Below are 54,628 nucleotides of genomic sequence, written 5' to 3' on the forward strand. Positions count from 1 at the left end.
TTTCGGGGGCAAGTTCACACCCAGGGTGGGTTCTTTATTGCCAAAAACACCCACGAGAGGAGGTGAACCACGGTGTCCCAATACGAGAGCGACTGGTACGAGCAGGTGCGACAGCTCTTGGCGAAAGACGAGGCAGTCAAGCCGTTGAAAGAGAGGAAGAAGGCTTGGGACGAGGCGTTAGTTGCCCCGTCCGAGACGGAGCTCGAAGTACGCGAAGAGAAGACCGCAGACCGCGACTGGCTGTATATCGAGCAGCGGCGTGAAGTTTACTCCACAGTGAAGTTGGCCTGGGACATTGTGGAACGCTCCGGGGTCGTCGGCCTTGTGGAGCAATGGCGCGTCGAGGACGGCCTCATTACGAACAAGGGTGGGCGGCCCAGGAAAGTGAGTATTCACGCAGCGCTTACGCTCTGGATTCTGCTCGCGATTCAGCGTCAAGCGCAACATTTCCAGGACATGGGCCGCACTATCGCCTTCGGTCTTACGCCTGCAATCTGGTCCTTGCTCGGCTTGGAAGAAGAGGAGTTCGACGTAAAGGACAAGCGCCAGCGTCGCAAGATTCGCGAGCGGTAGGCAGACCGCGTTTGGTACACACTCTGGGTGACCCGGGAGACTATGGAGCCCTACCCGGAGATTCGACTGCGAGAGCGGTACACCGTCGGTGAGTGGCTTGACCTCGTCTCCGGTGGGCAACTTGACGTCAACGACGACGAGGAGACTGCGGCTTTCCGCGAGAAGCGACGCAATCGCGGAACGGAGTTCACGAATCGCCTTATCTGGGCCAGTGTTGAACTTATGTCCCCGGGGGCCTTCGCCCAGTGGGACGGCACGGTCGCCGTTGACGGCACGTCGCTCCAGGTGTCCCGGCGAGGCACCCCGGCACGCAAGCGGATGCGCCAGGGGTCTGTGCCAGAAGACGCTTTAGTGGCTTCGACCCCTGTGGCCGGCTGGCACCACAAGGAGACATTGAACCACGACGGCGAGAACCCAAAAATCAAAGGTGGCACGTTTGTCTGGGGTTTCGAGGCGACTCTCGCTGCGATGACCGGGCCGGGGTTTGCCAAGAAAGGCGGGCAACCCGGTCTTATTCTGGGCATGGGCTTTCACCGCCCGGGTGTGAACCCCACCGAGCGTCTCTGGGAGGCACTCCAAAACGTCACCGAGCGCCCCGAACTTCCTCGCGGCTACATGCTGTTCGACCGCCTGTACCCAGCGCAGAAGCCTGCGGGCATGCACATTCCGCTGCGCGAAGAGGGATATGACCTCGTCTTCGACTACAAGGACAAGCAGCGTGGACTCCAAACCGTTTTGCCGTCCGGCGCGGTGGTCATTGACGGCGGACTTTACTCGCCGGGAATCAACGCATTTCCTGGGCTGATTGACCCGCACTCGGAGTACGAAGCGGGCGATATTGACCACGAGACGTACATGAGCCGACTGGAGGGGCGGAAGCGGTTCGCGCTTGCCACGAGAGGCACCAAAAGCAGTGCCGGTGACCGCCGCTTCCGGTGCCCAGTCAAGGCTCCGGGTTCGGCACTAGCTTGTGCTTTAGTGCCACGAGGGGACGAGAGGCCTACGGCTAAACAGCGCTTGGAGTTGACCGTAAAGGACGTGTCCGGCTTCTCTGCTGCACCACCCGCGATTTGCCGTCAGGCCTCGGTGACTATCAAGAACAGCGTTGAAGACGGCGCTCGCTGGTTGCAGCAGGGACCCGCTTACGGAACGGCTGAGTGGCAGGAGGTCTATGGCCAGCGCAACATGATTGAAAGCCGCAACGACAAGCTCAAGAACGCCCGCGGCGTCGGCATTGGCGACTCGACCATGCGCCTCATGCGGGGGTGGGCCGGCCAACTCATTGCGACCGCGATTTCGTGTGTCGCCGTAAACGTGATCTTGCTGGCCTCCGACTCGTCTTGGTTTGACGAGAACAGCACCGACAATGACCCGACACCGCGCGGCGGTCGCGATGACCTCGAACGCAAGAGGAGTGAGAGGTCAATCGCCGGTACGTTCCCGAACGCTCCGCCAGTCGCGGCGTAAGCCTCATAGGCCGCAGGCCACCAGAAAAGTGTTCTGGTGGGCAGCGGCCTAGAAGTCGTGTTTAGAGGCGCGAAAACGCCCCGTTCTGAGCTAAATCCATCCCAGAACGGGGCGTTTTGTGCTGTCGGATCGCGAGCTCGTCGAAAATTCAATCGAAGCAAGAGTCAGCCGACGTAGTCTCGGGGACTCGGACGGAGTTTTCCGAACACTTTCAAAATGTTCTCCGAAACCCCCGACTTCACACGGTGCCCCAGGTGAGACTCGAACTCACACTGGACGGGTTTTGAATCCGTTGCCTCTGCCAATTGGGCTACTGGGGCGTGCTGTGAGAAAGGATAGCGCACGAGATCCCGTGCGCTGAAATCAGCACGCCCCGGGGGTTGTTGTGGGACTAGATGCGCGGGTAGCGATCAAGGATGGGTTCGTTGAGGCGGGTTTCGTCAATAAGCTCCCCTGTCTCCCACGTGCCAGCCTCAACCATGGCGGTCTTGCGAGCAACCCAGAAGTCGGCGTTTTTGATGCCCAGTGCTTCGGGGTCAAACTGTGGGTCACGGCCGGCTTTCTTCTGGCGGCGGTAATCCCACAGACACTTGAGAGCGGGGACCTGGAGCACCAAGATGGCCAGGATATTCAACCACGCGGTGGCGCCGACACCGATATCACCAAGTGCCCACGCATTACCAGGCGTGGTGGTGGCGCCGATCCATACGGAAACAAGGATGAGAACACGCAAGAACCAGATGACCACGGAGCGGGTCTTCTCATTCTTTATCCAGCGATTCAAGTAGGTGAAATTGACCTCAGCCATGTAGTAGTAGGCAACAATCGTGGTGAAAGCGAAGAAGAGAATAGACAGTGCGACGAAGCTGCCGCCAAGGCCCGGGGTGAAGGAGTCAAGTGCGGACTGCACGAAACCGGGGCCGACCTCAACCGAATCCGGGATCGCACCGGTAAAACGAACTGAGCCGTCTTCCGAGCCATTCTCGTACACGCGGTACATGTCAGTCGAGATGATGATGAAGGCGGTTGCTGAGCAAACAAACAGGGTGTCAACGTACACGGCGAAGGACTGGACGAAGCCCTGCTTAGCCGGATGGGACACCTCAGCAGCGGCAGCGGACTGCGGGCCGGTTCCCTGCCCGGCCTCATTGGAGTAGATACCGCGCTTGACGCCCCACATGATGGCGAAGCCGATGAGGCCGGAGAACGCAGCTTCCTTGTCAAACGCGGAGCGGAAGATGAGGCCGAACACCTCAGGGATTTCAGATGCGTTGGCAAACAGGATGACAATGGACACGACGACGTAGATGAGAGCCATGAACGGCACAACCATCGAAGCAAACCACGCGATGCGCTTCACCCCACCCACCACGATGACGCCCAGTAGAACCACCATCACGAGAGCGGTCGCCCACGTTGGAACAGTCCATGCGTGCTCAACCGCTGTTGCAACACCATTAGCTTGCACGCCCGGCAGGAAGTAGGACGTAGCCAGTATCATCATGACCGCGAAAATGATCGCGTACACGAGGGCAAATTTGCCCGCTTTGGTGTGCTTGTAGGCCTTCTCAATGTAGTAGGCCGGGCCACCCCGATATTCGCCCGTGTCCTGGTCCTTCTCTTTGTAAATCTGGGCGAGGCAGCACTCAATGTACGACGTAGCGGAGCCCAAAAAGGCCACGATCCACATCCAGAACACGGCACCAGGGCCACCGAAGGCAATCGCGGTGGCCACACCAGCAATGTTGCCGACGCCGACGCGGCCGGCAAGCGAGATCATCAGGGACTGGAAGGGCGAAATGCCGTCAGCGGAGTCTTCCCGCGACGACACCTGCTTGAACATGTCGGGCAGGCACCGAACCTGCAGGAACAAAGTGGCTAGGGTGAAGTACACCCCGGCGCCCAAACAAAGATAGACGAGCCAGTTTGACCAAATCAGGCCATTGAGCGTTGTGATGACGGTTTCCACGGGTGGACCTTTCCTATGCCAGCCACAGCGGGGCGAATTTCAATTGTTGAATCGAATTTAGTGCAAGGTGTAGCCCAATGTTAAGAGTTTTCAACGAATTTCTTGTTAAAAAATACACACCTGTGCATATGTCAAGGCAGCAGCCGTTTCGGCATTCTTATGGCCAGGCGCTACCTTATTTCTTATGTACGCAATGTCCTCGGATCGCTTTTTGCGGCGATACGACGCGATGTGTAGCGATGCCGCCGCTGCAGTGATGAAGCAGTACTCCACAAGCTTCACCTTGGCAACGAAGCTGCTCCCCGGGCAAACCAAAGAAGACATACGAAACCTTTATGCAGTTGTCCGTATTGCGGATGAAATTGTGGATGGCACTGCGAAACAAGCTGCCGTGGCTGATATTTCTGCGCTCCTTGATGAGTATGAAACAGCCGTGCTTGCCGCGCCCACGAAGCGTTTCCATACAGACCCCATTCTTCATGCGTACGCCCAAACAGCACGGCGCTGCCAGTTTGATTCCGCACACATCACCGCATTCTTTTCCTCCATGCACCGGGACGTGAATCAGACCACGTACACGCAGACTGACTTTGATAAGTATGTGTACGGTTCAGCGGAAGTCATCGGGCTGCTTTGCTTATCGACGTTCACCGCAGGCATGACCTTGTCTCTTGCCGAGAAGGCAAGACTTGATGAGGGCGCCCGGTCCCTGGGTGCCGCTTTCCAGAAAGTGAATTTCCTCCGGGATATCGCTGTAGACTCGCGACTGCTTGGCCGTTCCTATTTCCCCGAGATTAACGTGTCGACGGATCAACCTCTCGATGATGCTGCTAAAGATGCCATCGTCGCTGATATCCGTGCTGATCTTGCTGTGTCACGTGCATCTATGTATCTTCTTCCCCGCCGTGTTCACGCCGGCGTTCTTGCTGCCGCCGATTTGTTCGAGGAACTTACCGACATGATTGATGCAACACCGGCATCAGTATTAACCACCACGCGCATCAGCGTTCCCCGTCGACGCAAGCTTTGGTTAACAGCACGCGCTGCTTCCCGCGTTGCTGCCCAGTCCAACCGCATACCCCCTTTCACCGAGGAACCACGGAAATGACCTCACATAAACTGCCGACTGACGGGCGCGCCGCCATTGTGATCGGTGCTGGCATCGCAGGTCTGGCCGCGGCTGCATTGTTGGGCCGGGAAGGCTACGCCGTGAAAGTGATTGAGCGGCTCGACACTATCGGGGGGCGCGCCGGGGATCTCAGTGTTGACGGCTTCCGCTTTGATACCGGGCCCTCCTGGTACCTCATGCCCGAAGCGTTTGATCACTTCTTTGAACTCTGTGGCACACGCACTGACGAAGTGCTTGATCTTGTGGATCTGAATCCCGGCTACCGAATGTTCCCGGAAGGTTCGGCCCCCATCGATGTGCCCTCCAACCGCGATGAGTCCCTCACCCTCTTCGAATCGATCGAACCGGGCGCAGGCAAAACACTGGCAAGATACCTAGATAGCGCCGGGGAAACCTACCGATTGGCCGTAGATTACTTCCTGTACACAACGTTCACGTCACCTGCGGCATTCTTCGCGCCGTCAGTGCGGCGGAACTACTCCAAACTCGCGGAGTATCTCACCCGCTCGTTGGAGAACTTCGTGTCTAAACGATTCGCCGATACACGGCTGCGCCAGATGCTCTCCTACCCCGCAGTGTTCCTCTCATCTGATCCGGCGCACACTCCGTCGATGTACCACTTGATGAGCCACACTGACCTTGTGCAAGGTGTAAAGTACCCCCGCGGTGGATTCACCGCCGTTGTTCAGGCCATCGCTGATCAAACAGTCGCTCACGGCGCTGAAATTCTCCTCAACACCGCCGTCACCGCCATTAATACTGATGGGAATAGAGCATCTGGGGTGACCGTGAGGCGGGGTAACGGGGACGTCGAAAAGCTTTCTGCTGACGTTGTAGTTTCTGCTGCAGATCTGAAATTCACGGAAACTCGACTCCTCCCGCACGATAAACGCACGTATAACGAGGAGTATTTTGCTACCCGCAACCCCGGTTTGGGTGCGGTGCTCGTCATGCTTGGTGTGAAGGGCATACTCCCCCAGCTTGAGCACCATAATCTCCTGTTTAGCGCCGATTGGTCAGACGACTTCGGTGCTGTCTTCCATGGCCCGGTGAGCAGCCGGCCGAACCACGCATCCCAGTCGATTTACATCTCTAAGCCGTCCAAAACTGATCCAACGACAGCGCCAGAAGGTCATGAGAACCTCTTCATTCTCATCCCCACCCCCGCTGCCACGGAGCTTGGGCACGGCGATGCTTACAACCTACAAAGCTCTCCCGCCGTCGATACAATCGCTAATGCCGCAATTGAACAGGTGGCTGCATGGTGCGGAATTCCTAATCTGTCTGAACGCATCGTTGTCCGTCGCACCTTGGGGCCGGCTGATTTCAAAGAGCGCTACCACGCGTGGGCCGGTGGCGCGATCGGGCCGGCGCACACGCTGAAACAATCAGCATTCCTCCGTGGACGGAACGCCTCGCGGAAGGTGAAAAACCTTTTCTACGCTGGAGCAACAACCGTGCCTGGAGTCGGTGTGCCAATGTGTTTGATCTCCGCGGAGAATGTGATCAAACGCCTACGCGGGGACCGTTCACCGGGCCCATTGTCCGTGCGAGACTGGTAGCCCTACCCCAGTTTTGGTTTTCTGTGAGCCAATTCAGTTTTGTATTAGGTCTAGTAAAGCTACACTTCACTGTCATGCGTAAAAAGATGATTGCTGTTGCGACTGCCGCTGCCTTGACCCTTTCCGCTGCACCCGCAGTTCATGCACAAACCACAACGAACTCTAAGGGCGCCGATACTGCCGTTGGGCGCGGTATTGAGAATGCCTTCGATCCGGATAAGGCCTCCTCTATGAAGGAAAAGTCTGTCAAAGGGTTCTTCGACATGGCAGTAAATCCTTACCGCCTTATGTCCTCCGATAACAAGGAGCTGAGCTCGCAAGGCGTCACCCAGGCCATTATCAACTACGTGATCATTGCAGCAGCTGTCACCGTGATTGGTCAGATTATTCAACTGATCATGTCTAATCTGTCACGCTAGAAAAAGGAGAAAGCGCTGCTAAGTCAGCGTTTAAAAATTCTTCTGCATTATCCAGAGGCATACAATAATCTTCATTCGAAGGCATTGTATGCTTCTTTTATGTTTAAACCTCTCAAGGTGGTTGCTGCCATCCTCACCACCGCCACTGTCGGTGCATTGAGTGGCTGTGTCACCAACGTAGAAGGCGGAAACCCCGAAGGCTGGGAACAAATCACCCCAGCTGAAATCCCCGAGATCGCCGCAATGGTGCCGGACAATGTCCGCCAAGACGGTTTCTTCACCATTGGCGCTAATCCACCGTTCGCACCTTTTGAATTCAAAGATTCACAGGGCACGATCGTGGGCCTGGAAATGGATTTGGGCCACGCCCTAGCTAGCGTCATGGGATTGAAGTTCCGCGCCATTGACCAGGACTTCGCCATGATCCTCCCCGCTGTGCAGGCAGGCACGCTTGATGCCGGTATGTCGGGTTTTACGGATAGTGAGGAACGCCGCCAGAACTTCGACTTTATCAACTTCCTCTACGCCGGCATCCAGTGGGCGCAATCCCCTGGCAACGACGTTGATCCGGCTAACCCCTGTGGTCTCACAGTGGCAGTGCAGCGCACCACTGTCTCCGAAACGGATGATGTGCGACCGAAGGCTGCAAAGTGCGAGGAACAGGGCGACCCCATCACCATCCTCTCCTATGACACATCGGATAACGCCGCTCTTGCCGTGCTCGTTGGCCGCGCCGATGCACTGAGTGCGGACTCCCCAGTTTCCGCGTGGGCCGTGGACCGCTCGGACGGAAAACTCGAACTCGTTGGGGAGATGTTTGATGCGGCGCCGTATGGCATCGCAGTACCAAAGGACTCTCCTTTGGGCCCCGCTCTGGCCGCAGCCATGCAGCATCTCATCGACACTGGTGAGTACGAACGCATCATGGAGCAGTGGAATGTGAAAACAGGTCTGCTCGACCAAGCTCTAATTAACGAACAACCCGTGGGAGGACAATAACCATGACGCTCAAACCCACACGCCCAGAACGCATTAAAGCAAAACCGTTGCGCCACCCCGGACGGTGGATCACCGCAGCCATCCTCGTTGCGCTGTCCATCCTGTTCATCGTCGATGCCGCCGGCCGTGATGCCTATGGCTGGCCCACGTATCGGGCATACATCTTTGACACCCGCGTCCTTACTGCTGCTGGCCACACGCTCGCACTAACTGTTCTTTCGATGATCATCGGTGTCGTTCTCGGCGTGGTGCTTGCTGTGATGCGCATGTCGCCGAACCCGGTATTCAAATCAATTGCGTGGTTGTACCTGTGGGTCTTCCGTGGCACCCCGATCTACGTTCAGTTGGTCTTCTGGGGGCTCATTGGTGCGATTTACCAGTCCATCAACTTAGGCTTTACAGAGATCTCGCTAGACGCGCTGACATCCTCGGCTTTCGCTCTCGCCGTCATTGGACTGGGTCTCAACGAGGCGGGCTACATGGCGGAGATTGTCCGTTCCGGTGTGAACTCGGTGCCTGCTGGCCAGATCGAAGCGTCGAAAGCCCTAGGCATGGGTTGGGGTATGACCATGCGCCGCACCGTGCTGCCGCAGGCCATGCGCATCATCATCCCGCCGACGGGCAATGAGTTTATTTCTTTGCTGAAGACCTCGTCCCTTGTTGTCGCTGTCCCCTACTCGCTCGAGCTTTACGGTCGCAGCCAGGACATCGCTGCCGCACTCTTCGAGCCGGTGCCCATGCTGCTTGTCGCCGCTACATGGTACTTGATCATCACGTCCATCCTCATGGTTGGCCAGCACTACCTGGAGCGTTACTTTGACCGCGGGGTAACCCGCGAATTGACCGCCCGCCAGCTGGCAGCACTTACTGACGCTGAGGGCAAGGCCCCAAACAACGTCACCGTCGTGGAAAGGAACTCTTAAATGAGCACCCCTATGATTCAAGCCGTTGATGTATGGAAGTCTTTTGGTGCCCTTGACGTGCTTAAAGGTATCAACCTTGAGGTGAACAAGGGCGAGGTCACCTGTCTCATCGGCCCATCCGGTTCCGGCAAGTCCACGTTTCTGCGTTGCGTTAACCACCTTGAAAAGGTCACCGCGGGTCGCCTTTACGTTGATGGTGAGCTCATCGGCTACCGGGAAAAGAACGGCGCGTTGCATGAGATCTCCGAGAAGGAAGCCGCTCGTCAGCGCCGCGAGGTAGGCATGGTGTTCCAGAATTTCAACCTGTTCGGTCACCGCACCGCGTTGGAAAACGTCATTGAGGCGCCGATCCATGTCAAAGGCATGACACCGGAGGCTGCGAAGAAGCGCGCGATGGAACTGCTTGAACAGGTCGGCCTGGCCAACAAGGCGGAGGCGTACCCAGTGCAGCTTTCAGGTGGTCAGCAGCAGCGCGTTGCCATCGCCCGTGCAGTTGCGATGGGCCCAAAGCTCATGCTTTTCGACGAACCCACCTCCGCCCTTGACCCCGAACTCGTCGGTGAAGTTCTTCGCGTCATGCGTGAACTAGCAGATTCCGGCATGACCATGCTCGTGGTCACCCACGAGATGGCCTTTGCCCACGAGGTTGCTGACAACGTGGCCTTCATGTCCGACGGCACCATCGTTGAATACGGCACGCCTGAACAGGTGCTAGACAACCCCCAGCACGAGCGGACGAAGGAATTTCTCTCCTCTATTTTCTGAACTTGGCGTTCATGGCCTCCACGACGTGATCGGGCACCAGCCCGCTCACGTCTCCGCCGTATTTGGCCACTTCCTTACACAGGGACGAGGAAATGTAGCCGTACTTCTCATCCGTCATGAGGAAAAACGTGTCCACCCCGGACAGGCGGCGGTTCATCTGCGCCATCGGCAGCTCATAGTCATAGTCGAGAGAAGATCGCAGGCCCTTCACCAATGCACCTACGTGGTTTGCCGTGGTGTAGTCCACCAGCAGGCCACCCCAGGTATCCACCTTGATATTGGGGATGTGGCTGGTGGCCTGACGGATCATGTCCATGCGTTCCTCAATGTTGAACAAACCGCTTTGTTTATTCGGGTTCGCGGTGACAAGGACGATGATTTCATCGAAGCTCTTAGCTGCACGCGTGAAAATATCCACGTGGCCATTAGTCACGGGATCAAACGATCCGGGGCACACTGCCTTCGTCATTATTCCTCGTCCTTCCTGCGGTGGAACGTGGCCATATCCATACGAGCGATACCATACAGCCGCTTCTTCAACTTCTGCCCAGTGGGAGTGAAACCCTCCGGCCACGCTGTCTCCGGGCTGTCCCGGTGGCGTTCAATCACCACTGCTGCCCCATCGGCTAATGTTGGAATGAGGGCGTGAAGCATTTCCACCACTGATTCGTCGGAAAGCTCATACGGCGGGTCCGCCAACACCATGGTGAAGTGCTCACGTGGAGCACGGGCAACGTAGGTGGACGCCTTGACCGGCTCGATGATGACATTCGGGTGACCAACGACACCTGCGTTGTGGTGGATGACCTCCACCGCTTTCGGGTCGTTTTCCACCAACACCACTTCATCGGCACCGCGGGAAGCAGCCTCCAAGCCGAGAGCCCCGGAACCGGCGAAAAGATCGAGCACGTTCTGCCCTATGAAGCCGAAACGGACTTGCAACGAGGAGAACAATCCTTCGCGTGCACGGTCAGATGTGGGCCTGGTGCCCTCCGGCGGGACCTTGATCTTCCGGCCGCGGGCTTCACCCGAGATGATGCGGTTCATGCGCAACACTCTAGCTGTAGTTAGCTCTTGTTCAGATAGTCGAATGGGTCGAGGAAGAGGTCCTCAACAATCTCCCGCGCGCGCTCCGGGGCAGACTCAACGAATTCAGCCGCGTCATCGTAAGCGCGCTGAATGATCTCAAAGTCTTGCACGAGATTCAGCAACCGCAAGTGCCTATCTGTGCCGGACTGGGAGGTGCCCAGGACGTCGCCCTCAGAGCGAGTTTCCAGGTCAAGCTCGGCGAGCTGAAAACCATCAGAGATTTCCGCGATCCGCGTGACGCGCTCCAGTTGCGGTGAACCTTGCTCCGCAAACGTGTGGAAAAGACAAAGCGAAGCATGCCCGCCACGGCCCACACGTCCGCGGAGCTGATGCAGCTGTGAAACACCGAAGTGCTCCGATTCGCGCACCATCATCACGGTGGCGTTGGGCACGTCCACGCCCACCTCGATAACCGTGGTGGAGACCAGCACGTCGATGGTGCCGGCAGCGAAGGCGGACATGACGCGATCCTTTTCCTCACCTTTCATCCGGCCATGCAGCACACCGATGGTCAGGCCTTGGAGTTGGTGGGCTTCTAGTGTGTCAGCGACTTCAAGAACACCCCCTGGCCCCTCAATACGTGGGCACACAATATAGGCTTGGTGGCCACTGTAAATCTCTTCTTTGATTTTCTCCCAGGCGCGATCCACCCACGTCCGCTTAAATTCAGGGACAACTGCGGACTGGATGGGTTTACGTCCACCAGGCAGTTCACTCAATGTTGATACGGCGAGGTCCCCAAACACCGTCATGGCAATAGTGCGGGGAATCGGCGTTGCTGTCATAACCAGCAGGTGCGGTGTGTTCTCCCCTGCCTTATCGCGCAAACGATTGCGCTGCTCCACACCAAACCGATGTTGCTCATCAACCACGACGAAACCGAGGTTAAAGAATTCCACCAAGTCCTGAATGATCGCGTGCGTGCCCACGACGATGTCCGCCTCGCCCGTCATGATTGCCAACAGGGCTTCCTGCTTCTGCACCGTGGACATGGACCCCGTCAACGCAACAACGCGGGCGTGCACGCCCGTTTGCATGAGGGTTTTGCGCAGGGACTTCTCGTGCTGCAGGGTGAGGACTTCAGTGGGCGCGAGCAAGGCGCACTGCATGCCGTTATCAACTGCTTGCAGCATCGCGGCGAGAGCAACGATCGTCTTGCCGGAGCCCACTTCGCCCTGTAGGAGCCGGCTCATTGGGATGGTTCGCTCAAGGTCGGCAGAGATCTCCTCCAAGACCTGCGTCTGCCCCGCGGTGAGCTTGAACGGCAGGTGCTCCACCATGTGCACCACATCCCCATCAGGTTTACGCGGCAGCGGGGTGGCTTGGCGGTAGGAATCATCACGCCTACGCATAGCCATGACGAGGGCGACACTCATTGCCTCGTTGTACTTGAGGCGCTCCAAGGCAGCGTGTGGCCCTTGCTCTGAGGGATTGTGGATTTGGTTGATCGCCTCATGCAAAGACAGCAGTCCCGATGGTGTGTACCCCAGTGGCTCAGGGATCTCCTCAATGGTGTCCAGCACCATGCTGATAGCACCCATGATCGTCCACGTAGATAGATTCTTCGTAGCGGGATAGACCGGCAGATAGTCGCGTCCGGCCAGCAGGTCATCCGGATCGCCGAAGACGGAGAGTTTCTTAATCGACCCGGTGGATGCCCCCTTGTTGTTGCCCGCTTGAGGTGTTCCGGGCGCAGACAGGATCATGAAGTCCGGATGCTGCATTTGTGGCTGATCCCGGAAGAATTTCACCTTGCCAGTGAACATCGCGCGTACGCCGGGCTTGAGTACCCTCGGGGCATATTTCGCGCCGAAAAATGAAGCCTCAATGGTCTGGTAGCCATCAGTGATGACGGCTTTGAAGATCGGGCGCTTGGAGGTCGTGATGGTGCGCACGCTTTCCACATTGCCGATGAAGCTGATCGTGTCATCAGGCAGCACACCGTCGAGCGCATCACCGGTGCCGTACTGCAGGTACTTGCGGGGGTAGTACTCGAGAAGACCCGCGACGGTCTCAATTCCGAGGTGCTTGGCAATCGCGCGCGCAGGTGCAGTGGGAATGACCAAGTTGAGAGGGGTGAAATTAGTCAAACCCAGCATGTTTTACTCCACTCCGAGCTGTCCGGTTGAGCCCAGCCCGTCGGCGGGATACACCACGATTTCTGCGTCAAGGTCAGCTTCCAAAGCTTCCACATCAACGTTGGCCACGTCTTGGGGGGATACCAGAATGGTGACCAGTTCCCCACCGCCGTCCAACATGACGGCGGCTGCTTCGCGCAGGGCTGCGGTCAAGGTCTCCGCCCTCACAACGAGGGTATCGCGCGCTACCACCTCAACGCCCTCACCAGTGGTCACTATGTCAGCCACCGCCATCTCCTCAGCGGCTTCCCTCATTACCGCTGCGGCTTCATCAACAGGCAGGCGTGGGTCATGGACAGACACAGCTGCGATTCCATTGACCAAACGCACAGTGGGTAGCAGCGTTACCGCCAAGGACTCGTGCTCCGCAGCTATCTCAATCTCCTCCAGGGTGGCCGGATCAAGCTGTCCATTAGGCAGAATGATTACTTCATGTGCGCCGGAAGCACTGATTTCGCGGCGAACGTCCGCTACCACGTTGGGCCCGGGCGCTACGGCCACAGCACCCGCACGGTTATACAAGTCCATGAGCGAACCCATCGGCGTGATCGCCACAATGAGCCGGCCCACACGCCGAGCTTCGTGCAGCGGGGAGGCATCCGGCAGGATCTCTAACCGCAGATCGCTCACGGCACCGAGCTCGAAAGCGCGCTCAATCACTGGTCCTGCCTCAGTGGTGTGAATATGTACCTTGCCGTGGGAGTCTGTCGACCGAGCGATCACAAGACTACGGCCCATCGTCGCCAACACAGCCTCAAGATTGTCCAGCGGGCCTTCAAACATGAACAGGACTTCCAGCCAGCCTGCTACACCGTGGGAATGATCCGCCTGATCATGTGCGCTCTCATACTGCGCTTCATTTCCCTCAGCGTCATCAATGCTGCCGCCAGTCACCTCAGCATCAAGAACTTTAAGCAGAAGCACTAGGCCAGTACCCCCCGCATCCACAACACCGGCTTCGCGCAACTCGGCCAGCTGCGAAGGAGTGTTTGCAAGAGCATCTTCCGCGGAGGTCAATGCAGCCGACGTGACGTCGCCTAAATCAGAATTGCTTATCGACGCCCCCTCAGCCGCCCGCGCGGCCTCCCGCAACACCGTAATGATGGTGCCTTCAACGGGCTCTGCAATAGCGCGTTCCACAAACGCCACCGCGTTGCTCAGCGCCGCAGCAACGGCACTGCCGTCTAGTTCCCCTTCCGCCGCTGCTTGGGCAACACCACGCAGCACCTGTGAGAGAACCACACCGGAATTACCGCGAGCACCCTTGATGCTGCCGACGGCAAGAGCTTCCGCAATAACTTCGGCAGAGGCGTCAGGTTCACATTTCTCAGCCTCACGTACGGCTGCAGCCATAGTGAACGCCATGTTTGACCCCGTGTCCGAATCCGGCACCGGAAACACATTCAAGCTGTTAATTTCTTCACGGTGACGGCCCAAATCCTCTGCTGAACGGCGCGCCCATGACAGAAGTCGGACACCATCAATAGTCTCAGCAGAAGTCATGGGCATTAACTCTACAATGCCCAGTCGACACCGCCCCCGCCCTGTGCGACTAGTGCCTCATTAGCACGGGAAAACGGCCTCGAACCAAAGAAACCACGTCGAGCTGAAAGAGGTGATGGGTGTGGCGACATAATGCACGGTGTATCCCCCAAGAAGGCCTTGGCCGACTGCGCATCCTTGCCCCATAAAATGGCAACCAATGGCGTTCCACGCTGAGCGAGCGCACGAATCGCCACCTCCGTCACCTTTTCCCAGCCCTTACCACGGTGTGAGCCTGGTTCACCCGGAGCAACGGTGAGAACTCGGTTGAGCAGCATGATCCCTTGGCTTGCCCAGGAGCTCAGGTCGCCGTCGGGGCGGGGCGGGATACCTAAGTCGTCGTAAAGCTCTGCATAGATATTTACTAACGAGCGCGGTGGCTTGACCCCCGGCTGCGTGGAAAAGCTCAACCCCATCGGGTGCCCCGGCGTCGGGTACGGGTCCTGACCAAGAATGAGCACACGAACATCTTCGAAAGGGTCCTGAAAAGCCCGCAGAATATCCTTGCCGGCCGGTAAATACGCGGGCTGTGCGCGCAGGAAATCCCCCATCGCATGAATGCGCTCCTCAACGCTGGCCAGTGGCTCCTGCCATGAAGGATGAACGGGAAGACTCATGAAAAGCTCTCCCATCCGCGTGTGTACTGTGGCGCATTCCCGTCGATGGTCACCGGGATGCCGAAGGCTGCTGTCGTGACCGAACCGGTCTCACTGCTCGGCTTGTGCACCGTGCCAATGGGGCGGAAACCCACCGGCGCCTCGCCCTGCAACGTGCCGATCAATGTGTGATCCTCCCCTCCTTCACACACCCACTTCCAAGGATCCACGCCCAGCAACTCACCGGCCTGCACCAACAATTTGTCCGGCGCGATTGCGTTTGCCCTTAGATCAATCCGAACACCAGAGCGTTGGGCTAACACCCCGACGTCATGCAGCAGCCCATCCGAATTATCCGTCATCGACGTAGCACCGGCTGAGCGCGCCACCATGCCGCACCCCGGAGTGAGCTCCGGCGATTGATAAGCATGTGCGAGTGGCTCCAACTCTTCCGGAATGGTGATGCCAGCCTCCAACAGCTCCAGGCCCGCCGCGGAGTAACCGATGCGTCCATGGGCTACCACCGTTTGTCCTGCACGCGCTCCAGCCAGTGTCAGGGGTGGTCGATTGCCGCCAAGAGACCCAATCGCGGTGATCGACATAACCAGATTCTGTCCTGCCGTCACGTCCCCACCCACAAGCTCAGTGCCATACTTATCCAACTCCGCGCCAATACCGCGTGCGATCTCCGTCACCGTCGCTGCTGGCGTAGTGCTGGGTGCAGAGAAAGACAGCAACGCGGCCAGTGGGCGTGCCCCCATCGCCTCAATATCCGCGTAATTCTGCACCACTGCCTTACGCCCCAACAGGAACGGGGTGGTCAGATCCGACCTGAAATGGCGGCCCTCCACGATCATGTCGGTCGTGGCAACCATGCGGGAATTAGGAGAGGGCGGATGGAGCACAGCCGCATCATCACCATTCACAGCCGAGGGGCTGGCCTCAATAATGGAGCGGATAACAGCGTCCTCCCCGATCGCACCCAAGGTGGGACCATCAAGGGGAAAGCCAATGTTGATCACAAAACATCCAGCCTTTCACATGGGAAACAGACATTGGAAACGAAGACAATCAGGTCACAGGGTAAACGACCGCAGGCCACAACATCGCGGCCGGGGTAGCTTCATGGGTTCTGCACCTGCAGCCAGATAGACTGTGCGGGTATGAGCACGGCGAGTACACACACAGAATCCTCCACCAGCGCACCTATTAACCGCACATTGGTGTACATCACCCTCGGTCTTTCGCTGCTATTGGTGGTCGGCGTCCTCGCTGGATCCAAACTTGTTTTGGACCGCACCGCCCACCAGCCAGTTGTTCTCTCACCACTCCCAGCACCCCTCGCAGAGTCCCCTGAATGTGCCGCTGTGGTTGAACAGCTGCCTGAGAAGCTTGCCGGCCACAAGCGCACACCGCTAGCTGATCCGGCACCGGCCGGTGCAGCTGTGTGGCAGTCCTCCTCTACTGAGCGCATTACGCTCCGCTGTGGTGTGGATATGCCTCTGCAATACACAGAACTCAGCCCCACATTCACCGCAGCAGGCGCAAAATGGGTAAAGGTGGGCGACCCAACTGGCACCGGACTGGCCACCTGGTTCACCGTCGACCGCACCCCCGTTTTGGCGGTGACAGCTGACAACGCAGCTCTTGGTCGTCACGATAACCCGGTAGAAGGGTTGAACCTCGCAGCAGCTGAAGGCGCCGCCCCTGAACCAGCACGGGCACCATTAGCCACATTGGAGGACGCCCAGGATTATTCCGCGCGCGCCTGCAATGAATTCATTGCCGCCTTGCCAAAAGGGTTGGCGGAAGGTTACACCCCCATCGATTTCAGTGGCGTTGAAGGCCTCGCCAAAGACCGCACCCAGGTGTGGGCTGGCGATGGCCTTGAACCCATCGTTGTTCGCTGCGGGGTAAAACAGCCGGCTAGCTACGCGCCGGGCGCAGTGCTTACTCAGGTCGATGAGATCCCGTGGTTTGAAGATGAGGCCGCCGCCGAAGGGCCGGAAACCTCCGGTGGCCTGGCCACGACCCTCTACGCACTTGGCCGTGAAGCAAATATCGCTTTGTCACTGCCCGCCGGTCTTGGGGATGAAGCCTTGAACACAGTCTCGGGTGTTATTTCCTCGACCGTTCCAGAGCGGAACTAATCAAGGTATTCAACAGCTCACTGTAGCTCATTCCCGCAGCTTGAAAAACCTGCGGGAACATCGAGATTGAGGTGAAACCAGGCATGGTGTTCACCTCGTTGAGCATCGGGCCATCCTCGGTGACAAAGAAATCCACGCGTGCAAGCCCGCGGCAATCCAAAGCCTTAAATGTTTGAATAGCCAGTTCCGCGAGTTGCTGGTTCAGGTCCTCGTCATAGCCCGCCGGGATGGTTGCGGTGACCACGTTGTCAAGGTACTTGGTTTCAAAGCCGTAAAAACCCTCATCCGAGTCTGCGGTGCCGTTCAACTTCGCCGGAGGTGAGGCCACCAACTCGCCACTGGCAAGCTCAATCACGCCGACTTCAACTTCGTCACCGACAAGCTCAGCTTCAACAATCACCTTCGTGTCATAGAGCTGTGCCATACGCACCGCATCCGCGAGATCATCCCAGTCGGAGACCTTGGTAATGCCTATCGACGATCCCCCTCGCGCCGGCTTCACAAACACCGGCAAACCGAGGTAGTCCCGTTCCTTCTGACCAATCGAATCAACCCCCATGCCGTCATGGAGGATGACTTCTCGGGTGACAGGAATCCCAGCAGCCCGAGTAATCGCCTTGGTGAACTCCTTGTCCATCGAGCACGCCGAGGACAAAACACCGGTGCCCACATAGGGCACACCAGCCATCTCAAGCAGCCCCTGGATCGTCCCATCTTCACCGTAGGTGCCGTGGAGCACGGGGAAAGCTACATCAACGGTGGCTAGAACCTCACCGGTTTTCACGTCATAAAACTCCCCGCGACGCTTCGGGTTAACAGATAGTGCGATCTCACGGCCTTCCGTGACAGAGGGCAGCTTGGAGTCCCCTACTGGATCTGTGGTCCCCTGCACCCACACTCCGTCTTGGGTGATACCTACCGGGAAAATATCAAAAGTGTCCTGTGGCAGTTCAGCCATGATGGCACCTGCGGAGATGCAGGAGATGGAATGTTCAGACGACATTCCTCCGTAAACAACGGCTAGTGTGATCATGGTTCACCACACTACTTGGGTACTACTCCGACTTTTTGGATCGACCCATGAGTGCCACAACCATTTCATCAACTTTCATGGCTCCGTGGCATACCGCATGAACCGCGGCTGTAAGTGGCATCTCTACCCCATTTGCCTCAGCCAGCTGATGCACGCTGGCAGAACTAGTCACGCCCTCAGCCACCTGACCATTAGTGGCCTTCCGGGCCTCTGCCATCGACATTCCCTGCCCCAAACGCTGCCCGAACGTTCTGTTGCGCGACAACGTCGAACTACACGTAGCCACCAAGTCACCGATACCCGCCAGGCCAGCAAAGGTCTTCTGATCAGCGCCCAATTGCACGCCTAGGCGTGTGATCTCCGCTAGGCCACGGGTAATCAACGTTGCCTGAGTGTTCTCCCCTAAGCCCTTCCCGGCAGCCATACCGCAGGCTAGAGCAATCACGTTCTTGCACGCGCCACCAATCTCACAGCCCACGACATCGGTGTTGGTGTAGGGGCGTAAATAGTTTGTGGCACATGCAGCTTGAATCAGTTTGGCGCGATTCAAATCAGTGCACGCAATCACAGTGGCTGCTGGTTGTTCTTCTGCCACCTCACGGGCCAAGTTAGGTCCCGATAGGACAGCGATGCGGTCTTCCGCCACACCCGTCACGTCCGCAATAACCTCAGTCATGCGTTTAAACGTGCCTGTTTCAATACCTTTTGAGATAGACACCAGGGTGGAATCTGACGGCAAGTGCGGTGCCCACTCCGCTAAGTTGGCACGCATCGTCTGACTGGGCACTGCAGGCACAACAATTTGTGCTGACTCTAAAGCCGCAATTGCATCAGCTGTTGCCTCAATGCCAGCAGGCAAGTTAATCCCAGGAAGGTAATCAGCATTCACTCGAGTTTCAGCAATAGTCTGAGCAAGCTCCGGCCGACGTGCCCACAGGGCCACCTGATTGCCTGCATCCGCAAAAGCCTTTGCCAAAGCCGTTCCCCAAGATCCAGCGCCTAAAACGGCCACCTTGACCATGTGCGTGCCCTTCCCTTCGTCGATAAGCATGCGCTTTATTAAAAGCATTCCCCAACAAACCATTCAGCCGAGTACGTCACAGTGTATAAGGACGCGCGAGCGAGCGGGTTCCGTGCACGGAAGCGCGCGATGCGGAACAATGGGTTTCCATGGGCAAGCACTCACAACCAAACTCAAAGTTGCACGAACATGACAAAGATGTGCAGGGCGAAATGTTCCTCACAGGACGCCACCAAGAAATCCCCCGTCATCCACATGAAGAGTTTGCAAAGACCACCCTCGCCGCAGGAGCCGTGCTGTGGCGCGGTGATATTCAAGACATTGACAGCATTGAAGTCGCCTGCATCCACCGCCCGCGGTATGACGATTGGTCGCTAGCCAAAGGCAAGGTCGATCCGGGCGAGTCTCTCATTGCAACAGCCGTGCGCGAAATTCGTGAGGAAACCGGCTACCACATCAACCTTGGAAAGCTACTGGGTAAAACCGTCTACCCCATCAAAGACGCAACCAAGGTTGTGTACTACTGGACGGGCAAAGTCATCGGCGGTGAATTCGAACCGAACGATGAAGTCGATGAGATTCGCTGGTTACCTATCGATGAAGCGAAAGAGCTCATGTCCTACGACCTCGACCGACAGGTCCTAGCCAAGGCAGAGAAGCGGTTTCGCCTGCCCTCGACGAGCCGGATTCTCTATGTCCGCCACGCTCGCGCGCATGACCGCAAGAAATGGGCCGGCGATGACAACCTTCGGCCCTTGGACAAGAAAGGGCGCCGCCAGTCAGAGATGCTTGTGCCCCTGCTAGCACCATTCGCACCAGATCGGATCTACTCGGCGCTGCCGGATCGCTGCCAAGCAACAGCAGCACCGCTTGCGGACGAATTGAAGGTGCCCATCGACGTCGACGTCCGTTTCGGCGATGAAGCCTGGATCAACAACATGGTGGACTCCCAAAAAGCCTTCATGGATGTGGTGAACGAAGGTGGCACGAGCGTCATCGTGGGCCAGGGTCTCATCATCCCGAACATGCTCGCATGGTTGGCAGCTAATGGCCGCTTGCCAATCGACGGGGAAATCAAGTCCAAAAAGGGCTCCGTCTGGGTGCTCACCTTCAACGAAGGCCAGCTCATCGGGGCAGACTACATGCCCACCGCGCTGCCTGTGCGTTAAGCAGCGCGGTGGGCAGCGGTGACTCTTAGGTGATCGACGGCTTGTATGCTGGGCGGTGCTCCTCAAAGTCCTCAATGGCACCCTCATCGCGCATGGTTAGACCAATATCGTCCAGGCCTTCCATGAGGCGCCAGCGGATGTAATCATCGATTTCAAACGTGAAGGTATTCTCCCCCACGGTGACCGTGCGGTCTTCCAAAGAAACGGTCACCTCGGTGCCAGGGTTTTGCTCGAGGATCTTCCAGATCAGCTCAATATCGGACTCCGTCATTTGGCCGGCCAAGAGCCCTGCCTTCGACGTGTTGCCGCGGAAGATGTCCGCGAAGCGTGGGCTAAACACAGCCTTGAATCCATAATCCATAAGTGCCCACACGGCGTGCTCACGCGACGAGCCCGTACCAAAATCCGGGCCAGCGAACAGGACCGAACCGTTTTTGAACGCCTCCTGGTTCAGCACAAAATCCGGCTCGCCTTGACGCCAGTTTGAAAACAAGCCGTCCTCAAAACCCGTGCGTGACACACGCTTCAAATACACGGCCGGAATGATCTGGTCCGTGTCTACGTTCGAGCGGGTCAGCGGGACGCCAATGCCAGTGTGAGTGGTGAACTTCTCCATGGTGGTGTACTCCTTACAGATCAGCGGGGCTGGACAGATGGCCAGTAATAGCGGTGGCTGCAGCAACCAGCGGGGAAACCAGGTGAGTGCGGCCGCCGGGGCCTTGACGCCCTTCGAAGTTACGGTTAGACGTAGAAGCGGAACGCTCGCCAGGCTTGAGCTGATCCGGGTTCATGCCCAAACACATGGAGCAGCCGGCGGTGCGCCAATCAGCACCGAATTCCGTGAAGATCTTGTCCAGGCCCTCTTCTTCCGCCTGCTGCTTCACCATTGCAGAGGACGGCACAACCATCATGCGGGTCTCTGGGTGAATCTTCTTCCCTTTGAGAATCTCGGCTGCGGCACGCAGGTCCTCAATACGAGCGTTCGTGCAGGATCCCAAGAAGACAGTGTCGATCTTGATGTCGCGCAACGGTGTGCCCGGCTCAAGGTCCATGTACTTGAGGGCTTTCTCAGCGGCTGCCTTCAACGTGTCATCGCCGAAGGACTCTGGGTCCGGGACAAACTCAGCCAGCGGCAAACCCTGGCCCGGGTTCGTGCCCCAGGTGACAAACGGAGTCAGTGCCGAACCGTCGATTTCCACGACGGTATCGAACTCCGCACCCTCGTCTGTTGGCAAGGTCTTCCAGTAGGCCACGGCCTCATCCCAGTCCTTGCCCTTCGGCGCAAACTCTCGCCCCTTGACGTATTCAAAGGTCTTCTCATCCGGTGCGACCATGCCTGCACGCGCGCCACCCTCGATGGACATGTTGCAGATGGTCATGCGGGCTTCCATCGACAGCTTCTCAATCGCTTCGCCGCGGTACTCGATGATGTGGCCGGCACCGCCGTTCGTGCCTATCTTGGCGATGATGGCCAGGATCAGATCCTTCGCCGTCACACCCGGCTGCAACTCGCCGGAAACCTCAATAGCCATTGTCTTGAACGGCTTGAGGGGAAGCGTCTGCGTTGCCATGACGTGCTCGACCTCAGAGGTACCAATGCCCATCCCGATGGAACCAAAGGCGCCGTGAGTAGACGTGTGTGAGTCACCGCACACGATGGTCATGCCGGGCTGGGTAATGCCCAGCTGCGGGCCGACGGTGTGCACAATGCCCTGTTTGATGTCGCCCATGGAGTGCAACCGCACACCGAACTCCTCGCAGTTCTTGCGCAGGGTGGACACCTGGGTGCGAGAGGTCAGCTCCTCGATCTCCAGCAGGTTACCGGACTTGATGCCAACGGTAGGCACGTTGTGATCCTCAGTAGCCAGGTGCTGCTCGGGGTGACGGATCTTACGGCCGTTCATCCGCAATCCGTCGAAAGCCTGCGGGGAGGTCACTTCGTGGAGAAGCTGGAAATCAATGTAGATCAAGTCCGGGTCCCCATTCTCACCCTTCTTGACCACGTGGTCGCGCCAGACTTTCTCAGCCAGTGTCAACGGTTTATCAACCATTGTCCCTCCTTGCACCTTCCCATCCCATGGGACTCAGATTTCCATTCGGTGAGACAGTATAGATCATCTCTTTGCTCAGCTTATCCACGCCTCCCCCACCCCTCACATTTCCCCTTCTCCCTTCCCCACAAGAATGCCTCTCACATAGTGGACTGCTACGATCCACTATGTGAGAAAGACCGATAAGAAGACAGAGGTTCCCGAGGGCCCGTCCGGCATCAAAGTCCTCGACCGCTCTGTGAGCATCATCGAGGCGATCGCTAGTGGCGATAAAACACTGTCTCAGCTAAGCGATGTCACCGGCCTGCCCCGCGCTACAACGCACCGATTGGCCACCGCACTGGAAGTGCACCACATTCTCATCCGCACGGAGGCCGGCGCCTGGTCCATCGGGCCAGCCCTCTCCCGCTACGCCGCATCCGCTCCATCCGCGGTCATTGAAGCAGCCAAGCCCATCATGGGCGCATTGGTACGCACCACTGGTGAGTCCGTCCAGCTCTACGAGCTCACCGGCAATACCCGCACCTGCGTCGCCGCTGTGGAACCGCCCAGCGGTTTGACCAATACCGTGCCGGTTGGTTCCCAACTTCCCTTGGATCGCGGTTCTGCTGCCCGCGTTTTTGCCGCATACGAGCACATCACCGCACCTTTTAGTGAGGATGAACTCGGTCGTGTACGTAAGACTCGTCTTGCGGAATCCGTGAACGAGCGCGAAGTTGGTCTGTCTAGTGTGTCCACACCCATCCATGACGCCGCAGGCCGCCTCCTTGCTGTCCTATCCATCTCCGGCCCAGCAGAGCGTCTCAAACCCTCCCCTGCCAACACATGGGGCAAGCAGCTGCTCAAAGCTGCCGATCAGCTGATGTCAGAAATCTAACTCACCTTGTGGAGATTAAAAACATGACTGAAAAAGACAACCGCTACGACGCCGGCATTGAAATCCGCCGCGCCGTGATGGGTGACGAGTTCGTCGATGCTGCCCTTGCGCGCAACGCCGGCAAAGACGGCGAACCACTGCAAAACCACATCACCGCTACCGTGTGGGGCTCCGTGTGGACCCGGCCAGGCCTGAGCCACCGCGACCGCAGTCTCCTCAACATTGGCATGCTCGTTGCACTCCGCGCGACCGAGGAACTGCGCGGTCACATCCGCGGTGGCCTGGCCAACGGCCTCACCCGCGAGGAGATCACCGAAGCCATCATTCATTCCTCCGGCTACTGCGGCGCACCCGCAGCGCTTTCCGCCATGAAGGTGGCCCAGGAAGTGCTCGAAGCCGAGCTTGGCCCCAAAGCGGACTAGCCGGCTCTAACTATCGGGGCCTAGGCTGCAGCGAAACCAGCAGTGAAACGAAAGAGTCCCTCCGAACCTGCAACAAGGTCCGGAGGGACTTTCTTGTACCCCGTACGGGATTTGAACCCGTGTTACCGCCGTGAGAGGGCGACGTCCTAGGCCGCTAGACGAACGGGGCGCGCTCGCTATTTCCGCGACCCGCTAACAGTAAAGCAACAGGCGGAAAACTCCAAACCGGCTGGTGATCATAACTGTTGTAATTACTCACACAACCACGATCGTGCAGCCGCTGCCTCTGAGAGCCCGGGAATGGTATCTACTTTGACGTGTCCGTAGCATCCTCCCGCTGAAATAGACTCGCTCCGCCGGGAAAAACAAATGTCCCTCCGAACCTGAAAGCAGATCCGGAGGGACTTCTTTGTACCCCGTACGGGATTTGAACCCGTGTTACCGCCGTGAGAGGGCGACGTCCTAGGCCGCTAGACGAACGGGGCTTAAGGACTATTTTGTCCTGCAGAACACTACTACGAGTTTTCTGCAGCTGGCCTACCAGGACTCGAACCTAGAATGACGGTACCAGAAACCGTAGTGTTGCCAATTACACCATAGGCCATCGTTGCTGTTGAACTACTTATGTAACTGAGCTGTTCAAGACAACGTTGGTTACTATAACCACGCTCCAACGTGACTACCAAATCGCCAGTTCAAACAGCAAAAATAGTGGGATGGAAAGAGTGACAAACTACCCCGCTGTGATTTCTACTTTCCCGCATCTTCGGCAACATACGGCGTCACAGCACGTGCCGCACGCAGGCGCGTGAGGGTGGACTCGCGGCCGAGGAGCTCCATCGACTCGAACAATGGCGGGGAAACAGCTGCACCGGTGGCGCCCACACGCAGGGCGCCGAAGGCAACACGGGGTTTGAGCCCGAGTTCGTCGATAAGCGCCTTGTTGAGAGCTGCCTCGATGCTGGGAGTGGTCCACTCCCCGACTGCTTCAAGCGCAGCGATTCCGGCGTCAAGAGGTTCTACGGCTGCTTCCTTGAGGTTCTTCTTTGCGGCGCGCTCATCGAGGGTGAGTTCTGAATCCGGGATAACAAGGAACTTGAGCAGGTCGTAGGCGTCCGAAAGTACCTTGATGCGTGTCTGCACGAGATCGGCGGCGATAGCGAACTTCTCTTCTGGGTAATCGGCCGGGAAATCGGTGTACTCGGTCAAGTACTCGCGCAGGCGGTTCTTAAAGTCCTCCGGCTCAAGCATGCGGATGTGGTCCGCATTGATGGCTTCCAACTTCTTCTGGTCGAAGCGAGCAGGGTTAGCCAACACGTCAGAAACGTCAAAGGCTTTGACGAACTCATCCACAGTGAAAATGTCTTGGTCGGCGGACAGCGACCAACCAAGAAGAGCAAGATAGTTGATCATGCCCTCGGGGATGATGCCGTTATCGCGGTGGTTGAACAGGTTCGATTCCGGGTCGCGCTTAGACAGCTTCTTGTTGCCCTGCCCCATAACGAAGGGAAGGTGCCCAAACTCGGGAGTGAAGTCGGTGATGCCAATGCGCTGCAGCGCTTCGTAGAGTGCGATCTGGCGCGGGGTGGACGAAAGAAGGTCCTCGCCGCGCAGGACGTGGGTGATGCCCATCAACGCGTCGTCGACAGGGTTGACCAGGGTGTACAGCGGCGCACCGTTGGAACGCGCAACAACATAATCCGGCTGGGTGGTGGACTTGAACTCCACCTCACCACGGACCAGATCATTCCACTTCCAATCCTTATCCGGCATGCGTAGACGCCACACTGGCTCGCGGCCTTCGGCCTTGAACGCGGCAACCTGTTCCTCTGTGAGGTTGCGGTCAAAGTTGTCATAGCCCAGCTGTGGGTCGCGACCAGCAGCGATATGGCGCTCCTTGACCTCCTCTGCGGTGGAGTATGCCGGGTAGACCTCACCTGCCTCGATCAACTTGTCCAGGACGTCCTTGTAAATGTCCATGCGTTGGGACTGACGGTAGGGCTCGTGCGGGCCACCTTTGACCACGCCTTCGTCCCATTCCATACCAAGCCATGTCAGAGAATCAATGATGGCCTGGTAAGACTCTTCTGAGTCACGCTTGGCATCAGTGTCCTCAATACGGAACACCAGAGTGCCTCCGGTGTGGCGGGCTTGCGCCCAGTTAAACAGCGCCGTGCGGACCATACCCACGTGCGGAGTACCAGTGGGTGATGGGCAGAAACGAACACGTACGGATGTGGCAGAGTCAGTCATGCACACAACTGTAGCGCGCTCTCCCCCACGGCTCGCCAGCAGCGCCTTCCTCGCGTAGGACAGATGCAGTCCCGCAAGTGAGCGATCCGGAGGTTTTAATAGCATGTGCTTATCGACGCTTCCCCACCCGCTAAGATGGTCCCCCATGTCTACCCGCCCTGCTGCCGCACCTGATACCGCACCGGACTTTGCGCTGTCGCGGCCCACAGGTTCCGTGCGCACTCAAGGCGCGGTAACCACGTTCAGCGATACCGGCTCAGCGGTCACTTCCCTTGAGCGCGGTGATGTCAAAATTGTTGTCGGCGCACTCCCCTTCGACCGTGAGGCCCCAGCAGCGCTTACGGTCCCGGAGCACATCATCCGCGAGGACGGCTGCCTACAGCCACATGCCTATTACCGTTCTGGCCCCGGCTCAGTGGTCCATGCGCGTGTGAGCGGATTTGATCCGGAGCCACGCGAACATCTTCGTCGCATCGAAGCAGCGATTGACACAATCCGGGAATCCCGCCTGGACAAGGTCGTGCTCGCCCGCGCTGTTGATTTTGCGTTCGATCCACCGGTGGACCCACGCCTTGTTGCGGCGAGGCTCATTGACCTATCTCAATCACGCGATGGGTTCATGGCTGACCTTTCGCCCGCTGGCTTGCAGGGCCACACGATCGTGGGCTCCTCACCAGAACTGCTCATCCGCCGCGATGGGTTGAACATTTACTCCTACCCACTTGCCGGCTCAGCACCTCGCATCCCAAATGATCCGGTGGCCGATGCTGCTGCCGGTAAGGCGCTAGCGATGTCGAAAAAGAACCTCGCAGAACACTCCTACGTTGTTGAACACATCCGCGAAATCCTCGAGCCTCTATGCACGGAAATGAACATTTCCACCCGTCCACAGCTCGAATCCACCAATGAGATGTGGCACTTAGCCACCCCCATCAAAGGCGTGCTTAAACAGCCGGCTCCAACCGCCTTGGAGCTCGCAGCCAAGCTCTACCCCACTCCGGCTGTTTGTGGAACCCCACAGCATGCGGCAGAAACACTGATCACTACAGCTGAATCGGATCGTTCTTTCTACGCCGGTGCCGTTGGCTGGACCACGTCCGACGGTAATGGCGAATACGTCGTGTCTATCCGCTGCGCGCAAGTCAACGCTGATGGCACAGCTGCCCGCGCGTGGGCCGGTGGCGGCCTCGTTGCCTCCTCAGATGCAGAAGAAGAGCTTGCGGAAACCACCGCCAAGCTCCTCACCATCCAGCGTGCGCTGGGACTTTAGAACAACGCTTTATGCCCGCTCAACCGGATTACGCAGGGAACCAATCCCGTCAATCTCCACCTCGATGGTGTCACCTGGGACCATCTCGGCTGTGCCCGCTGGAGAGCCAGTGCAGATCACATCGCCCGGAAGCAATGTGTAGGACGATGTGATGAACTCGATGATCTTGCCGATCTTCCAGATCATCTGGTTCGAGTTCGAGTCCTGCTTCGTCTCCGTAACACCATCGTGAGTCAGGTGAGCCTTGATCGGCAGATCATCAAAGTCGAACTTGTCCAAGTCCGTCTCAATCCAGGGACCCAGCGGGCAGAAGGTGTCAATGCCCTTGGCACGTGCCCACTGGCCATCCGCGAATTGCAGATCACGCGAAGAAACATCGTTGACGATGGTCACACCACGAACAACAGACTTCCAGTCTTCAGCCTTGACGCTCTTGCATGGGACGCCAATGACCAGCGCCAGCTCGCCTTCAAACTCGACGCGTGTAGCAAAGTCTGGAATCTTGATCGCCGCATCCGGGCCGATGACAGCTGTCGGCGGCTTGAGAAAGAGAGTCGGTGGAAGGTGTTCAGCAGACTGTTTGAACACCTCTGCAACGTGGTCGGCATAATTGCGGCCAATAGCTACGACCTTGCTGGGAAGCATGGGCGCGAGCAGGCGAACGCTCTCAAGCGGCCACTCCTTACCCGTGTACTCCGGTTCCGTAAACGGGGTCCCCTTAATCTGCTTGGCAGTGGTGCTCTCATCATCGATGACCGCGAAGGTCATTCCCTCAGGTGTGGCAATTCGTCCAAAACGCATGGGGATGAGCATACGCGAGCCAGATCACAGCAGTGGCTTTAACCCGCACATTCCTCTCTACATGCTCGATGGTTCCCTAGCTTTCCCCACAGTCAAAGCAAGGTACAGCTCAGCGCATGCGAGCGCGTCCGTCAGCGCATTGTGGTTTCCGTAATCAGGCAGGCCATGACGAGCACGTACACGCGCTAGCCGCAAATCCTCTCCCCGTGGGTACGTTCCCATGCGTTCCATTCGGCGACGTTCCAAAGTCATTGTGTCCACGACTTCCTCATCGCGCACCCGCCATGTTTTACCAAAGACCTTTTTGTGCAGCGCGCCCAAAAATCCGGTTTCCATCTGCGCAAAATGCGCGAGGAGTTTTCGGCTTTCCAGCGCCTTTAGGAACTTCTGAAGGGCTTCCGCAGAGGGAATGCCATGGCGAGCAACATCATCATCAGTCACGCCATGCACGGTCGCGGAATCACCAACATGAGCACCACTGAGCACGCAATAGCCAGCGCCGGAAAGATCAATCACACGATCGTTGATGGGCACCCACCCAATTGAGACAAGTTCATGCACGCCGGGTTTCAACCCCGTTGTCTCCACATCCACCGCGAGTAGCGCGCCTGCTTCCAGGTCACGCTTGGGTGGTCGAAAGAGCCCAGAGAACATCTAAATCGACCTCACGGGAAACTTCGATGCCATTGCCGCTTGTAGGGATTTGATAATGCGGAAGGAGTCCCGCAACGCGTCGCGGTCGATCGAGGACATCTTGGATGGGTCAATGTGATAGTTCGGGGTCTCCCCTGTCCGCACCTGCTCCGCTTGGTGGCGCAGTGCCAGGTTAGAAATGTGGTCGTAGGCGCGCTGCAAGTCTTGGGCGCCGCGGGCGCTGATGCTATCTCCCGCCGCCTGCTCAATGCGCTCCTGTGTGCCCACCACTGTCGAGCCCGCCAGAATGCCGTACAGTCGCGCCATCTGCACCACTGCTGCGGTGCCACCCTTCTTCACATCAAGCGTGTCCGCATACTCTCCAGAACGTTGGACGACGAACCCGCGGAAGAAACCGATGGGTGGTTCACGGCGCGTGGCTAGCGCCGCCAGATGCGCATGGAGGCGACGGGATCCACGCGCGGAAACAACCGCGTTGTCATGGACTCGCTGCGCCATCTCTTCATCACCGAAGAGACACCGGAAATCAAAGAACACCTGAGCGTGAAGCAGCGCCTCCGATTCGGGGGCGGTAATCCAGTTGTGGAAGGTCTTGTTCCATTCACTTTCGGTCATACGCCATTCCGACGTGGACGCCATCATGTCACCTGGACATAATGTCTGCCCGGCATCCGCCAAACCCGTGCAGATGTACTCAGTGAACTTCTGAAAGTACTCGCCGTGTTCGGCCTCGTCATAGGAATCAGACAACACCAGCGCATTGTCCTGATCCGAGGCAGGCCCCATTTCACGGCGCGCTTGTGAGCCCACCGCCACGAAGGCAAAAGGTACCGGCGGTGGTCCGAATTCCTCATAAGCCAGCTCGGAAAGACGCCGCGCGATCGCATCCGCAATGCCGGTGAGCAAGTGTTGCACGTCGCTTGCCGACGACCCCCGGTCCACAAACCTCGCCGCCACTGCTGCCGCGCGCTTATAAGCATCCCGCAGCTCATTCCTACTACTGCCAGCCACATCAGCAGCCAGGTAGATGGGATCTGATTGGAGCTGGTGCATGATGTCACTACTGGTCAGAACACCGATGATTTCTTGCGAGGTCCCATCGACCACGGGCAGGTGGTGGAAGCCGTGTTCGCTCATCACCAACATGGCCTCAAACAGCAATGTCTCGGCGTTGATGGTGCGCACCGGTGATGTCATCACTTCGGCCACCGCGGCAGCAGTGGAATAACTTTCGGCTACAACGCGTCGGCGCAGGTCCCGGTCGGTGAGAATGCCAATGTCTCCGCCTTCCTCCACTGGTGTGACCACGATGCAGGACACATCACTCTCGCTCATTCGAACAGCGGCATCTCGGATCGACGCAGATGCCTCCACCGTGACCAAGTTGCCCGTTTTGATCATCTCACTCACGTTGGTGCGCAGAGTGTCTGCATTGCCCGGATCGTTCAACTCCTGTGCATAGGCAGCAACACGGCGAGAGAGGGATTGGAAGAAACGGAGGATATCCGGGTGATCGCTAATAAGCGAAACAAAAGCTTCACGTGGAAGGACCAGCAAAATGCTGTCTTCCACCGCGATCATGGTGTAATCCGATTCGGGCGTGCTGACGAGCGAGGAATACCCGAAATTGCGGCCGGATTCGCGCCGATCGATGAGCGTATCTCCCTCGGCGAGAACATCGACGGCGCCTGAACGGATGATGTACAGGTTGTCATTGATCTGGCCACGGGTGACGATGACCTCGCCCCGACGAACATAAATGATCTGCATTTGGCGTGGCAGCGCCGAAAGGGCTTCATCCGGCAGATGGGAAAATGGTTCGTGCTGCGCGAGAAAACCACGCACCTCATCGAGTTCAACTGTCATGGGCTTAGAGTGCCAGAAACTCTGGCCGCACATGACAGCTTTGACCGTTTTGGGGCTTTTGGAATGTGAAATAAATTAACTACTGGTAGCTGACAAACCACGGGCGCGGGTTCACCTGCGTGTATGTCTGCTCGGGTGTGAACATTGGCTTGTCCTCGTCGATGAAATTCTTCCAGGCAACGAAGAACCTCGGGTCAAGGTTCTCCAGCAAAATGTTCCAGGTATCAAACTTCTCACCAGGTGTGCCGTGTCCATCCGCATGGAGGATGAAAGACAACTCTGGGTGATCCGTGTTGATGTTGTGCCGATCCGGCAGCATAGCCACCTGGAATTGGTGCACGATGAGGGCTTTCTGCGGCAGCTTGTGCTTGCGGGTCAGGTCAGCCAACCACTGCGTGACCTCATTGATTTCCGCAGCGTCCGCAGAGCCAACCTGTGCAGCTGGGGTTTGTCCCGGCTGAAGTTTCCACTCCGCATCTAGTGCTAAACCGACATTCGGGCGCTTCAACAGCTCCTCATAGAGCACCGCCTGGTCCTTAAAGGTGTCCAGCCCCGGCTGCAGGTCTATAACGGCATACCCACCAGCTTCCGTAATCGCATCGATATACGGAACGAGATCGTCTGGATCCGTTTCGTTGGTGAAGTTGCCGTCATCCCCGGGTCCGGCTGATGCCACAGTGGCAATAACCTCAAAAGCCGGGACGATGGTCTCATCTGTGTGTTCGCGGTATTCTTCCACCCACTTCTGCACCACCTGCACCGCTTCGGCTGGAGGCTGCTCCCCCATCTGTCCCAGCGCTGGCCCAGATGGATGGCCATAGAGCGCGATCATGCGGCGCCCAGGGAAAACCAGACCGCCACCGCCGGGCAATTCGCCATTGGCGGCCATGTCCACGGCCCCATTTAAATACTCTGAAGAACCGAAGTCCTGGCCTAGAGCTAGTACTTTCTTGCCTTTCACCTGATCCATAGATTCCCGGGTCAGACGCGGATCTGGATACGACAGGACGGTGACGGGGATGTGCTTGGCTGTGGCAGTGGCTGCTGCTGCCAAGGAGGTCGACTCCGTGGCAAACACCGGGGTCTTGCTTTCCTTGGTGGCGCGTGCGCCACGATCGACGATCTGGGTGATTCCGTGGCCATCTCCGGAATCGACAGCCACGGTTTCGTCGATAAGCGCTAAGTCCTCCGCATCTGTTTCAGCCTCCATGGAGGTGTCTACGGGATCCTCTGATGAAACCTGAATTCGGCGTTGTGCTCCTAGGCGCGAAATCTCCTTCTCCACGGCATCTTCAGCACCTGGTTGATGGATAAGCATGGGCGCGCCGAGATCAACAGCAATTCCTGCTGCTTTCAGTTGAGCGTCGCGGGATGGAGCAGAAACAACAACGCTATCAGAGGTTTCAAAGAAGGCCCCGGACGCATCGATGCCTGTGCCATCGACATCGGCAAGCACCGTGGAGCCATTCTCAACGAGAGGCCGAAGCAGGGTGTCAATCTCAGACAGGTGTTCAACAGCTTTATCAGGCTTCTTCGTACACGCAACACCGCCCAGTCCCACGGTAAGACTGACTGCGATAGCAGAGACAGTACGGACCAAACGGGCTGGGGGGTGAGAAGCACGCATGGTGCGAAGCCTACTTGAGACCTTCAGCGATCCTTGTGCCGACCCTCTCAGTCACAATTTCTTCATCGGCACGCTCGGACACATCCTGGGCCACAGCGTCCTCAATACGCACCGCATTTTCCTCATCACCCAACCAGCGCAGCATCATCGCCACAGAAAGGATCATCGCGGTAGGATCCGCGATCCCCTGTCCAGCAATATCAGGTGCGGAACCGTGAACCGGCTCGAACATGGACGGGTTCGTCCGGGATGCATCGATGTTGCCGGAGCACGCCTGGCCAACGCCACCGGTAACTGCACCAGCTAAGTCTGTGAGGATGTCACCAAAGAGATTGTCGGTCACGATGACGTCATACCGCTCCGGGTCAGTAACCATGTAGATGGTCGCGGCATCGATGTGGTTGTAATCCACCTCGACCTCTGGGTACTCCGCAGCGACATCGTTGACGGTGTTCTGCCACAGCGCGCCAGCATTGGTCAGCACATTAGTCTTGTGCACGAGCGTTAGCTTCTTACGACGAGCTATCGCTGTTTCAAAACCATGGCGAACGAGGCGCTCGACACCGTAACGAGTGTTCTGCGAGACCTCGCAGGCCACCTCAGCTGGGGTGCCCTGACGCAGAGTGCCACCATTGCCGCAGTACAAACCCTCGGTACCTTCGCGCACCACAACAAAATCAATGTTGCCGGGATTAGCCAGCGGGCTCACCGCCGTCGGGTACAACTTCGAAGGGCGCAGGTTAACAAAGTGATCCAGCTTGAAGCGAAGTGGCAACAGCAGGCCACGTTCCAGCACACCAGCCGGCACCCGCTCCGGATCTCCAATCGCGCCGAGCAGGATGGCATCGTGCTCGCGCAGGCTTGCCAGATCCTCATCCGTCAACAACTCCCCATTACGCAGGTAGCGGCGGGCGCCGAGGTCATACTCCGTGAACTCAACGTCTTGGCGCACGGCGTTGAGCGCCTTAAGGCCCTCAGCCATCACCTCGGGGCCGATTCCGTCGCCAGCAATAACTGCGATCTTCATGTGGTGTGTCACCTTTCTTCCCATTGAGGGCGGCTTAAGGGCTGGTGTGCGAATGAGGGTTTAGTCCAGTACCAGCTGGAAACTGGATGCCTGAATAGACTCGGCGATAGCCTTCTCCAGATCCGCTGGGATCTCAGACTCAACTCGGAGGATAAGGAACGCACCGTCGCCCTTGGCAGCCTGGGTCAAAGCAGCAGCCTCGATATTGATGCCCTTCTCACCCAGCTGGCTGCCAACCTTACCCAGTGCACCAGGCTGGTCCGTGTAGGACAGGAACAGGTTGCGGCCTTCTGCGCGCATGTCCACGCCACGGCCGTTGATGCGCACAATCTTCTCCACGTGCTCAAGGCTGGTCAGTGCCCCCTCCACGGTCGCGGTATCACCATTCGCTGAAACAACCTGAACCTCCAACGTGGAGCGATGACCGCGGGATTCAGTGGCCACACCAGACTCCATTTCAAGACCACGCGCCTTGGCAATAGCAGGTGCGTTAACAAAGGTAACCGGCTCCTCCACGATGCCAGAAAACAGACCGCGCACAGCGGACAGGGCCAGTGTGGACGGATCCTCGGTGGACAACTCGCCTCGGGCGGTGACGCGGAGGGACACCGGGGCCTCATCGAGCAGGCTACCTGCAAGGAGACCGAGCTTGCGTGCGAGTTCAAGCCATGCGGCAACCTCTTCGCCCACGGCACCACCGATGACGTTGACGGCATCCGGGACGAACTCGCCGGCCAGCGCCTTGAGTACGGAATCAGCAACGTCCGTGCCTGCACGGTCCTGTGCCTCAGCGGTGGATGCGCCCAAGTGCGGAGTCACAACTACCTCATCCAGGGCGAACAGTGGGGAGTCCGTGCACGGCTCAGTGGCGTACACGTCAAACCCAGCGCCGCGGATCTTTCCGTTGGAAATGGCATCAGCCAGCGCCTGCTCATCTACCAGGCCACCGCGCGCGGCGTTGATGATGATCTGTCCTTCCTTGGCCTTCGCCAGCAGCTCAGCGTTGAACATTCCCTGCGTTTCCTTGGTCTTGGGTAGGTGAATGGTGACAAAGTCAGCACGGGAAACAAGCTCTTCCAGCTCCACCAGCTCGACACCGAGCTGCGCGGCGCGTGCGGGGTTAGCGTACGGGTCATATGCAATGACGGTGGTTTCAAAAGCGGAAAGGCGCTGTGCAAAGAGCTGACCAATGTGGCCAAATCCGACGATGCCCGCGGTCTTGCCAAAGATTTCAACACCCTTGAAGGAGGATCGCTTCCACTCCCCGTCACGCAGGGTCTTGTCCGCAGCCGGAATCTGGCGTGCAGTGGACAGAAGCAGGGCGATAGCGTGCTCACATGCGGAGTGAATGTTGGAGGTCGGCGCGTTGACCACCATGACGCCACGCTGGGTTGCGGTGTCCACGTCAACGTTGTCTAGGCCCACACCGGCGCGACCAACGATACGCAAGTTCGGCGCGGCTTCAAGGACCTCAGCATCAACAGTGGTTGCGGAGCGAACGAGCAATGCCTCTGCCTCGGGCACAGCAGCGAGGAGCTCAGCGCGGTTCGGGCCGTCTACCCAGCGCACCTCCACTGCATCTCCGAGCGCATCCACGGTGGATTGGGCGAGTTTATCTGCAATGAGGACAACGGGTTTAGACACGGTATTTACATCTCCTGCTATGTGGGTTGGTGCACTCGGACGTGCATTCGCTTCTGGCAGCGTCGATTATTTTATTCACACCACTGTGTATTCCCCTATTTCAGGGTTCTATTTCATGCAGTATTGCTTATCCGCGCCACCTCCGCCCCCTCACAAGACCTGTGGCAACTTCTCTATCCCAGCAAAACTCCGAGACTCTGCGGTCGCCTCCGCCTCCTTGATCCGGCTGCGCAGCTCCTCATCGGTGCCAAATTCCGGCCCTAAAGCAATGAGCGGCTTATCTGCAAGTCCTGTCATGACCAACAGTGCGCGATCATCCACGCGCGGGTCTGGGTCATCCACCACATAAACGTCCGCGCCAAATCCTCGTGCAGTGGCAACAGCGGCAAGGGGGCTCGAAGCCACTGCAATCACGTGGGGCGCCATCTCAGCGTTCTGCCTTGATTGAAGTGGGACAACGCCTTCTTTTGCCCGATCTTCCACGTGCTGCTCTCCCCCATAGCCACTTTTCAGCCACACCGGATCATTGGGATCCAGACCCGCAACCGCCGCTACCGCTTTCTCAGGTGCATCCACTACTTTTTCGCCGAACTGCAGCGCCGTTGCTTTCTCTAAGGCATCCAATCCACCGGGATCCCGGATCACGGTGAGCTTCTCCGAGTAATTGAGTACGGGAACGTTGCCCACGGCAAAGACCGTGTGGGTATCCAGCCGTTCAATCTCCCGCACCACGGCCGCATGATGGTCGCTGGAATACACAACCATCGGTGCATGGGCGACAACTGCCAGCGATGCAGCGCGCAGCTGTGATTGCGGATCGCCGTCGCTGATGATGAGTACCTCAGAGTTGTCAAAGAAGATCTTTGAGGTTTCGAAGCCCCACGGGTCATCTACCACGACCGGGGTTGGCGTAAAACGTTCAGACACATGGTTTGAACGGTTCACTGTGCGCGCCTGCTGCAGAAGTGGAGGCACCGTTGTTGTTGGCGTGGTCACTGTGGGGTCTTGCCCAGTGGCTCCATCTTCAGCAGACGTGCATGCAACAAGCCCCAGCGCAAGACAGATGACAGCACCAATTAGCGGTGCTGCCTTACGCTTTGTGTCGCTTACTTTCGTCACGCGTCCTCGATATCACTGTCTTCGCTGCTTGCATTCCTCGCGCTGACGTTACCGTCACGCACCACGGGTTTGTCCATGGCATATTCAATCATCCCGATGAAACGTTCCGCCCGGTCAGCAAAGAATGCCTCCCAATGAGAAGTCAGCAGGTATTCCGGCACCAATTCGTGTGTTGCCAAAACTTCATCGAATTCTGAATCTTCCATGATGGCCTTGGATTGCAGACGCGAGAGGTACCGTTTCGGATCCCCGCTTTCCATCACGCTTTCAGTGCGTTTGCCAAGGGGTGTGCGGTTGAGTACCGAGTGCGCCAATTGTTCATCCACGCCATGTGTGTGGCAGTAGCCAGAGGGAAAGACCTGATAGAAATCGGGTTGCAGTTCAACGATGCTGGTGGCGTCAAAAGTCTTGCCCGTACGCCAATCGCGTGCACCCCGCGCCATGAGCAGCGAATAGATACCGCGATACACCGCCGAATCGGGACCAGCGGTGAGCAAACGCGACTCCGCAAACTGTGCATCTCTTACTGTTTTAGGTACCTCGTCGGTGGTGCCCATGGCCCACGGGGTGACTTGGTCCACATCAATGCCCGCACGAATAGACGGCGCGTGCGCACCATAGAGCTCACCAAACACACCACACCAGAACCATTGGTTAACACGGTCCGTGGTGGTCTGTTCATCGCAGCTGAGACCGGCTGTATCCCTGTTCAAACGCGCAAGAATGACAGCCAAGGGAACAAGCTGATGCGAATAAGGAACCTGATCAACGGTGAAAATGCACCGTTCTTCCAAAAACCTCGCGGTGCGATCAAAAGCCGCAACTAGTTCACGTGAAGCCCAGAGATAATCCTCCAAGGCCAAGTTAAGAACGTCCCCACGGTGGCCACGGGACGGGCCCGTCGTGCTGGACACCAACAGTGAAACACCGCGTAAAAAGCGCACTCGGTCGATCTCATCCAACGCCGGATGCTTGCGCAATTCCTGCTCACACTGCTCCCAATGTTTGGCGAGGACGAAAGTGGGATCCTCAAGGGCAAAGCTGGCAGTCAGCAGCTCAAAGACATCCATCGACACACCTTGCGAATTAGCCTGGGCAAAGATCTGCCCAACACCGATCTGAGAGGTGTCACGGTCGAGCCGTGTCATCGGGATGTCGTAGGCCGCCAACGGTCGCAAAACTCGGCGATGGAATTCCTTCACTTTGTCGCGCAGTTCGGGGTCATCGGTTTTCGCTGCCATATCAAAGAGCAGGTCATTGCCTTCCTCCCACAGCAGGGAGGACACCGGTACGACGTAGTTTTCTACCATCGACTCCCGGGAAGTTATTCCTCCGGGGATGTCGGGCCCAAAGTGCGAGCGGATTTCCCCGTCATCGTCGATAGCAAAAATTGCTTCTTCCGGTATGGGTTCTGTTTGAACTGCGAGGCGCACGTCCACAAAGAATCGTCGATAAATGCTCCGCCCGCGAAAATCCAGGACCTCAATGCGGCCATCACCTTGGAACGTCAAATACAGAGAAGACAGGCGCTGCTGGCCATCGAGAAGCAGCAAGCCCGGATCACTGTCTGTGGCTGGTGCGCCGGGAAGTGGCTGTGGACTGAAGCGCATAGGCACATTTCGTGTATCCAGCGCCAGTAAGGTTCCCACTGGGTAGCCCCGCAGGACCGTGGAAATGAGCAAGCGTGTGCGGTCCACATCCCACAGGTAGGTGTGCTGGAAATCAGGAATTTGAAGCTCGCCACGTTCAGCGCGTGCGAACAAGTCGGTCAAGGAGTAGCTCGGCGTTGTAAACCCCATGTGTCTAACTGTAGAGGACACCATCCCTTTCAGGCGGGTTTAAAGTGTTTCCCGCGCCTCCTCGGGTGCACACACCACCTCATGGTTCACGTGTCCTGGTGGTTCAATCTGGATGGTGGCGTGATCAACCCCCAGCTCTGCAAGCTTTTCTTGCGCACGGTCCAGCAGAATCCCGTGGTCCGCACGTGTGATGAGGTGCACGGTACACAACACGTTGTTGCCGCTCATGGACCACAAATGAAGGTCATGGATCCCTTCCACGCCGTCGAGTGCGAGCAATTCCTCAGACACAACATCAGGGTCGAAGCCTTCGGGAACACGTTCAAGCAGAATGCTTGTCGACGACTTGAGGAGCTCCCATGCCCTCGGTAGGACCATGCCCGCAATGATGAGCGACGCGATGACATCTGCCGCTTGGAAACCGGTGGTGGCAATGACAATGCCTGCCACGATCACCGCCACCGAGCCAGCCATATCCACCAGCACGTGAAGATACGCACCTTCCACGTTGATGGAATCCTTGCGTTGGCGATGCAGCACTAGCGCGGACGCTGCATTTGCAACCAGACCAATGACGGCAATGATGATCATCGTGCGGCTGGCGATCTCCGCGCCACGCCCAAGACGCGATACCGCTTCGTAGACGATCCACAGTGACACCACGCCCACGGTCACCGCATTGACAGCTGCTGCAAGGACCTCGGCTCGACGATAGCCGAAGGTAGCAAACCGCGACACTTGCTTACGCCCGATGAGAACAGCAACGAGGGCAATGATCATCCCCGTTGCATCGGAAAGCATGTGCATCGCATCGGCCAGCAACGCCATCGATCCAGACAACCAGCCACCGATGAGCTCCGCGAAGAAAACAACACCAGTGATAGTCAACGCGATGGCAAGCGAACGCACTGAGGCATCCAGGGCATCCGCCCCACCGTGATCATGGTGGTGATGAGAACGTCCGTGGGAGGACACGCTGTGTTCTTTCATGGCTCCACTTTATGACAATTCAGGACTTATTGAAAGTGTATTGAAAATAGGGTGACCTAAGCCAAGACCCTCATGAAGCCTAGTCACCTGCTTGGTCGCCGATTCATGCGTTCATTACACACGACACAGCACACATCCAAAATGAAAAGAAAACCTCATTTGAACCAAAAACTTGTTAGCGTGGACAACCGATTACTAAATACAGCTTTAGGAAGGTAGACCGACCAATGACTAAGCACAACGATCCGACCAAGTTTGAGTACGGTGGCTCGCTTAACGACGAAACGCGGATCCAGGATCCGATCCTGCCGGAAGATACCCGCACCGCGTCGATCCCGCTTGCCACCGGTGCGGACTACGCCGAGAGCTCCACCGGCACTAACACCAACGGTGGTGGCTGGTGGAAGTGGCTGCTCGGTGCCATCGCTCTGGCACTTCTGGGCTGGCTGATCTGGGCGCTGGTCACTGGTTCCGGTGAGCAGTCCTCGACGGAGCCGTCCACCACCATCGTGGGCACCACGACCATCAACGTGACCACAACCGTCGCCCCTGCTGAAGACGCGCCGGAACCGGCTCAAGATGTGCCAGGAGATAGCGCTCCTGCTGAAGATGCGCCAGCCCCGGTTGAAGAAGCCCCGGCACCAGCACCAGCCGAGGAAGCACCGGCGCCGGCAAACTAGCCACCACACTTTGGCGGCCCCGAAGGAGATCCACGCCCCTTCGGGTCCGTTTTGCTATGCACTAACCCAAGCGCGAGCACTTCATTGAATTCGATCCGAGGCACGTGGTCGAGATACACGAGCAGTGGGAGCACCTATTCATCTGGCTACAACAAGTCCTAAAACTGTGAAAGGACTCATATTCCGCGGGAACACTTCCTGAAGTTCTGTTTACCAGCAGGTTAAAGACCTAGCTTCCCCTGCGCTAATGCTGAGAATGGGCGTACAGTTAAAGTATGTCCACCAAAATAGATAGTGCCAGGAAAATTTTGGGGGACCTCGCGTCCACCCGATCAAACCGCGAAGAGTTGTACAAGTATTTCCACCAGCACCCTGAGCTGTCCATGCAGGAGCGTGGCACCGCAGATCGCATTGTTCAAGAACTCGAAGCTTCGGGCATATCCACCACCCGCATCGGGGAAACAGGCGTTCTTGCCACCATTGAAAACGGTGCCGGCCCAACCGTAGCCATGCGCGCTGATATTGATGCGCTGCCGGTGAAAGAAGTGTCCGGCAAAGATTACGCCTCCACAGCAACGCAGCTTGATGAGAAATCCGGTACCGAGGTTCCCGTCGCCCACGCCTGTGGGCACGACTTCCACCTCATGTCGCTGATCACAGCGCTGCAGGCATTCAACGCCCACAAAGATGAATGGTCAGGGACCTTCATCGGTGTCTTCCAACCCGCTGAAGAAACCGCCGAGGGTGCCCGCGCCATGCTGGACGCAGACCTCAAAGACGTCATACCCCGGCCGGATGTCTACCTTGGCCAACACGTGCTCGCCAGCTTGCCGTGCGGTTACGTAGGCACGCGTCCGGGCCCTGTGCTTTCCTCCGCTTTCTCAGTGAAGGTTGTCGTGCACGGCAAAGGCTCCCACGGATCCATGCCAGAACTTGGTGTTGACCCAGTTGTTCTGGCCTCCACCATCGTGATGCGCCTGCAGACTATTGTCTCGCGTGAAGTGGCAGCCAAAGAGACTGCGGTGGTGACCGTAGGAGCGATCCATGCAGGAACTAAGTCCAACATCATCACGGATTCTGCGGAACTGCTCATCAACACCCGCGCTTACAACAGCGCAGTAAGCGAGCACCTCAAAGAAGCCATCGAACGCATCGTTCGTGCAGAGTGTGTTGCGGCACGCAGCCCACAAGAGCCCGAATTCACCTACTACGACCGCTACCCGCTCACCGACAACGACGGGGATACCACCGCTACTGTGCGCGAGGCCTTCGACGCATACTTTGGCGATGAGGCCTGCGACCTCGATGCAGTTCCCGCCTCCGAGGATTTCTCCATCATCCCTGATGCGCTCGGTGTGCCCTACACCTACTGGGGTCTCGGTGGCTTCGCCGACTTGAGCAAAGCCGTGGGGAACCACAATCCTGCTTTCGCACCAGACCTCCAACCCACCCTTGATCGCGGCGCTGAGGCAATTGTTGTTGCGGCATCCGCATGGCTGACCAAGTAAGGAGTCCATGATGTCAACACCAATACAATCAGTCCAAAAAGCCAAAGAGTTCAAAGGTAATGATTCTGCTCTCCTCGGCATCGTCCTTGCCGTGATCACCTTCTGGCTTTTTGCTTAAACCACACTGAATATCGGCCCGGCGATGGGCCAAGACATCGGCACCCCTCCCGCCGTGATGAACATCGCCATCTCCCTGTCAGCATTGTTCTCTGGCATGTTCATCGTCGTCGCCGGTGGATTCGCTGATCGCATCGGACGTGTCCGGTTGACCGACATCGGTAACATCCTAGGCATCACCGGTTCTTTGCTCGTCGGTTTGGCAATCACCGGCGGCGTTGGCAATGCGATGCTCATCATTGGCCGCATCCTGCAGGGCGTCTCAGCCGCATGCATCAAGCCCGCAACGATGGCACTGCTGAAGACCTACTGGCAAGGTGCTGATCGCCAGCGTGCCGTGTCCATGTGGTCAATTGGTTCCTGGGGTGGCTCCGGCCTGGCTGCTATCTTCGGTGGATTCATGGCCTCCACGCCCCTTGGATGGCGCTCCATCTTCATTATCAGCGCACTGATCTCTGTGGCCTCTATCCTGCTCATGCGTCAGATTCCGGAGGATGCTCCGGCGAAAGACTCTGGCGCAAAGACCGATGTGCCCGGCATCATCACCCTGGCAACGTTTGTGCTGACCCTGTTGCTAGTGGTCACCCAAGGCGCAAACATTGGTTGGACCAGCTGGATTACCTGGACGCTGTTGGCAGTATCCATCCTCTCGCTGACCGCCTTCATCCGCGTAGAAAACCACAGTGAGGCGCCCCTGGTGGACTTCTCCCTGTTCAAAAACCCCGTGTTCACCGGTGCCACGATTTCAAACCTGATGATCAACGCAACCGCTGGCCTCATCCCCGTCACGCTGTGGGTCCTGCAGGATGCTGCTGATCTAGATGCTGCAAAGGCTGGCTATTACACGCTGGGTTACGCGATCTTCATTATCGGCTTCATCCGTGTCGATGAAAAACTCCTTCAGAAGTTCGGTGCAAAGAAGCCGATGATGTGGGGCGCGATGATCGTCATCGTCTCTATCGTTCTGCTTATGGGCACCAATGTGATGACGCAGACTTATCTCATCCTGGCGATCATCGCCTTCAGTCTGTTTGGTCTGGGCCTAGCTTTCTACGCCACCCCGTCGACTGACGCAGCACTGAGTGCCCTTCCGGATGACAAGGCTGGTGCAGGCTCCGGTGTGTACAAGATGGCATCTTCCCTCGGTGCCGCTTTTGGCGCCGCAATCCCGACGACTATCTACACCGTCATGTCCTCCTCGGATTCCGTCCTGCTGGGCAATGCACTCGAGTTTTCGGGCCGCCAGGACAACGCTGTTGTTCGTGAAGCAGCGATGTTCGGTCTGGGCGCAACGCTGATCATGGCGCTGATCGCACTTTGCTCGATTATCCTGTTCGTGCCCGGTGACGCTGGCAGCAAGAAGTCTGACAAGGCACCCACCAAGGCCACGGAGCTTCTGGCTGCTGCCGAGGAAGAAATCGCAGCCGCCGAGGAAAAGATTGCAAAGGCGCAAGAAGAAGCCCGTCTTGCCCGTCAACGCTACAAGGAAGCGCAAGAAGCACTCGCCAACGAGTAGTGTTCTTCCCTTGCACTTCTCCCCCACTGGCTGGACTGAAACATCAGTTTTACCAGTGGGGGAACTCTTATGTTGTAGGGGTATAGGAATGAGAAAACCGCCTAGAACTATCCGGTTTCAACCCGGGTTCCAGGCGGTTTATATTTGCCACGAAGTGTGGCTGGACCGTTTAACGCGCGGTGTCGGTCAGCGGGTTCTGAACCCAGCTCATCATGTCACGCAGCTCGGCACCGGTCTTCTCAATCGGGTGCTGGGAGATCTTCGCACGAAGATCCTCGAGTTCCTTGTTGCCACCCTCGACGTTGGCAATCAGGCGGCGAGTGAACTCACCCGACTGGATGTCTTTAAGAACTTCACGCATGCGCTCCTTAGCACCTGCGTCAACAACGCGTGGGCCCGACAGGTAGCCACCGAACTCAGCGGTATCAGACACCGAGTAGTTCATGTTGGCAATGCCGCCCTCGTAGATCAGGTCGACGATGAGCTTCATCTCGTGCAAGCACTCGAAGTAGGCCATCTCCGGCTCGTAGCCGGCCTCAGTCAGAACGTCGAAGCCGTTCATGATCAGCTCTTCCAGGCCACCGCAGAGAACAGCCTGTTCACCGAACAGGTCGGTGACGGTCTCAGCCTCAAACGTCGTTGGGATAACGCCCGCGCGAGCGCCACCAATAGCAGCGGCGTAGGACAGCGCCAAGTGGCGGCCATTGCCCTTCGGATCCTGATCAACAGCAATCAAGCACGGAACACCCTTGCCGTCAGCAAAGGTACGTCGAACCAGGTGGCCCGGGCCTTTCGGAGCAACCATGCCAACAGTGATGTTGTCAGCCGGCTCAATGAGCTTGAAGTGGATGTTCAGGCCGTGGCCAAAGAACAGAGCATCACCGTCAGTGAGGTTCGGCTCAATGTCGTTCTTGAAAATCTCAGCCTGAGAGGTGTCCGGAGCCAGAAGCATGATCACATCGGCCCAGGCAGTTGCATCAGCGTTGGACTTGACCTCAAAGCCAGCCTCGCGAGCCTTCTCCGCAGACTTGGAGCCGTCGCGCAGGCCAATGACAACCTCAACGCCAGACTCACGCAGGTTCTGCGCGTGTGCGTGGCCCTGGGAGCCGTAACCGATCACGGCAACCTTGCGGCCCTGGATGATGGACAGATCAGCGTCGTCGTCGTAAAAGACTTCAATAGCCATGAGAGAACCTTTCAAATTCTTTGAGATGCGCTAGTCGCACGTCCCACTATACGGGACAATCGTCTAACTATGTGAGACGGGGGTGAGAAATTTGTGAGCTACTTGGACGGCGCCAGCGTCTTCGGGCCACGATTGAGCGCCACGCGGCCGGACTGAACCAGCTCACGGATACCAAAGGGCTCCAAGACATCCAGCAGAGCACGCAGCTTGCTTGACGTGCCGGTCGCCTCAATCACCACGGAATCCGGCGCAACATCCACAACGCGGGCACGGAAGATGTTCGCCGCATCCACAACCTGCGGACGGTTGCTGTTGTTGGCGTTCACCTTCACCAACATGAGCGAACGCGCAACGGTGGACTCCTCCTCCAGGCGCAAAACCTTGAGCACGTTCACGAGCTTGTTCAGCTGTTTGGTGATCTGCTCCACCGCGTGCTCAGAAGCATCAACCACGACGGTGATGCGGTGGATGCCCGGGGTCTCCGTTTTTGCGGAGGTCAAGGACACAAGGTTGAAACCACGGCGCGTAAACATCGCAGTCACACGGGTGATGATGCCTTCGACGTCCTGAACCAGCACGGACAGGACGCTACGAGTCACGTCGTCATAAAGATGATTAGTAGTCATGCTTAGTTCTCCTCAGCCGCGTTAGTGGAGTTGGTGGTGTCGGTGTCATCATCAATCGCATCAGCGATCGTCTCGTGGATATCTGCGGGGGTTTCGCCGGCTGAAATCTCTTCGTCGAAAAGCGGGCGCAGATCGCGCGCGTACTGGATCTCGGAGTTCGAGCTGCCTGCAGCAATCATTGGCCAGACTTGTGCGTCCTCCCCCACGACGAAGTCAATGACGACTGGACGGTCATTGATCTCGCGGGCACGCTTGATGGCCGGCAAGACCTCTTCTTCCGTGGTCACACGGATAGCTTCAGCCCCCAGTGCCGTAGCCAGACCCAGGAAGTCCGGAACATACGTGGTGTCCTGACGGAGCTTCGTGTGTGAATAGTGGCCATCGTAGAACAGAGTCTGCCACTGGCGCACCATGCCCAGGTTGCCGTTATTGATCAAGGCAACCTTGAAGGGGAAGCCTTCCACGGCAGCCGTGGTGATCTCCTGGTTGGTCATCTGGAAGCAACCATCACCGTCAATCGCCCACACCTCCTTGTCCGGGCAACCAGCCTTGGCGCCGAGGGCTGCCGGAACAGCAAAGCCCATGGTGCCCAATCCGCCGGAGTTGAGCCAGGTGCGCGGGTGCTCGAAGTCGAGGAACTGTGCGGACCACATTTGGTGCTGGCCAACACCAGCAACAAAGACCGCGTCAGGCCCCACTTCCTTGGACAGGGTCTCGATAACGAACTGCGGGGACAGCGTCCCATCTGCGTGCTTTTCGTAGCCACGCGGGAAACGCTTCTTCATGTCGCCGAGGTAGTCCATCCACTCGCTAATCTGCGGGGTGGAAATCTTCTTGCCCTTCTTGAAGGTCTCAGTGAGCTGGCTAATGACCTCCCGCGCATCACCTACGATCGGCACATCAGCAACGCGGATCTTACTAATCTCGGCAGGGTCCACATCAGCGTGAATGACCTTGGCGTCTGGGGCAAAGTACTCCGGGTCACCCGTCACACGATCATCAAAACGCGCGCCCAGGGTAATCAGAAGGTCTGCCTTCTGCAGCGCGGCGACAGCGGGAACCGTACCATGCATACCCGGCATACCCATGTACTGCGGGTGGTGCGAGGGGAATGCGCCGAGAGCCATAAGCGTGGTCACAACCGGAAGGCCGGTCAGCTCTGCAAACTCACGGAGCTCCTTAGCCGCGTTAGCCTTGATAATGCCGCCGCCAGCGTAGATGACCGGCCGCTCCGCCTCCGCAATCATCTTCGCAGCCTGGGTGATCTGACGGTTGTGCGGTTTTGTGGTCGGCTTGTACCCCGGCAGGTCCACAACCGGTGGCCATACAAAGTCCAGTTCAGCGTTCTGGATATCCTTGGGAAAGTCCACGAGGACCGGGCCAGGGCGCCCAGTGGAAGCAAGATGGAACGCCTCAGCCAAAGCCTTTGGAATGTCCTCTACTCGAGTGACCATGATGTTGTGCTTTGTAATCGGCATAGTGATGCCGCGGATGTCTGCTTCCTGGAACGCATCAGTACCCAGTAGAGAAGTACCCACCTGGCCGGTGATGGCCACGATGGGAACCGAGTCCAAATAAGCATCCGCCAGGGCGGTGACAAGGTTGGTTGCGCCCGGGCCCGACGTGGCCAGGCACACGCCGACCTTCCCCGAAGCAAGCGCGTACCCCTCAGCCGCGTGTCCGGCACCTTGCTCATGGCGCACAAGGACGTGGCGCAGCTTCTTGGCGGCAAACAGGGCGTCATATAGCGGAAGCACCGCTCCCCCTGGAATACCGAAAACAATGTCCGTGCCGAGCTCCTCAAGACTGCGGACGATCGCCTCCGCACCTGTCATGTGTTCGGGCTGCTTTTTCTGTGACGCTGCCACTATTCCCTCAAACTCCTTATGTGAGGCCTTTTCGGTGTTTTACCAGACTAAATCACGCCATCCTGCGGGCGTGATCTAGGGGTGACCAACAACAAAGCCCCCGCTTTGTTGGCGGGGGCGCTTGTTGTAATTGACCGTTTGTGAAACCGGCTCTGGTGCTACGAGAGCATCAGTCACGCGAAGCGCCGTGAGGTACCACTACTAGGCCAATCAAAGTCATGCCGAAGATCATACACAATTCCCCAGCACTTTCTCAGCGATTTCGCGCTAACCTAGCTGTGCTATGCCGTTTTCACTGATTCTTGACCAGGTGTGGCGTTGGCTCGCCGATACTGGAATTAACCTGGCCCTCCTGCTTGTTCTTGCCTTCCTGGTTCCACGTGCTGGCCGTTTGGCCAACCGGTATGTGGAACGTCAGGTGGCTGAATCTAAAGACACGAACGAGGGGAAGACCTCCCTGGCGCTCGCCGGTGTGGGCATTTATATCGTCCAGCTGGTCGCCTACTTCCTCATTCTCGTTTTCTTCCTCCAACAGCTTGGCTTCTCCCTCGCCGGCGCTGCTATTCCCGCCACTGTGGTCTCTGCCGCGATTGGTTTTGGTTCGCAGCAAATCATCGCTGACTTTGTCGCGGGCTTTTTCATTCTCACGGAGAAGCAATACGGCGTGGGTGACCTAGTCACATTCAAAGGCAATGGCATTGATGTCACCGGTGACGTCATCCAAATCACCATGCGCGCCACTCAGGTCCGCACCCTCGAGCAGTACACGGTGACCATTCCGAACTCCGCAGCACAGGTTTGCATCAACAACTCGAACCACTGGTCGCGCGCCCTTGTGGAAGTCCCCGTTCCACTACTCGGCTCACATGACACCGAAGAAGTCATCTCCCGTGCAGAAGCAGCTGCACGTCGTGCGATTTCAGAGCCGGATATTGTTCCGCTCATCCAAGGCGATCTGCTGTGCCAGCCAGGCACAGACCTCAACCCGCCAAACACGGTAGGCATGCCATGGACACTGGATATCCGCTTCATGGTGCGATGCAGCCCCGGCGATCAGTTCCCCATCGAGCGCGCAATTCGTGTGTATATCCTCGATGAATTCTTTGATGAGTACGGCTCAGCTGCTGCCATGCCCGAGGCCCCGCTTTTCGACGCAAAAGATACCCGCACCACCGCTTTCACCCCTGCTTTCCTAACTCGGCGATACGCCTCCGAGTGGAACCAGTGGGAAGCAGAGGACAAAGAGGAAAGCGACAAAGAACACAAACCCATCCTCTCCCCCACACCTGAAACACAGGTAGAGGCAGAAGAAGCTGCACCAACGGAAACCCAGCGCACTGGCTTGTCCGCGGGTACACCAACGAAGACAGACAACACTGCCCCGGAGGATGATCCGGCGACAAAGGATAAAGCGCAGGCCGAGAAGGAAAGGCGCTACACCTTCGGCACTCTTGGCGGACGAATTCGGGCATCCACTGGAATACTGATCTTGGTCTTCGCGGTGCTGCTCATTCTGCGTGGCTTGACGTTGTCTTCGGGAGAAGATAGCGAAAAGAACTCTGGAATCCTTGCCCCACCGCGCAATCCTGAGCCGTCGTCCATTGTTGAGACGCCACAGCCACAAACACAAACAACCCAGGCACCGGCACAAACTATGCACGCGACCCCCACCGCCACCGTAGAGTCCGCACCCAACTCCACTGTGCCCACGTCAGAGCCAACGGATGTACCGACGAGTAACCCTCAACAGCCAAGGCAGAACACACCGGAACAAGATGAACCGGCGCAGCAGCAGGGTGCGGGGCCGACCCAGGAATCGTCGATAAGCGAGCCCGCTCGGCCGTAACTTGGCGGTGACTGCCCAGCGTGACACCCAGTTGGATAGCATGACACCCATGACTTCTGTCGGCCGCACGTTCACTCCAGACCGCACCCACCTCCTCGCGGTGGGTTTGATGACAGGTATCGGGCTCATTGCTATCTCATGGGCACCGCTCTACCTTGGCTGGGCCCTCATCTTCCCGGTGATCTTCACCATGTGGGTACTTAAGGCACGAACACATGTTGATGAGACTGGGATTGACATCACCTACCTCTTCCGCAAAAACGTAAAGATTCCATGGGATGAGTTCAAAGGCGTGTCTTTCCAAGGCATGAGCGCCAAAGCTGCCACCACAAATGGCAAAGAATTTCCCATGCCCGGAGTAACGTTCAATTCATTGCCGGAACTGTCTGAAGCTTCCCAAGGTCGCATCACCGACGTGATCACCGAAGCTGCTGAGGCAGCAGACGGAATGATGGAAGTCACCGACACCGAAGGCAACTCAGTACTCATGACAAAGGAAGAGTACGAAGCCCACGTGCAAGAAAACGCGGATACAGAAGAACAAGCAGACAAGGAGTAAGCACGTGCCCAACGCGATCCCTCTCCGTTCCCGGGTCACCACCGTCGGCCGACAAGCTGCCGGTGCGCGCGCTCTGTGGAAAGCAACCGGAACCAAAGACAACGAATTCGGCCGCCCGATCGTTGCGATTGTGAACTCTTACACCCAGTTCGTGCCCGGTCACGTGCACTTGAAAAATGTCGGCGACATTGTTGCTGAAGCAGTGCGTGAAGCTGGCGGCATTCCGAAGGAATTTAACACCATCGCCGTGGATGATGGCATTGCCATGGGCCACGGTGGCATGCTCTACTCCCTGCCGAGCCGAGAAATCATCGCGGACTCCGTGGAGTACATGGTCAACGCGCACACTGTTGACGCCATGGTGTGTATTTCCAACTGCGACAAAATCACACCCGGCATGCTCAACGCTGCGCTGCGTCTGAACATCCCGGCCGTCTTCGTGTCCGGTGGCCCGATGGAGGCCGGCAAGGCTGTCATCGTGAACGGCATCGCCCAGTCCGGGAAGAAGACGAACCTCGTCGATGCGATTTCTATGTCCGCTAATGATGACGTGAGTGATGAGGACCTCGACCGCATTGTCGAATCCGCGTGCCCTACCTGCGGGTCTTGCTCCGGCATGTTCACCGCAAACTCGATGAACTGCTTGACGGAAGCGCTCGGGCTCTCCTTGCCGGGTAACGGCACCACGTTGGCTACGCACACTGCTCGCCGTCGCCTGTTTGAACGCGCAGGCGCAGCGATCATGGACATCTGCCGCCGCTACTACGGTGAAGGCGATGAGACCGTGCTGCCCCGCAATGTGGCTACCCGCGAGGCCTTCCGCAACGCTATGGCACTGGACATGGCTATGGGTGGCTCCTCCAACACGATCCTGCACACCCTTGCTGCAGCACAAGAGGGTGAAATCAACTTTGACCTGAAGGACATTGACGAGCTCTCGCATGAGATCCCGTGCATCTCCAAGGTCGCGCCCAACGGTGACGCGCACATTGAGGATGTGCACCGCGCCGGCGGTATCCCCGCCATCCTGGGTGAGCTCAACCGCGCCGGATTGCTCAACACTGACGTCCACTCCGTGGTCTACCCCACGCTCCAGGAATGGCTCGATGACTGGGACATCCGTGGAGGCAAAGCCACTGAGGAGGCCATCGACCTGTTCCACGCAGCCCCTGGTGGTGTCCGTTCCACCGAGGCGTTCTCCCAGTCCAACCGCTGGGACAGCCTGGACACGGACTCCGTCAACGGTGTAATCCACGACTTTGACCACCCGTTTAGCTCCGACGGCGGCCTGGTGGTTCTGCGCGGAAACCTCGCCGAGGACGGAGCCATTTTAAAGACCGCAGGTGTGGACCAAGACCTGTGGGAATTCTCTGGTCCCGCCCGCGTCGTCGATTCCCAGGAACAGGCCGTGTCCATGATCCTGGCCCGCGAGGTTCAGGCCGGCGAAGTCGTAGTCATCCGTTACGAAGGCCCCGCCGGTGGGCCAGGTATGCAGGAGATGCTCCACCCCACCTCCTTCCTCAAAGGCGCAGGTTTGGGCAAGGTGTGTGCTCTCATCACTGACGGCCGATTCTCCGGCGGCACCTCTGGTCTGTCCATCGGCCATATTTCGCCGGAAGCCGCCCAAGGGGGACTCATCGGCCTGATTGAGAACGGTGACACAATCCGCATCTCCGTGCGTGATCGTGTCCTGTCACTCGAGGTAGATGACGAAGAACTTGATAAGCGCCGCACAGCGATGGAAACAAAGGACAATCCATGGACACCGAACCGCACACGTCACGTCACCAAGGCACTCAAGGCCTACGCTCGAATGGCAACATCAGCGGACAAGGGCGCCGTGCGCAAACTCGACTAGTTTTCCGCGTTCTGCTCATCGCGCTGGCCATCACGCTGGGCGCGGTAAACCTGTACGGCAGCTATCTCACGGCGTTTGATTCACGGCTGCTCGACGTCGGTGTTTTCCGCGATGCCGGCAATGCGTTCAGACACGGTCATCCGCTTTACGACGGCTTCCCGTCCCGCAGTGGATACGCCTTCATCTACCCACCCTTCGCGGCAGTTCTGTTCCTCCCTTTGACTGTCGGCGGGGAACTGTTTATGGACATCGTGTGGAACGCCACCATCGTCGCGTGCGTGGTGGGCATCATGGCCATGGCCTGCCACCGCTTGGGTATAAAAAACTGGCTATTTTGGGCAGTCACCTTGGGGGGATTTGCTACTTGCTTGGATATCATCCAGGCCAACCTGTACTTCGGCCAGATCAACGTCTTCCTGGTGTTCCTGGTCACCGCTGACGTACTTGGATACACCCCGAAGCCGATCCGCGGCCTAGGCATCGGTCTCGCCGCGGGTGTGAAAATCACACCGGCGGCCTACGCCATCATCTTCTTAGTGCGCAAGGATTGGTGGTCGCTCGGCCGGTCGGCTGGATTCTTCTTTGTCACCGTCATCCTGGGCTTCATTGCCCGCGCGGGTGAGTCCGTGGATTTCTGGACGAAGTACTTCTTTGAAACCGACCGCGGTGGCCGGGTAGACTACCCACATAACCAAGGCCTTGGTGGCCTGTTGTCGCGTGGTCCACTGAGCGTTGACGCGGTGGGCACTATCACACCGATTATCTTCGTCGCCTTCGCCGTTGCCACCATCTACGTGGCCTACCAGCTGGAGAAGCACAACCGTAGCGTCGAAGCACTCTTCCTGGTCGTTTTAGGAATTTCTATCGGCGGGCCATACGCCGTGTCGCACCACTGGGCTGGCGCAATTTTGATCCTTCCGATCATCCTGACGGTGCGCGAGGATGCCCTGAGGATACTTCTTTCTATCACCGCCGGCGCCTGGATTGTTCCGGGTTACATGCTCATTCCGGAAAGCGACCCCTCGAACGTGGCGTGGCGGATCTGGCTCACGGGCAATCTGATCGGCCTCATGGGTCTTACGGTGTTCATCGTGTACTTGATGTACACCGCATCCCCTGAGTGGCGTTTACAGGAACCACCACACAAGACCAGCGGCAGCCAGTCCGATGGCGGCGCCGATCCAGGCGCTGACACGCGGCCGACGCGCCCAACTACGGGAGTAGTCAACACCGAAGATCCCGGGGCCAGTGAACTGAACCACTAGGGCCATACCCAGCAGCACAACTGCAAGCCACGTGGCCGGATCCCAGTTGAATGGCGAAAACGTACCGGAAACAGCATCAAGCGCTACAACCCCGGTGGCAGCAACACCCACCATTGCTGCCACCGGGGTCATCAGACCCAGCAACAGGAAAACACCAGCCGCCAGCTGCATTGTCGACAACACAATCGCGAGGATGCGTGGCTCGTTGTGGTATGCCAACTGGTCTTGCAGTCCGGCCAACCCTTCATTCGTACCTAGCTGGAAGAAGGTTGCCACGGCGGTCAGTGTGAGCACCAGACCCAAAACAACGCGCAGAATCAGCAGTCCGAAATCGACCGTGCCACGGTCTACCCCGTCTGGTTGTGCCGTGGACGCGGGGGCTGTGTCCACAGCAGGGGTGGCCGGAGTTGCGCCGTCGTTAAGCAATGGCTGCTCAATGTGCCCCGTGGGTGCCGTCGCACCTGCAGCAACCGGTGGAGGCGTTTCGGCCTTTAGCTGGCCAGACCGTGCCGGCTTTTCCGTTTTCCCGGCGACGATCTTGATCGGCTCATCATTCGCCGCATGCCTTCCAAAGGTGAGACCCGCTGGCCCCTCCCCTTTCTTATCAGTGGAAGCAACCGAGGTTTCCGGTTTCAGAGCGGGCTCCGGTTTGGGCGCAGCTGGTAGAACCTCAGTGGGGGCTGCCTTGCCCGTGCGAGTGTAGATATTGGATTCCGTCGCGGACGGAATATCATCCAACGCGGAATCAAGCTCAAGGTCAATGTCCACATCGTTGAGCTCGCGCGCACTTGGGCTCGATTGCTTACTGTTCGGGTTGTTTGGAGTACTTCCAGTTTGGTCCATGCACACCAATCTATGGCAGCACTCAACTGATTCCGGGGATCTTTCCCGCGTGTACGCCAAGCCACCACCGGAATCTGAGAGCTTTCTGGCCAAAAGGTTGAGTCAGGTCAACTAGAACCTGTCTGATACCCTCTATCGCGCACGTTTTTCGATATTTAAAGGTTTTTCAAATGAATAAATCTCTAAAGGTGGCCCTAGCGCTCGTCGGACTCACGGTGGGTGCCGGCTTTGCTTCGGGCCAGGAAATCCTTCAGTATTTCCTCGCTTTCGGCTACCGCGGCATCATTGGTGCTGCCATCGCAGGCATCACCATCGCTGTCTTCAGTGCCTGGGTGTACCAGCTCGGCTCCTACTACATGGCTGATGACCATAGTGCGGTGTTCAAGAGCGTCTCTCACCCGTGGCTTGCCCGCTACATGGACGTGACCACGATGTTCACGCTGTTTTGTATCGGCTTTGTCATGGTGGCCGGTGCCGGCTCAAACCTGAACCAACAGTTCGGCTTCGACACATGGATCGGCTCCGCGATCATGGTGGTGCTGCTCATCGGTTCCGGCTTTTTGGATATCGACAAGCTGACCAACGTCATCTCCTTCATCACTCCCCTGCTGATCCTGTGCCTCCTGGGCGCGTTTGTGATCACGCTGATGAACATGCCGGACAATGCAGCAAGCCTGAATGAATTGGCTCAGACGAATACGCCTGCTTCCGGCACGTTCAACAACTGGTGGATCACCGCGTTGAACTACGCAACGTTGGTCATGATCATGGACTGCTCCATGATGCTCGTCTTCGCTGGTTCTCAGATGAATCCGGCTCAAGCAGGTAAGGGTGGTCTGCTTGGCGGAATCATGTTCGCTGTTTTGCTGATGATCCTCGTGTTCATCCTGTTCTTCAACATGGAACACATCATGGACGCCGATCTGCCATTGCTCATGGTCTTTTCCACGATGCACCCGGCAGTGGGCACCGTGGTGTCCATCGTGATCTACCTGATGATCTACAACACCGCGGTTGGTCTCTTCTATGCTCTCGGCCGTCGCCTGAGCCATGACAAGCCGCAGAAGTTCCGCACATACTACGGCATCGTTGTCATGATCGGTTTCGCGCTGTCCTTCATCGGCTTCGCAGATCTCATCGGCTGGGTCTACCCGTTGCTGGGCTACCTCGGCCTGATCCTCGGTGTTGTCATGGGCGTTGCCTGGTTCCGCGATCGCACCAACATCAAGGAGGAGACGGAGCGCCGTGAACGTTTGGCTGAGCTGGCTGAAACCGCACTCGATCCGGAGTTGGCGGACCTAACCCGCTCGGAGCGCGAGGAGGTAGAGGACTTGACCGCCGACTCGCATGTTGCTGACCAGGACCTGTGGCAGTCCGTCCAGGAGGAAGTCGCCGCTGATCTGGACGCAGATCCAGAGAGTGAATTCGACCTGAAGGAAGTCCCAGCGCTCGACCCCGAGTCTGAGCTCTACGAAGGTGCACCCGAAACTCAGGATGATGAGATTCAGTGGAAGGCCTACAAAGAGATGTACGAAACCGGGGAGTTCCCGGCCGTCAAGCCCGAGTCGAAGTAGCTTTTCGCTTATCGACGCCTTCCCCCAGCCCCCAATCCTTTTGCCGGGGCAGCAAATCCGATTGTTTTCTGCGGGCCTTAACTTTTTTGGATTGTGTGGGAACCGGCCCTTTGCCGCTGGTGAGGGCTATATTCCACACTCTCCTATGCGTGTAGCAGCGCGCATACCCTGTGGATAGTTTTTGAGTTATCCACAGGCTTTTTGGACCCTAGCTGCGCGTTTCTGGTTTTCGGTTTAG

General features: G+C 57.7%; 45 protein-coding genes, 4 tRNA genes and 1 pseudogene. 21 read left to right on the plus strand and 29 right to left on the minus strand.

What is annotated here, in order from left to right:
* Positions 1–72 precede the first annotated feature (72 nt).
* Together HMPREF2129_RS10655 and HMPREF2129_RS07100 are read left to right on the plus strand one after the other, a co-directional pair.
* On the plus strand, positions 73–573 hold the full coding sequence (locus tag HMPREF2129_RS10655) for a hypothetical protein (protein ID WP_052092954.1): 501 nt from the start codon (positions 73–75) through the stop codon (positions 571–573).
* A gap of 27 nt (positions 574–600) precedes the next feature.
* Positions 601–2,040, plus strand: a complete 1,440-nt coding sequence (locus HMPREF2129_RS07100) for a hypothetical protein (RefSeq protein WP_156959255.1) — start codon at positions 601–603, stop codon at positions 2,038–2,040.
* A 246-nt stretch (positions 2,041–2,286) separates the two neighbouring features.
* On the opposite strand, the gene HMPREF2129_RS07105 is transcribed toward HMPREF2129_RS07100, so the two are convergent.
* Positions 2,287–2,360, minus strand: a tRNA-Leu gene (locus HMPREF2129_RS07105).
* 71 nt (positions 2,361–2,431) lie between these two features.
* Entirely contained in the window at positions 2,432–4,009 is a 1,578-nt protein-coding gene (locus HMPREF2129_RS07110; protein WP_034664789.1) for an alanine/glycine:cation symporter family protein, read from the minus strand.
* A 184-nt stretch (positions 4,010–4,193) separates the two neighbouring features.
* Here HMPREF2129_RS07110 and HMPREF2129_RS07115 point away from each other — a divergent pair, with 184 nt between their 5' ends.
* The 6 genes from HMPREF2129_RS07115 (at position 4,194) to HMPREF2129_RS07140 (ending at position 9,806) form a co-directional block, all read left to right on the plus strand.
* Positions 4,194–5,117 (plus strand): phytoene/squalene synthase family protein, encoded by a 924-nt coding sequence (locus HMPREF2129_RS07115; protein ID WP_332248700.1) that lies wholly within the window; start codon positions 4,194–4,196, stop codon positions 5,115–5,117.
* On the plus strand, positions 5,114–6,700 hold the full coding sequence (gene crtI / locus HMPREF2129_RS07120; protein ID WP_034664795.1) for a phytoene desaturase family protein: 1,587 nt from the start codon (positions 5,114–5,116) through the stop codon (positions 6,698–6,700). The genes HMPREF2129_RS07115 and crtI overlap by 4 nt, the downstream gene beginning before the upstream one ends.
* Positions 6,701–6,774: 74 nt before the next feature.
* Positions 6,775–7,119 (plus strand): hypothetical protein, encoded by a 345-nt coding sequence (locus HMPREF2129_RS07125; protein ID WP_034664798.1) that lies wholly within the window; start codon positions 6,775–6,777, stop codon positions 7,117–7,119.
* A 99-nt stretch (positions 7,120–7,218) separates the two neighbouring features.
* On the plus strand, positions 7,219–8,118 hold the full coding sequence (locus HMPREF2129_RS07130; RefSeq protein ID WP_034664800.1) for an ABC transporter substrate-binding protein: 900 nt from the start codon (positions 7,219–7,221) through the stop codon (positions 8,116–8,118).
* 2 nt (positions 8,119–8,120) lie between these two features.
* Positions 8,121–9,041: an amino acid ABC transporter permease gene (locus HMPREF2129_RS07135; protein ID WP_034664803.1), complete on the plus strand. Its 921-nt coding sequence runs from the start codon at positions 8,121–8,123 to the stop codon at positions 9,039–9,041.
* The gene (locus HMPREF2129_RS07140; RefSeq protein WP_034664805.1) at positions 9,042–9,806 is read left to right on the plus strand and encodes an amino acid ABC transporter ATP-binding protein; all 765 of its coding nucleotides are present in this window, start codon (positions 9,042–9,044) and stop codon (positions 9,804–9,806) included.
* Here the strand turns inward: HMPREF2129_RS07140 and coaD are convergent.
* Genes coaD through HMPREF2129_RS07170 form a run of 6 tightly spaced genes read right to left on the minus strand, consistent with a single transcriptional unit; the run spans position 9,796 to position 16,193 of the window.
* A complete protein-coding gene (gene coaD / locus HMPREF2129_RS07145; RefSeq protein ID WP_034664808.1) occupies positions 9,796–10,275 on the minus strand; it encodes a pantetheine-phosphate adenylyltransferase in 480 nt (159 codons plus the stop codon). The genes HMPREF2129_RS07140 and coaD overlap by 11 nt on opposite strands.
* Positions 10,275–10,853 (minus strand): RsmD family RNA methyltransferase, encoded by a 579-nt coding sequence (locus tag HMPREF2129_RS07150; RefSeq protein ID WP_034664810.1) that lies wholly within the window; start codon positions 10,851–10,853, stop codon positions 10,275–10,277. Before HMPREF2129_RS07150 ends, coaD begins: the two co-directional genes overlap by 1 nt.
* Positions 10,854–10,873: 20 nt before the next feature.
* Positions 10,874–12,994, minus strand: coding sequence for an ATP-dependent DNA helicase RecG (locus HMPREF2129_RS07155; RefSeq protein WP_034664812.1), 2,121 nt, complete (start codon positions 12,992–12,994; stop codon positions 10,874–10,876).
* A gap of 3 nt (positions 12,995–12,997) precedes the next feature.
* Positions 12,998–14,536, minus strand: a complete 1,539-nt coding sequence (locus tag HMPREF2129_RS07160) for a DAK2 domain-containing protein (protein WP_052092956.1) — start codon at positions 14,534–14,536, stop codon at positions 12,998–13,000.
* An 11-nt stretch (positions 14,537–14,547) separates the two neighbouring features.
* Positions 14,548–15,192, minus strand: a complete 645-nt coding sequence (locus HMPREF2129_RS07165) for a uracil-DNA glycosylase (protein ID WP_156959256.1) — start codon at positions 15,190–15,192, stop codon at positions 14,548–14,550.
* Positions 15,189–16,193, minus strand: a complete 1,005-nt coding sequence (locus tag HMPREF2129_RS07170) for a thiamine-phosphate kinase (RefSeq protein WP_034664819.1) — start codon at positions 16,191–16,193, stop codon at positions 15,189–15,191. Before HMPREF2129_RS07170 ends, HMPREF2129_RS07165 begins: the two co-directional genes overlap by 4 nt.
* Before the next feature lie 141 nt (positions 16,194–16,334).
* Between HMPREF2129_RS07170 and HMPREF2129_RS07175 the strand changes: the two genes are divergently transcribed.
* Positions 16,335–17,321: a DUF3515 domain-containing protein gene (locus tag HMPREF2129_RS07175; protein WP_052092958.1), complete on the plus strand. Its 987-nt coding sequence runs from the start codon at positions 16,335–16,337 to the stop codon at positions 17,319–17,321.
* Here HMPREF2129_RS07175 and HMPREF2129_RS07180 read toward each other — a convergent pair.
* Together HMPREF2129_RS07180 and HMPREF2129_RS07185 are read right to left on the minus strand one after the other, a co-directional pair.
* Positions 17,290–18,354, minus strand: coding sequence for a D-alanine--D-alanine ligase family protein (locus HMPREF2129_RS07180; RefSeq protein WP_034664821.1), 1,065 nt, complete (start codon positions 18,352–18,354; stop codon positions 17,290–17,292). The genes HMPREF2129_RS07175 and HMPREF2129_RS07180 overlap by 32 nt on opposite strands.
* Before the next feature lie 22 nt (positions 18,355–18,376).
* On the minus strand, positions 18,377–19,375 hold the full coding sequence (locus HMPREF2129_RS07185) for an NAD(P)H-dependent glycerol-3-phosphate dehydrogenase (protein WP_034664823.1): 999 nt from the start codon (positions 19,373–19,375) through the stop codon (positions 18,377–18,379).
* Positions 19,376–19,524: 149 nt separating this feature from the next.
* Between HMPREF2129_RS07185 and HMPREF2129_RS07190 the strand changes: the two genes are divergently transcribed.
* A complete protein-coding gene (locus HMPREF2129_RS07190; protein WP_034664826.1) occupies positions 19,525–20,544 on the plus strand; it encodes an NUDIX hydrolase in 1,020 nt (339 codons plus the stop codon).
* A 25-nt stretch (positions 20,545–20,569) separates the two neighbouring features.
* Here the strand turns inward: HMPREF2129_RS07190 and leuD are convergent, their stop codons facing one another.
* Positions 20,570–21,160 carry a 3-isopropylmalate dehydratase small subunit gene (leuD, locus tag HMPREF2129_RS07195; RefSeq protein WP_034664828.1) on the minus strand — a complete coding sequence of 197 codons (591 nt, stop codon included), beginning with the start codon at positions 21,158–21,160 and terminating at the stop codon, positions 20,570–20,572.
* A 13-nt stretch (positions 21,161–21,173) separates the two neighbouring features.
* Positions 21,174–22,595 (minus strand): 3-isopropylmalate dehydratase large subunit, encoded by a 1,422-nt coding sequence (gene leuC / locus HMPREF2129_RS07200; protein ID WP_034664830.1) that lies wholly within the window; start codon positions 22,593–22,595, stop codon positions 21,174–21,176.
* A gap of 169 nt (positions 22,596–22,764) precedes the next feature.
* Between leuC and HMPREF2129_RS07205 the strand changes: the two genes are divergently transcribed.
* Both HMPREF2129_RS07205 and HMPREF2129_RS07210 read left to right on the plus strand, forming a co-directional pair.
* On the plus strand, positions 22,765–23,472 hold the full coding sequence (locus tag HMPREF2129_RS07205) for an IclR family transcriptional regulator (RefSeq protein ID WP_034664833.1): 708 nt from the start codon (positions 22,765–22,767) through the stop codon (positions 23,470–23,472).
* Between the two features lie 23 nt (positions 23,473–23,495).
* On the plus strand, positions 23,496–23,894 hold the full coding sequence (locus HMPREF2129_RS07210; protein ID WP_198021532.1) for a carboxymuconolactone decarboxylase family protein: 399 nt from the start codon (positions 23,496–23,498) through the stop codon (positions 23,892–23,894).
* A 96-nt stretch (positions 23,895–23,990) separates the two neighbouring features.
* On the opposite strand, the gene HMPREF2129_RS07215 is transcribed toward HMPREF2129_RS07210, so the two are convergent.
* From HMPREF2129_RS07215 to gltX, 4 genes are all read right to left on the minus strand, one after another.
* Positions 23,991–24,063 (minus strand) — tRNA-Glu (locus HMPREF2129_RS07215).
* A 243-nt stretch (positions 24,064–24,306) separates the two neighbouring features.
* Positions 24,307–24,379 (minus strand) — tRNA-Glu (locus HMPREF2129_RS07220).
* 47 nt (positions 24,380–24,426) lie between these two features.
* Positions 24,427–24,498, minus strand: a tRNA-Gln gene (locus HMPREF2129_RS07225).
* A 146-nt stretch (positions 24,499–24,644) separates the two neighbouring features.
* Positions 24,645–26,147 (minus strand): glutamate--tRNA ligase, encoded by a 1,503-nt coding sequence (gene gltX, locus HMPREF2129_RS07230; protein WP_034664836.1) that lies wholly within the window; start codon positions 26,145–26,147, stop codon positions 24,645–24,647.
* Positions 26,148–26,292: 145 nt separating this feature from the next.
* Here gltX and HMPREF2129_RS07235 point away from each other — a divergent pair, with 145 nt between their 5' ends.
* Entirely contained in the window at positions 26,293–27,417 is a 1,125-nt protein-coding gene (locus HMPREF2129_RS07235; protein ID WP_034664838.1) for an isochorismate synthase, read from the plus strand.
* 9 nt (positions 27,418–27,426) lie between these two features.
* On the opposite strand, the gene HMPREF2129_RS07240 is transcribed toward HMPREF2129_RS07235, so the two are convergent.
* The 9 genes from HMPREF2129_RS07240 to HMPREF2129_RS07280 form a co-directional block, all read right to left on the minus strand.
* A complete protein-coding gene (locus HMPREF2129_RS07240; protein ID WP_084576657.1) occupies positions 27,427–28,218 on the minus strand; it encodes a fumarylacetoacetate hydrolase family protein in 792 nt (263 codons plus the stop codon).
* A 57-nt stretch (positions 28,219–28,275) separates the two neighbouring features.
* Positions 28,276–28,872, minus strand: coding sequence for a 3'-5' exonuclease (locus HMPREF2129_RS07245; protein WP_052092960.1), 597 nt, complete (start codon positions 28,870–28,872; stop codon positions 28,276–28,278).
* The gene (locus tag HMPREF2129_RS07250; RefSeq protein ID WP_034664843.1) at positions 28,873–30,738 is read right to left on the minus strand and encodes a DUF294 nucleotidyltransferase-like domain-containing protein; all 1,866 of its coding nucleotides are present in this window, start codon (positions 30,736–30,738) and stop codon (positions 28,873–28,875) included. It lies immediately after the preceding gene.
* Positions 30,739–30,817: 79 nt separating this feature from the next.
* A complete protein-coding gene (locus HMPREF2129_RS07255) occupies positions 30,818–32,365 on the minus strand; it encodes a cell wall-binding repeat 2 family protein (protein WP_084576645.1) in 1,548 nt (515 codons plus the stop codon).
* Positions 32,366–32,375: 10 nt separating this feature from the next.
* Positions 32,376–33,392 (minus strand): 3-isopropylmalate dehydrogenase, encoded by a 1,017-nt coding sequence (locus HMPREF2129_RS07260; RefSeq protein WP_034664844.1) that lies wholly within the window; start codon positions 33,390–33,392, stop codon positions 32,376–32,378.
* A 60-nt stretch (positions 33,393–33,452) separates the two neighbouring features.
* Complete coding sequence (serA, locus tag HMPREF2129_RS07265) at positions 33,453–35,036, minus strand: phosphoglycerate dehydrogenase (RefSeq protein WP_198021533.1); 1,584 nt, start codon at positions 35,034–35,036, stop codon at positions 33,453–33,455.
* A 150-nt stretch (positions 35,037–35,186) separates the two neighbouring features.
* Positions 35,187–36,155, minus strand: a complete 969-nt coding sequence (locus tag HMPREF2129_RS07270; protein WP_052092962.1) for a hypothetical protein — start codon at positions 36,153–36,155, stop codon at positions 35,187–35,189.
* Positions 36,152–37,954 (minus strand): GmrSD restriction endonuclease domain-containing protein, encoded by a 1,803-nt coding sequence (locus HMPREF2129_RS07275; protein WP_052092964.1) that lies wholly within the window; start codon positions 37,952–37,954, stop codon positions 36,152–36,154. The genes HMPREF2129_RS07270 and HMPREF2129_RS07275 overlap by 4 nt, the downstream gene beginning before the upstream one ends.
* Before the next feature lie 39 nt (positions 37,955–37,993).
* Positions 37,994–38,944 (minus strand): cation diffusion facilitator family transporter, encoded by a 951-nt coding sequence (locus tag HMPREF2129_RS07280; protein WP_034664849.1) that lies wholly within the window; start codon positions 38,942–38,944, stop codon positions 37,994–37,996.
* 227 nt (positions 38,945–39,171) lie between these two features.
* Between HMPREF2129_RS07280 and HMPREF2129_RS11240 the strand changes: the two genes are divergently transcribed.
* From HMPREF2129_RS11240 to HMPREF2129_RS07295, 3 genes are all read left to right on the plus strand, one after another.
* Positions 39,172–39,624, plus strand: a complete 453-nt coding sequence (locus tag HMPREF2129_RS11240; protein WP_034664851.1) for a hypothetical protein — start codon at positions 39,172–39,174, stop codon at positions 39,622–39,624.
* Between the two features lie 275 nt (positions 39,625–39,899).
* The gene (locus tag HMPREF2129_RS07290; protein ID WP_034664854.1) at positions 39,900–41,132 is read left to right on the plus strand and encodes an amidohydrolase; all 1,233 of its coding nucleotides are present in this window, start codon (positions 39,900–39,902) and stop codon (positions 41,130–41,132) included.
* A gap of 142 nt (positions 41,133–41,274) precedes the next feature.
* Positions 41,275–42,765, plus strand: coding sequence for an MFS transporter (locus HMPREF2129_RS07295; RefSeq protein ID WP_198021534.1), 1,491 nt, complete (start codon positions 41,275–41,277; stop codon positions 42,763–42,765).
* Between the two features lie 169 nt (positions 42,766–42,934).
* On the opposite strand, the gene ilvC is transcribed toward HMPREF2129_RS07295, so the two are convergent.
* The 3 genes from ilvC to HMPREF2129_RS07310 all read right to left on the minus strand — a co-directional run bounded on the left by ilvC (position 42,935) and on the right by HMPREF2129_RS07310 (position 46,412).
* On the minus strand, positions 42,935–43,951 hold the full coding sequence (gene ilvC, locus HMPREF2129_RS07300; RefSeq protein WP_034664857.1) for a ketol-acid reductoisomerase: 1,017 nt from the start codon (positions 43,949–43,951) through the stop codon (positions 42,935–42,937).
* 98 nt (positions 43,952–44,049) lie between these two features.
* On the minus strand, positions 44,050–44,577 hold the full coding sequence (gene ilvN, locus HMPREF2129_RS07305) for an acetolactate synthase small subunit (RefSeq protein WP_034664858.1): 528 nt from the start codon (positions 44,575–44,577) through the stop codon (positions 44,050–44,052).
* A gap of 2 nt (positions 44,578–44,579) precedes the next feature.
* The gene (locus tag HMPREF2129_RS07310; RefSeq protein ID WP_052092966.1) at positions 44,580–46,412 is read right to left on the minus strand and encodes an acetolactate synthase large subunit; all 1,833 of its coding nucleotides are present in this window, start codon (positions 46,410–46,412) and stop codon (positions 44,580–44,582) included.
* A gap of 316 nt (positions 46,413–46,728) precedes the next feature.
* Here HMPREF2129_RS07310 and HMPREF2129_RS07315 point away from each other — a divergent pair, with 316 nt between their 5' ends.
* The 4 genes and pseudogenes from HMPREF2129_RS07315 to HMPREF2129_RS07330 all read left to right on the plus strand — a co-directional run.
* Positions 46,729–48,291: a mechanosensitive ion channel family protein gene (locus HMPREF2129_RS07315; RefSeq protein WP_052092969.1), complete on the plus strand. Its 1,563-nt coding sequence runs from the start codon at positions 46,729–46,731 to the stop codon at positions 48,289–48,291.
* A 49-nt stretch (positions 48,292–48,340) separates the two neighbouring features.
* Positions 48,341–48,850, plus strand: coding sequence for a PH domain-containing protein (locus tag HMPREF2129_RS07320; protein ID WP_052092973.1), 510 nt, complete (start codon positions 48,341–48,343; stop codon positions 48,848–48,850).
* A gap of 4 nt (positions 48,851–48,854) precedes the next feature.
* Entirely contained in the window at positions 48,855–50,708 is a 1,854-nt protein-coding gene (gene ilvD / locus HMPREF2129_RS07325; protein ID WP_156959257.1) for a dihydroxy-acid dehydratase, read from the plus strand.
* A pseudogene (locus HMPREF2129_RS07330) lies at positions 50,609–51,547 on the plus strand (glycosyltransferase 87 family protein); the annotation flags it as partial. The gene ilvD and the pseudogene HMPREF2129_RS07330, both read left to right, overlap by 100 nt.
* Before the next feature lie 288 nt (positions 51,548–51,835).
* Here the strand turns inward: HMPREF2129_RS07330 and HMPREF2129_RS11245 are convergent.
* Complete coding sequence (locus tag HMPREF2129_RS11245; RefSeq protein WP_084576651.1) at positions 51,836–52,816, minus strand: DoxX family protein; 981 nt, start codon at positions 52,814–52,816, stop codon at positions 51,836–51,838.
* A 170-nt stretch (positions 52,817–52,986) separates the two neighbouring features.
* On the opposite strand from HMPREF2129_RS11245, the gene HMPREF2129_RS07335 reads away from it, so the two are divergent.
* The gene (locus HMPREF2129_RS07335; protein ID WP_034664861.1) at positions 52,987–54,390 is read left to right on the plus strand and encodes a YkvI family membrane protein; all 1,404 of its coding nucleotides are present in this window, start codon (positions 52,987–52,989) and stop codon (positions 54,388–54,390) included.
* Positions 54,391–54,628 lie beyond the last annotated feature (238 nt).

It is taken from the genome of Corynebacterium tuscaniense DNF00037 (assembly GCF_000759055.1).
GTDB lineage: Bacteria > Actinomycetota > Actinomycetes > Mycobacteriales > Mycobacteriaceae > Corynebacterium > Corynebacterium tuscaniense.

Bases quoted from the DNA above. Each gene is read 5' to 3' on its own strand.
- HMPREF2129_RS07290 (WP_034664854.1), top strand. From the start codon at position 39,900: ATGTCCACCAAAATAGATAGTGCCAGGAAAATTTTGGGGGACCTCGCG.
- leuC (WP_034664830.1), bottom strand. From the start codon at position 22,595: ATGGTTGATAAACCGTTGACACTGGCTGAGAAAGTCTGGCGCGACCAC.
- HMPREF2129_RS07320 (WP_052092973.1), top strand. From the start codon at position 48,341: ATGACTTCTGTCGGCCGCACGTTCACTCCAGACCGCACCCACCTCCTC.
- HMPREF2129_RS07150 (WP_034664810.1), bottom strand. From the start codon at position 10,853: ATGAACCGCATCATCTCGGGTGAAGCCCGCGGCCGGAAGATCAAGGTC.
- HMPREF2129_RS07155 (WP_034664812.1), bottom strand. From the start codon at position 12,994: ATGCTGGGTTTGACTAATTTCACCCCTCTCAACTTGGTCATTCCCACT.
- HMPREF2129_RS07165 (WP_156959256.1), bottom strand. From the start codon at position 15,192: ATGAGTCTTCCCGTTCATCCTTCATGGCAGGAGCCACTGGCCAGCGTT.
- HMPREF2129_RS11245 (WP_084576651.1), bottom strand. From the start codon at position 52,816: ATGGACCAAACTGGAAGTACTCCAAACAACCCGAACAGTAAGCAATCG.
- HMPREF2129_RS11240 (WP_034664851.1), top strand. From the start codon at position 39,172: ATGACTAAGCACAACGATCCGACCAAGTTTGAGTACGGTGGCTCGCTT.
- ilvN (WP_034664858.1), bottom strand. From the start codon at position 44,577: ATGACTACTAATCATCTTTATGACGACGTGACTCGTAGCGTCCTGTCC.
- HMPREF2129_RS07250 (WP_034664843.1), bottom strand. From the start codon at position 30,738: ATGACAGTTGAACTCGATGAGGTGCGTGGTTTTCTCGCGCAGCACGAA.
- HMPREF2129_RS07275 (WP_052092964.1), bottom strand. From the start codon at position 37,954: ATGGGGTTTACAACGCCGAGCTACTCCTTGACCGACTTGTTCGCACGC.
- HMPREF2129_RS07245 (WP_052092960.1), bottom strand. From the start codon at position 28,872: ATGTTCTCTGGGCTCTTTCGACCACCCAAGCGTGACCTGGAAGCAGGC.
- HMPREF2129_RS07210 (WP_198021532.1), top strand. From the start codon at position 23,496: ATGACTGAAAAAGACAACCGCTACGACGCCGGCATTGAAATCCGCCGC.
- HMPREF2129_RS07115 (WP_332248700.1), top strand. From the start codon at position 4,194: ATGTACGCAATGTCCTCGGATCGCTTTTTGCGGCGATACGACGCGATG.
- HMPREF2129_RS07295 (WP_198021534.1), top strand. From the start codon at position 41,275: ATGGGCCAAGACATCGGCACCCCTCCCGCCGTGATGAACATCGCCATC.
- HMPREF2129_RS07240 (WP_084576657.1), bottom strand. From the start codon at position 28,218: ATGCGTTTTGGACGAATTGCCACACCTGAGGGAATGACCTTCGCGGTC.
- HMPREF2129_RS07190 (WP_034664826.1), top strand. From the start codon at position 19,525: ATGGGCAAGCACTCACAACCAAACTCAAAGTTGCACGAACATGACAAA.
- HMPREF2129_RS07235 (WP_034664838.1), top strand. From the start codon at position 26,293: ATGTCTACCCGCCCTGCTGCCGCACCTGATACCGCACCGGACTTTGCG.
- HMPREF2129_RS07185 (WP_034664823.1), bottom strand. From the start codon at position 19,375: ATGGTCAAGGTGGCCGTTTTAGGCGCTGGATCTTGGGGAACGGCTTTG.
- coaD (WP_034664808.1), bottom strand. From the start codon at position 10,275: ATGACGAAGGCAGTGTGCCCCGGATCGTTTGATCCCGTGACTAATGGC.
- HMPREF2129_RS07335 (WP_034664861.1), top strand. From the start codon at position 52,987: ATGAATAAATCTCTAAAGGTGGCCCTAGCGCTCGTCGGACTCACGGTG.
- HMPREF2129_RS07175 (WP_052092958.1), top strand. From the start codon at position 16,335: ATGAGCACGGCGAGTACACACACAGAATCCTCCACCAGCGCACCTATT.
- HMPREF2129_RS07160 (WP_052092956.1), bottom strand. From the start codon at position 14,536: ATGACTTCTGCTGAGACTATTGATGGTGTCCGACTTCTGTCATGGGCG.
- HMPREF2129_RS07260 (WP_034664844.1), bottom strand. From the start codon at position 33,392: ATGAAGATCGCAGTTATTGCTGGCGACGGAATCGGCCCCGAGGTGATG.
- HMPREF2129_RS07125 (WP_034664798.1), top strand. From the start codon at position 6,775: ATGCGTAAAAAGATGATTGCTGTTGCGACTGCCGCTGCCTTGACCCTT.
- crtI (WP_034664795.1), top strand. From the start codon at position 5,114: ATGACCTCACATAAACTGCCGACTGACGGGCGCGCCGCCATTGTGATC.
- leuD (WP_034664828.1), bottom strand. From the start codon at position 21,160: ATGGAGAAGTTCACCACTCACACTGGCATTGGCGTCCCGCTGACCCGC.
- HMPREF2129_RS07135 (WP_034664803.1), top strand. From the start codon at position 8,121: ATGACGCTCAAACCCACACGCCCAGAACGCATTAAAGCAAAACCGTTG.
- ilvC (WP_034664857.1), bottom strand. From the start codon at position 43,951: ATGGCTATTGAAGTCTTTTACGACGACGACGCTGATCTGTCCATCATC.
- HMPREF2129_RS07180 (WP_034664821.1), bottom strand. From the start codon at position 18,354: ATGATCACACTAGCCGTTGTTTACGGAGGAATGTCGTCTGAACATTCC.
- HMPREF2129_RS07130 (WP_034664800.1), top strand. From the start codon at position 7,219: ATGTTTAAACCTCTCAAGGTGGTTGCTGCCATCCTCACCACCGCCACT.
- HMPREF2129_RS07255 (WP_084576645.1), bottom strand. From the start codon at position 32,365: ATGCGTGCTTCTCACCCCCCAGCCCGTTTGGTCCGTACTGTCTCTGCT.
- HMPREF2129_RS07310 (WP_052092966.1), bottom strand. From the start codon at position 46,412: ATGACAGGTGCGGAGGCGATCGTCCGCAGTCTTGAGGAGCTCGGCACG.
- gltX (WP_034664836.1), bottom strand. From the start codon at position 26,147: ATGACTGACTCTGCCACATCCGTACGTGTTCGTTTCTGCCCATCACCC.
- HMPREF2129_RS07140 (WP_034664805.1), top strand. From the start codon at position 9,042: ATGAGCACCCCTATGATTCAAGCCGTTGATGTATGGAAGTCTTTTGGT.
- HMPREF2129_RS07315 (WP_052092969.1), top strand. From the start codon at position 46,729: ATGCCGTTTTCACTGATTCTTGACCAGGTGTGGCGTTGGCTCGCCGAT.
- HMPREF2129_RS07280 (WP_034664849.1), bottom strand. From the start codon at position 38,944: ATGAAAGAACACAGCGTGTCCTCCCACGGACGTTCTCATCACCACCAT.